A 57,671-nucleotide genomic window follows, 5' to 3' on the forward strand; every position below is an offset into this window, starting at 1 on the left:
ACGACCGTTGACGGCACAGTATAGCGGGGAGAAAGCTTCTTCAAAACGGCGCCAGTCTATCTTATTGGCAAGCAGGTATAAGGGATGCCTGGGATTCAGCTGGTCTGTCAAAGAGCTGAACAAGGAGGGCTGAGGGGTGGTCTTGTTTATCATAATAATCTGCAAGTTTTCAACCATAAAGATACAAAAACTTGCAGATATATCAAAGCAATTTATATATTAATATGTTGATTATTAGGCGTAAAAGCACATTCTAAGGGGCGACTACATAACTTCCAGCATTTATTTCCATATTTCCACCACATTTAAAGAAATATGTATATCTTTGTCATACGCTTTCTGCTCATCAGCGTGATGAAATTAGCGGGAGGCGGTATATATTACTAAATGGAATATGTAATGTATTGTCTCTCCCACTCGAAACTTAGCAATTTCATATAGAGGAGAGATGATTCAACAGATATTCCACGCGAACGGCTTTATATCAACATATCCGTTGGAGATGTGTTATATATAAACGATTGGCGTGGATGTCTGTTGTTATCATTGTCTTTCTATAGGGTATGCTAAGACCTCGAGTGGAGATAATGGTGCAACAGCATTCACGTCTTTTTTGTGTCCGGTCGGTTATGATTACCCCTAAAAGTCTAACCTAAACAATTCCCCGTCCGCCCGAAATACAGAAAACGTGAATGCCCGTTGCTCCACATAAACAAAATAATACTCCATTTTTATTGTGGAACACATTAAAACAAAAGCATTATGCCAAAATGGATTAGCGTAGAAGAAGCGGCGGCCAAGTATGGAATCAACAAAGAAGTAATCTGGCTTTGGGCGGATATGAAAAGATTCCCGATGTCGTATGAGAAAGGTATCACCACTGTTGATGAAGAAAGCCTTATCGGATTCCTGCATCAGAATAAGGATCGAGTTACAGCCGAGTATATCGACACATTGGAAGACCTATGTATTGAAAAAGCAAATATCTGTAACTTATATGCTGAAATTATTGGCTGTCAAGACAAAGAACTCTTGTATCAAAGAGAGCAAATAGCTCGAATGAAAGAGATACAAACAGCTATGAAAAGGCAAAACAGCCGGCTCCGGGATTGTGAGAAAGTGTTCACGAAATATGAAGAGAACTTTAGTACCTGCTGGGTTGGAAGAATCTGCGCTCACTTAAGGCGGCTGATATGGTTGATACGACGGTAAATACCATTCTATCTTCTTTTAAATAAGGAATAACCGATACCGTTGAGCGGAAATGTCTAAAAGTACTCTTGAATAGAAAATTTAAAGATGCCCATGAATAGATATATTTAAAGATATCCCTAAACAGAAATGTTTAAAAATACTAGAAATATACTGTAGTAAGATTTTTTATCCATTCGTTTTATATTCTTAACTCCGAAAAATTCGTAAGTGTAGATAAACCAACTACTTTTGGCTCTCGAATTTGCAGCATTTTTGAATGTCTTGCGTCTAATAAACATAAACTAATATATTTCTAGTCATGAAACACAGACTGTTACTACTAATTCTATTCGTATTCGCTACCTCCGTGGCGGGGTGGGCACAAAAATCCACAGCTCCTTCTTATACAGTCAAAGGAGTACTTATTGATTCTTTAACACAAGAGGGAGAACCGTATGCTACCATCAAAATAGCAAAGAAAAATGCTCCGGATAAAGCAGTCAAGATGGCGGTGACTGGGGCGAATGGTAAGTTTCAGGAGAAACTGAATGTCGCTGCGGGCAATTACATCATCACTATTTCTTCGATTGGTAAAGCGCCGATAGTAAAGGAATTTACTCTAAAACCGTCCGTGAAGGAGATTGACTTGGGCACAATGATTTCTTCAGAGGCCAATAACGTATTGAAAGGAGTGGAGGTAGTTGCACAAAAACCTTTGGTAAAGGTAGATGTGGATAAGATTGAATATAATATTGAAGATGATCCGGACTCAAAATCGAACAGTATATTGGAGATGCTTCGGAAAGTGCCTTTGGTAACGGTGGATGGAGAAGACAATGTACAGGTGAACGGCAGTAGCAGTTTCAAGATACATGTGAATGGAAAGCCCAATAATATGATGAGCAATAATCCGAAGGAAGTACTGAAAAGTATGCCGGCAAACACAATCAAATATATTGAGGTGATAACTTCACCGGGAGCTAAATATGATGCGGAAGGTATCGGAGGTATTCTGAATATCGTCACAGTAGGTTCCGGATTTGAAGGCTACACGGCTACTTTCAGAGGAAATGCTAATAATAACGGAGTAGGTGCCGGCACTTACGCAATGGTGAAACAAGGTAAACTGACTGTTTCTGCCAACTATAACTACAATTATAATAATAGCCCGCGCAGCTATTCCGACAGTTACCGCGAAAACTACGAACCGGATAAAGAGAATGAAAAATATCTGGAATCGGAAAGTAACTCCAAGTCGAAAGGGAATTTCCAGTATGGCAATTTGGAAGCCAGTTACGAGATTGATACGTTGAGGTTGCTGACCGTGGCTTTCGGAATGTACGGTAGCAGTGACAAAAGTAACAGTGGCGGAAATACGATTATGCACGGAGCTGACCGACAGGATTTTGCGTACCGTTATAGGACCGACAATCATGGAAAAGGGTCATGGTATTCTATCAACGGAAATATAGACTATCAGCGTACTTCCCGAAAGAATAAAGAACGAATGATTACGCTTTCTTATAAAATCAATTCCCAACCCCAAACGAATGATTCATATAATACTTATCTGGATATCGAGCCTGATGAGAATAAACTGGATATCATCAAAGAATTGTCATTAAAGAATTTCCATTCGGACGGAAAGACAAATACGATGGAGCAGACTTTCCAGGTGGACTATACTACTCCGATTGGAAAGCTCCATACAATTGAAACCGGTGCCAAATATATTTTCCGACGTAACTCCAGTGATAATCGGTTTTATGAAGCCGAGGGAGCAAGTGAAAACTATGCATATAATGAGAATCGTAGTAGCGAGTACCGTCATTTGAATCATATTCTCTCTGCTTATGCCGGATATACGCTGAAATACAAGGGATTTACTTTCAAACCGGGATTGCGTTATGAGCAAACCATACAAGAGGTGAAGTATCTGGTGGGTCCGGGCGAGAACTTTGATTCGAATTTTAGTGATCTGGTTCCTTCCGTTTCCTTGGGAATAAAACTAGGAAAGACGCAGAATTTGCGTGGTGGATATAATATGCGTATCTGGCGTCCGGGTATCTGGAATTTGAATCCTTATTTCGATAATCAGAATCCGATGTTTATCAGTCAGGGAAATCCGAACTTGAAGAGTGAGAAGAGTCATTCGTTCGACTTGTCTTACAGCAGTTTTACGTCCAAGTTCAACATCAATCTTTCTTTGCGTCATTCTTTCAATAACAACGGAATTGAAAGAATCAGCCGCTTGATTACTGATAAAGACGGAGAAATCTTTGAAGGCGGGCATAAAGCTCCCTACGGTGCACTGTATAGCACATACGGTAATATCGGAAAGAGTCGGGAAACAGGATTGAACTTTTATTTGAACTGGAACGCTTCTCCTAAAACGCGAATTTACGTCAATGGACGTGGCAATTATAGCGATTTGCGGAGTCCTGCCCAAGAGCTGCACAATTATGGATGGAATGCTTCTGCTTATGGAGGAATTCAGCAGACCTTACCGGGAAAAGTACGTTTGAGCCTGAACGGCGGAGGTAGCACACCCCGAATCAGTTTGCAGGGAAAAGGTTCAGGATATAGTTATTATAGTTTGGGATTGAGCCGTTCTTTCCTGAAAGAAGAACGTCTTTCTTTGAATATTTATTGCAGCAATGTTCTGGAGAAATACAGAACTTACAATAACCACACAGAAGGAGCTAACTTTATTTCGAAGAGTTCGAGCAAATATCCGAGCCGGTATTACGGTTTCAGTATTAGCTATCGGCTTGGTGAGTTGAAAGCCAGTGTGAAGAAAGCCGCACGAAGCATCGACAATGACGATGTGAAAGGTGGCGGCGGAGGAGGTGGAAACACCGGTGGTGGAGGTGGTCAGTAGACCACTTCCGCACACCGAGATTCCCTCTTATTTCTGTCTCACGTCTTGCTTGTTGGTGTTAAAACCAAGTTTGGTTAATCCGGCCTGTACGTCGGGATGGCTCATGAAGAGTTTCCACAATAATCCGCTCCGGTAGTTTTCGATCATGACAGCAATAGGACCCTGGTCGATAGCCAGATAACGTTGCGGATACCAATTGTCCGTTTCGCTGAAAGCATCGTAGAATCCGAAAGGACCGAACACTTTATCTCCCATACCATATAGATGGCGCATCACTTGCATGGAATATTCCGGTGTATAGATAATGGATGAAAGCGCGGCGGTAGGGGAGATTACTCCTTTGTCCTCCTGCTCATTGGGCGAATGAGCCGCATATCCATCGACGGAGTAGCTGGCGGTCAGTCCCCAACAATCCGGTCCGAAACCTTTGTAATGTTTAGGGTTGCGGATGCAGTAAGCACGGTTCACCAGTGTCAGGTTGCGCATTTCGTGGAAGTAGCTGGGGCAGTATTCATCTTTCAGTCCCACCGGATCAAGTCCGAGAAAAGAGTATTGAGCCCAGAAAAGCGGTCCGGCTTCGGTGCCCTGATAGCGGAGGTGCAACTCGATTCCTTCCACTTTATGCGGAGAAACGATGGCTCCGTTCTGTGCCCAACCGTCATGATAGACAGCCGCAGGTACTCCATGGGTAGGAGAAGCGGCGGCAAGAATATACATAATCATACATTCGTTGTAGCCGTGTACAGGGAAATTCATTTCCCAGCCATACGTCGGACTCCAATGCCAGTAAAGAACGTTTTGCCCGCCTTGCCGATACCAGTTCCAGTCGACATCCCGCCAAATCTGGTCGATCCGTTGGGCGAGGGCTTTCTCTTTCTCGTTTCCGTTGACGTAATATTGGTGTACGGCCAGCAGCCCTTGGATGAGGAAAGCTGTCTCTACCAGATCGCCCCCATTATCTTTCTGGCCGAATGGTTTCACTTTGCCCGTATCACCATACCACCAATGAGGGTAGGCTCCGTGGAAACGGTCTGCCTTTTCGAGGAAAGAAACGATGCGTTCCATTCGTGCCAGTCCCTCTTCGCGGGTGACGTAACCGCGGTCGATTCCCGCAAGGATAGCCATGATGCCGAAGCCGCTGCCGCCGGAAGTGACTACGTTGGCATCGTTTTCTGGATAAACGCCGTCTACATGATAACGTTCGGGAGCTAAGCCGCTATTCGGCTCGGCACCTTCCCAGAAATAAAGGAAAGTCCGTCGCTGGACGGTATCCATCAGGGCGTCGTCCGATAACGAGTCGGTGGCTGCGGAAAGGTTATTGCTTTTGCTTTTCCCTTTACAGCTCTGGAAAGTCAGGGCAACGGCGGATAGAAATAGTAACATGAGCGGAAGTGCACTCATTTCTATTATTCTTTTATATTTATCGTTCATAATCAAGGTGATAAAAGTTTAGTTTAACGTGAACTTCGCGGTTTTCACATCACGGCTGTTCGTACCGATCATCACTTCAAAGTCGCCCGGTTCGGCAACCAGTTGCAAGTCATAATTATAGTATCGAAGCATTTCCGGAGCAATCTTGAAACGGACAATCTTCATTTCTCCCGGTTCGAGGAATATCTTTTGGAAACCTTTCAGCTCTTTGACGGGACGGGTACTGCTACCCACAACGTCGCGGATATAAAGCTGTACCACTTCCGAGCCGGGCCATGTTCCGGTATTGGTAACCTCCACTGCCGCGGTCAACGAACCGTTCATGTCCATGGAAGAATGACTCAAGTCGATGTCGCTGTAAGAAAACGTCGTATAAGAAAGGCCGTAACCGAACGGATAAAGCGGATCATTATCCACATCGAGATAGTTGCTGCGGAATTTCTCGAACCATTTGCCATCTTTCAATGGGCGTCCGGTATTTTTGTGCGCATAATAAAGAGGTATCTGGCCGACATTCTTCGGGAAAGTCATGGTCAGTTTTCCACCCGGATTGACGTAACCGAAGAGGGCGTCACCAATGGCATAAGCGGCTTCACTACCTCCGAACCATACATTCAGAATGGCAGGCACATGCTCCTGTTCCCAGTTCAGCGTAAGCGGACGTCCGGTAAATAATACCAGTACCACCGGTTTGCCTGTCTTTAAAAGTTCTTTCAATAGATTCTGTTGTACATCGGGAATGTTCAAATCCGTGCGACTGCTACTTTCACCGCTCATTTCAGAAGATTCGCCTAGCGCTGCGATGATGATATCCGACCGACGGGCTACGTTCAATGCTTCGTCCAGTAACTGCTGGTCGGTGCGGTTGTCACGGTTCAGGGAACGGCCGAACATCGTTGCCCGTTCTTCGTAACTTGCATCACTAATCAGGTTGCTTCCTTTAGCGTACATGATATTCGCTTTGCCGGCTGTCATCTCTTTCAATCCTTCTACCAAAGAAGGGCAACGGTCGAGCACAGCTGCTACGCTCCATGTACCCGGCATATTGCTACGGCTGTTTGCCAACGGACCGATTACTGCAATATTTCCTTTAGGGTTGAAAGGCAACAACGGATTTCCGTTCGGATTACCGTCGGGACTGTCATTCTTTAGAAGAACGAAACTTTCTGCTGCAATCCTGCGTGCTGCATCACGATGGGCTTTGGTAAAGATGTCGCGTGCCGGACGTTTCGGATCGCAATATTTATAAGGATTATCAAACAATCCCAGTTTATATTTGGCTTCCAGAATACGACGACAAGCCGTATTCAACGTTTCCATAGAGACTTTTCCTTCCTGAACGGATTTCTTCAGTGTTCCTACAAAACCTTCGCTTACCATATCCATATCCACTCCGGCATTGATGGCACGGGCAGATACTGTCTGAAGATCGCCGATACCGTGGTCGATCATTTCTGAAATGCCCGTATAATCAGTTACCACAAAACCGTTGAATCCCCACTGTCCGCGGAGAATATCCGTCATCAGCCATTTATTGGCAGTGGCCGGAATACCGTCTACTTCATTAAAAGAAGCCATCACGCTGCCTACACCCGCTTCAACGGCTGCTTCATACGGCAGCATATAATCATTGAACATTCGTTGGCGGCTCATATCCACGGTGTTATAGTCGCGGCCGGCTTCGCCTGCCCCATATAACGCAAAGTGTTTTACGCAGGCCATGATTTCGTCATTCCGTTCCATGTTTTTCCCCTGATAGCCGCGCACCATTGCTTCGGCAATCATGGCACCGAGAAACGGGTCTTCGCCACTACCTTCGGATACGCGTCCCCAACGAGGGTCACGTGAAATATCCACCATCGGGCTGAAAGTCCATGAGATTCCATCAGCACTTGCTTCTACAGCCGCAATGCGGGCAGACTCTTCAATGGCTGTCATGTCCCAGGTGCAAGACAAACCGAGCGGGATAGGGAACATCGTTTCGTATCCGTGAATAACGTCCATCCCGAACAATAACGGAATACCCAGCCGGGAATCTTCCACAGCTTGTTTCTGTACTTCACGTATTTTCTCTACTCCTTTCAGATTGAACAATCCTCCCACTTCGCCTTTCTTGATTTTTGCGGCGATGTCGCTGCTTTTAGCCTGTCCCGTAGTGATCTCTCCGGTGACAGGAAGATTTAACTGTCCGATTTTTTCTTCCAGCGTCATTTTATTCATCAATACGTCGATGAAACGATCCATATCCTGTGGCGACTTTTGTGCCGACGCGGTTAGAAAACCTGCGGCAAACAACAGGACGGATAGACTTAACTTTTTGTATATCATATTATTATAGTTACTTTTATCTCTATTCATATAAAGTCCTCCTGATGCGTTGAATGTTCGGCACCGAGGAGGACATTGTTCGACACCGAGGAACAGTAGTTTCGGCACCGAGGAAACAACCGTTCGGCACCGAGGAACTTTCTTATTGGTAGTCGGGGTTCTGTACTAACACTCCCTTAGACTTGTCGATCTCTGTCTGCGGCAGTGGAAGCAGTGCGTTTTTGTCCTGATAATTGGTTTTACCGGCTGCGTGCAACACTTCTTTTGCAATGCCCCAACGAACGAGGTCGTAGAAACGGTCGAATTCCAACCCTAATTCCACACGGCGTTCGTGGCGGATGGCCTCACGCAATTCTCCCTGATCGGTAGTCGTCACTTTAGGTAATATATTGGTATTGGTGCCTCTGGCGCGTGCGCGTACTTGTTCCAAATAGTCGATTGCTTCACCCGGAATACCTTTTTCATTAGCTGATTCGGCTCCCATCAGCAGTACATCTGCGTAGCGGATCAGACGAATGTTTACCCAATAACCTTTATTGGTATATTCTTTACGTAATGCCGGGTCGGTATAGGCTTTCTTATTGAAATAAGCACCCATTGCCGGGGAAACCGGAGACTCACCGTATGGTTCGTTGGTGTTTTCCGGTGTGATAGGATCGCTGTCCGAGTGGCGGAAGTAGAGTAGGGTAGAGTTTTTGCGTGGATCACCCTGTTCGTATGCTTGCGCCATATACTCTGTTGCCATGTGCCATCCCCAGCCCAAGTCCCATTGACCTGCTCCGCGTACACCTTGTACTTCACAGAACTGGCTGCCGATAACGGTACTTTGAGGAAGAGCGGCAGTAGCTGTACATTGCAACTCGAATATAGAACCTCCGTTATTTTCACCATCGTCCGTGAAAATCTCATTATACGGAGTCTTTAGGTTGTAGAGCCCCTTTTTGATGACATCGGTGGAGGCTGTGTACATATTGTTCCAGTCGTTGCGCATCATATAAGTACGCGCATGTAAGGAACGGGCAGCTCCCCAAGTCAGTCGTCCGGTGTATTCGCTGCTCCATGTTTCCGGCAATGACTCTTCTGCTGTTTTCAGGTCCTTGTCGATTTGCTCATAGATTTTATCAGCACTTGTCTTCGGGATATTGGCTTCCGAAGCATCGTTGATTTTATAAGTCACCAAAGGAACTTCGCCGAAAGCTCTTACCAGATTGAAGTAGCAATAAGCACGGAAGAAAGAGGCCTCTCCCTTATTGATGATGTCTTCAGTTTCTGTTTGTCCGGCTGTTTCTTTTTCTGCAATGGCATCAAGAATCTCATTACATTGGTAGATGATGGCATAATTCTGTCCCCAATAAGCACCCAGTAGGCCGTTGGTCGGTGTATACACAAAATCATCATACATTTCGGCTACATCAGAGCCATCGCTGGCAATACTTCCTTTTTCCGAATCTTCCGAACGGAAACAGTGGATGGCAAAAGCAGGAGGGCCGGCTGTCACATTATAGTTACGCATCATCGTATAGACATTATAAATCTTCCCGTTGACCAGAGCGTTCGGATTATCATCTTCCGTAAACTGTCCTTGTGGACTACGATCCAGAAAGTCACTACAGCTGCCTAGAAATAATGTAGTTGAAGTAATAAGGGCTGCAAATATATATTTATTCAGTTTCATATAATGATAGTTTTAAAGATTAAAGTTGTGTTCCGCATGGAAAACTGGTAGTGCCACCTTGCCACTAGAATGTTAGGTTGATACCGAAGGTATAGACTGCAGGTACAGGATAACTACCGTTATCTACTCCGAATGCGGTGGCAGTTCCTCCAAGTTCGGGAGTATATCCGGTATTATGTTTCCATGTCTTCAGGTTCTGTATGTTGACATAGACTTTCAGGGCTTGCAGACGTATTTTGGCAATTAAGCTCTTGTCGAACGTATACGCTAACTGTACATTACGGATACGGAAGAAACTACCGTTCTCAATGTAATAGTCGGAATTCAAGTTATTGATAGAATGTTTGGTGTTCAGCAACGGTTGGGTGTTGGACGTACCTTCTCCGTGCCAGCGGTCCAAACGTTGTTCCAGGTAGTTGAACTGGGCAAAATTGTAGTTATCCCATGTACGGAAAATCTTGTTTCCGCCTTGTCCCATCATGTCGATGCCTAACGACCAATTCTTGTAGTCTACTCCAAGAGAGAAACCGTAAGTTACCTTTGGAGTCGGGTTGCCTATCATGGTACGGTCTTCCGGGGTGATTTCTCCGTCACCGTTCACATCGGCGAATTTCAGGTCACCGGGGGTAACGGTAGCCAATGTATTTTGGGGTGATGCGTCAATATCTGCTTGTGACTGATAAACGCCTGCCACTTTATAACCATAGAAATATCCGATAGGATAACCTGCCATTGTGTAACTTTGCTGCTTATCTCCGGCAATGATGGAGTATCCTTCCTGAACAAGACTTTTTACCTCATTCTTGATAGTAGTCAGGTTGGCACTGACGGAATATCCCCAATCACCAATCTGATCGCGCCAGGTTACAGCCATTTCCACTCCTTTATTCTGGATCTCTCCCAAGTTTCCGATACCGGGGATAGTTCCGGAAATTCCGGGAACTTCGGCTAACAAATCTTTGGTGTTCTTCTTATAGTAAACACCCTCAAAATGCAAGCGGTTGCGAAGTAGGTTCGTTTCAAATCCGGCTTCCCAGGCTTCTACTTTTTCCCAACGCAGGTTAGGATTAGGAAGATAGGCAAGCTGGTATCCGGGATAAATGATGGACGGTTTACCGAATACGGCCGAATAAGCATTGGTCAATAAGGGTTCGGCAGGATAGGCTTTATCCAGGTTCTGGTTTCCTAACGTACCGTAAGATGCTTTGATTTTCAACATATCCAGCCATTTGATGTCTTTCATAAATTCTTCTTCGGACATCAACCAACCTCCACCCAGTGAGAAGAAGTTCTGCCATTCATTGCCTGTGTAGGAGAAAGCGGAAGAACCATCCCGGCGGAAAGATCCGTTGAACAGATATTTACCTTTATAGTTGTAGATCACACGTGCAAGTACGGATAATGTACTGCGTTCCCATTGAGTACTTCCATTGGTAGCGGTAGCCGCATCGCCGATGCTGACAAACCATTTGTCCGGATTATCCGGAATAACCAGTCCGACCCCCTGCTTGCGTGCTCCGTCCAATCGGCTCAACGAATTATAATAGGTAGTAAAACCGGCGGTAGCTGTCAGGTTATGATTTCCATTATCAAAGCTGTTGGTGTATGTCAACAGGTAGTCGCTCTGAACTTTTGTTTCATTCTCTTTAAACTGGCTGACCTCGGTCTTGCCTGTTCCCAAAGTAGAGATCCCTCCGTTGACAGCGGCATCGTATACTTTTACGATCGGTGTATACGTCCGTCCGTTGTTCGACGCATAATCCATGGAGAACATTGCTTTGAACGTGAAATGTTTCAGGAAGTCTACTTCACCATAAATATTACCGGATGCCCGGTAGTTCTCCGCTTTGGTAGTATTCGCTTTCAATTCGACGTCTACCATCGGGTTGCTAATCTGCGCTTTCTGGAATTCGGGCAGAGCCGTATATAATCCGTATTCGTTGTTATACACCGGAGCGATAGGAGTTGCACGCAGGGCATTCAATACCTGTTTGGAATCAGCAGGAAGCATACGTGCACCGTTGAATTGGAAACCGACTTTCAAAAAGTCCGTAATCTTATAATCATTACTTGCGTTGATGGTTACCTTACTGAATTTCTCATGCTCGATGTTGCCTTGTTCGTAAGAGTAGCCTACACCCAGATAGAAACTATGTTTGGGCGAAGCCCCTGTAATACTGATGTTATTGTTTGTAATGAAAGCAGTCTGGAAAATTTCGTCTTGCCAGTCGGTATTGGCATCCCAGCCGGTATAATCGAAAGGGTCATCTTTCTGATTGGCAAGCTGTTCGTTATATAGTTCCTTGAATTGTGAACCATTCACCAGTTTCACTTTATCTACCACTTTCTTGAAACCGAAAGAAGTATTAATATTGACTAGTGTCTGTCCCTCTTTGGCTTTCTTTGTGGTAATGATGATAACACCATTCGCACCGCGAACACCGAAGATAGCCAGAGATGACGGGTCTTTCAGGATTTCCATGGATTCGATGTCCTCCGGATTCAGGAAATTGATGTTGTCATTGAATAATCCGTCGACAATGTACAGCGGTTTATATCCGTTGATGGAGTTTGTTCCGCGAATACGGATTTCCGGGTCCGATCCGGCTCGTCCGGAGTTTACAATCTGCACACCTGCCACTTTCCCCTGAAGGGAAGACAGCGGATTCATTGCCGGTTTGTTGGCTAACTCTTCTCCTTTGATATTGGTGATAGAACCTGTCAAGTCTCTTTTCTTTGCACTACCGTATCCGATAACGACTGTTTCGGCTAGTACTTGTGAATCTTCTTTTAAAGTGACATTGATGACGTTCTGTGTCCCCACTTTAATGGTTTGCGAAGTCATCCCCACGTATGAAAATGCCAGTACGTCCTCCGGAGTGACAGAGATTGAATATTTACCGTCCATGTCCGTGATGGTTCCGGTGGAAGTTCCTTGTACGAGTACCGATGCGCCGATCAATGGTTCATTGGCAGCGTCCGTCACTGTTCCTGTCACCGTCTTTGTCTGTGCAAAGGCTGATGCAGAGGCCAGTAGCAGGCAAACAAGCGTCATGATGCTCTTTGACCTGATGGCTTTTTTCTGAAGATGTTGTAAAAGTCTAGTCCTCATTGCATTAAATTTTTCCATTTGTTATTATTTAGGTTGAAGTCTTTTTTCTGCCGTCTTTTGGCAAGAGTAACAAAGGAAACAAACGAAATTCAAAAAAGATTTGGGAAAAAAGAGAGGATGCTTGTTTTTAACACAAAAGGGTGAGGAGACTGTTGAAAAAGTTCAGACATGAACCGGTGTGGTTCATGCCTTTCCTGTTTTAAAACATTTGTTCCGCAGTGGTCATACATTGAATGACGTCTTCTTTGCTGCCATTGAAAGGACCTGATTTCTCTATTTTTAATGTAGACATGGCGGCTGCAAAACGACCGGCTTCTTCGATGCCGGCACCTGATACCCGTTGATATAAATAGCCGATGGTATACGTGTCTCCACATCCCGTTGCGTCTACCACTTCTCTGGGCTTATAAGCCGGAATACGATAGAAGTCTTTTCCGTCGAAGATAAGTGAGCCCATGCCGCCTAATGTGACTAATACTTCTTTCACTCCCCATTCATATAATTGGCGGGCAGCTTCATGCGGGTCGGAAAGACCGGTCAGTACTTCCATTTCATGCTTGTTGACTTTGAGGAAATGAATATATTGCAAGGCTTCTCTCTTATCTGTCCAGTCCACCGGATAGACGTGGGTGTCACGCACTTCACGTAAATAGCCTTGTGAGTCTACTGCAATCAACCCTTTTTGAGATAGTTCTTTGATTACTTCCAATGAGAAGTCGTCAGCCAGCAGAGAGCCGAGATGGTAGATTTGCGCATCTATCTCTTTCAACTGACTGGCTGTGAACGGATCGGCTTTCGCTAATACCCGTTGGGTACGGTCGTCCGGATTGGCTCCATAGATGTTCTCGAAGTATACGGAGTGTTTGCTCGGTAAGGCAGTTACGTTAATACCCACTTTGCGCAGCTGCTCTACAACTTTCATTTCAGTGGCACCTACTGCCGTTACCAGCGCATAATCGATATCATTAAAATGGCGGATGGCATGTGAGCAATAAAAAGCTGTTCCTCCCGGCATGTAGACAGTGTTTTGAGGAGTGACTACTTTGTCTAATGTGATGTGACCGATGCAGCAAAGTTGATGTTTATTCATGTTTAACTAATTAAAAAGCCTCCAAGATAGTATCTTGAAGGCTTATAGTTTATTTTTGGTGCGGATGATAGGACTCGAACCTACACGCCTCACGGCACCAGATCCTAAGTCTGGCGCGGCTACCAATTACGCCACATCCGCATGTGTAGCTTTTTTGTTTAGCGGTGCAAAGATAGGAAGATTTTCTGATTTGGCAAATAATTCGACAATAAAGTTATTCACTTAAGATTTCGAATGCTTTTTCAATCAGAGTGTCTTTGTGCTTAAGTTGATCTGATTCAGACATATTGATGGCAATGTCCGGCTCAATACCTTCTTCCAAGGGTTGCTTGTTTTTGTCGAAATGCGGACTGGCGGAGAAACGGACGCTCCATCCATTAGGTAATTCCGATGAGAAGGGAAGTCCCGAACCACCTCCGGTCCAGTCACCTAACTGGATGATTCTTTTCTCTTCGTTGTCCTTGTTTAAGCTGCGCATCGCATTCACAAAATCATTGGTGGCACTATAACAACGACGATTGGTCAGAATGATTACTTTCTTCTGCCACCGGATGCTGTTGGATGGTTCCAGATAGATCGGCTCCATCTTGGAGAAATCATTATGTCCCGGTCCGGTTTTGTGCTGTATATATCCGGTAAGTGTTTTCTCGTTGGTAAACCGGGCGGCAATGCGGGTGGAGTTGGTCAGGTTTCCGCCTCCGTTATCACGTACATCGATGATTAATCCGTTGCAGGTGGCCAGGTAGAGGAGAACTTCATCCAAGTTGCCATCGCCCACTCCGGAACTGAAACTTTCATAACGAATATATCCTATATTATTATCGAATATTTTATACTTTAAACCGGCGGATGTATAGTATCCTGTGCTGGCACTGCCCAGATAAGTTTGATAGAGAATATCTTCCCGGTAGTTCCAGTCGTAACCCTGATACCATTCATCGTAGAAAGAAGTACGTTTGGCAGAGGATAGATTGACATGTCCGTCTTTTAAAATGTATAGCATCTGGCTTAGGATGTCGAACAGGTCGTCATTAGACATTGTCGGAATAATCAGTGGGCTATATTTGTCGTGAACGGCATCCCAGTCAATACCTTTTGCTTCCAGAAAACAATACTGTTCGTCGATGATCTTCCATAGTTGTTCGAAGTTTCCTACAGGATCATTGGCGTAGTCTTCTTCTCCGATGCAACCGGTCAATACCGGAAGACAGCAGAGCAGCCAAAGCATTTGTCTAATCTTATTTCTCATTCTTAATTGATCTCACTTGAAGTTTCAACATTAAATTTTGTTCTCTTAGTAGGCTCTGACCGATGAAGGCAAAGCTGTTCCTTTTTTGTTTCGGATACGGTATAGGTCTTTCACAAATCCTACCATGAATACGTGCGAGTAGGTATGTGTCTTGATATTGTTTACATTGGATTGTTGCAAATCAGCCAGATAGCTGAATCGCATTTTTGTATATCCTATCGGTAAGTCGACCGAGAGCATCTGCCGCAGTGAAGGCTGGTTGTGCAGGGAGGTGAACTTTATCACTCCACTCGAATTTCCCAGAGAGAATATCTCGTAGTAAGATTGTCCGTAGTGCGGTGAGAACATTACTCCCATCACCGGTAGATTGACTTGATAGCGTAATACCATCGGGTACCGTTTGATTTTCAAATGCCAGATAGCCATTCCGGAAGCATCCAAATTGACGTATGCCCGTGCGGATGCCGGATTGTTGGTGTTCCGGAGATTATAGACAAAGCCTCCGTTGGCATCTATCAATCCTCCGGCTAATAATTTGAAATTCTCCGTCAGTCGAAACTGGTAGTGTAATCCGTAATTCCAGTTGACTAATCCGGAGAAGGTGTTATTGTTATCGGCACGGTTATGGGTATAACCGATGTCTGCCTGAAAGAAATTCTGCACAGACACATTTCCATCGAATAACTTAGTCATCCGAATCGTCTCGCGGGAAATACGGAAGTCAATTCCTTTGTATTCCTGCGGTGAAAGATAGGTGTCGAATACGTTGGTAAATCCTACACCGTACATGGTGGCACGTGTTACATACCGATGGGTTTGCAGACTGTCAATCTGCGCTTGTAATCTGGTGCAAAGGGCGAACAGGATGCATCCTGTCAGCCCCAGATATATTAGTTTTTTCTTCATCAGAATAATTTCATCTGCCCGGTGATCTCATCAATAATATCGCCTTCGCTCTTATCACTGTCCGGGTCCAGATTTTCCGGTTCCTCTTCCGGGCTTTCCTGCTGCTCTTGTTCAGGTTCGGGGAAGCGGGTCGGTTCAAGTTCGTTGATCGTATCCACGGTATAGGTCGTGATGCGTTTTCCTTTGGCTTTGAACCCTTTGACAGCTATGAATTCATCTGCATCGATATCCAACGGATCACGGAAGCTGTCGTGTCCGCCAAATATAACTTCCAGACGCGGATAGTACTCATCGGTCAGCAAGATGAGACGGTTATTCTTATTCTCTCCCAGATAGTTCTGTTTGCGGTTGGAGGCCTCGAAGCAGAAACGTTTCAGGTACGGGTAATTCTGTTGATCGGCATCATAAAGTGCAGCGGTCCATACCTTATGGGGATCGAATTTCTCAACGATGCTCACATTGTCTTCGTAGTGATTGCTCAAATCGAAGTTGGTGGTGTAGAAATCACCATTGTTCAGTACAACCAGTATGGAGTCGTCACTTTGGAATTCTCCCAGGTATTCGCCGCGTCCATCATAGTTGAGGCGAAGTATGTCACGGTCGAACCAGACTTTACGTCCACCGAGAGTAGAGCCGCCTTTCTGTTTCAAGGATATTTTGTGTACCGGCAAGCGGGTGAGAATTATCCCCCGTGCCTGGCGTCCCTTGATACTGACTTCGCTGAAGTCATGCTCGAAGATGATGCGGCGTACACGCGGGTTCGGCTTCAATGTCACTTTGATAATTTCGGCTTCTCCGTTCGGGTTGGCACTGAAATAGGTAATTCGTGAATCGGGAGTTCCCAGTGTCACATCATATTCGCGGTCGCGGACCACGGAAGTTACGGCGAAACGTTTTACGTAGGTCGTTCCTTCTTTTCCGTCGCGGTAGGCTACGTTGTAGATTGTACGTTTATCGTTCTTCTTGAATACATTGACATAAAGAACGTTCTTACCGACAAATTTCTTATCGGCAACGGGGGTGACGATATATTTACCATCACGGAAGAAGATAATGACATCGTCGATATCCGAACAGCAGGCTACGAACTCATCTTTCTTCAAGGTCGTTCCGATAAATCCTTCTTCACGGTTGATATAGAGTTTCTCGTTTGCTTCTACTACTTTGGCTGCTTCGATGGTGTCGAAGTTTCGCAATTCCGTGTGGCGCGGGAAATTCTTGCCGTATTTGTTCTTCAGCATCTGATACCAGTTGACGGTATAATCCACGATGTGAGCCAGGTGGTTATCAATCTCGGCAATTTCCTCTTTCATCTTGGCGATCAGTTCATCTGCTTTGTCTGAGTTGAATTTCAGGATACGCCCCATTTTGATTTCCATCAACTTGAGAATATCTTCTTTCGTAACTTCACGGATAAATGTCGGATAGTAAGGTGTCAGACGTTCGTCGATATGTGCACAGGCTGCATCCATGTCTTTGGATTGCTCGAACTCTTTATCCTTATAGATGCGTTCTTCGATAAATATCTTTTCGAGAGAAGAGAAATGCAGGGATTCCAGAATTTCTCCTTTCTTGATTTCCAGCTCCTGCTTCAGCAAATCCATCGTATTGTCTGCCGACTTTTTCAGGACTTTGCTCACAGTGAGGAAATGTGGCTTACTGTCATCGATAATACAGCAGTTGGGCGAGATACTTACTTCACAGTCAGTGAAAGCGTACAGAGCATCAATCGTTTTATCTGATGAGGTGCCGGGTGCGAGGTGCACTAATATTTCTACGTTGGCAGCCGTATTGTCGTCTACCTTACGAATTTTGATCTTTCCTTTATCAACAGCTTTCAGGATAGAGTCGATCACTGTCGAAGTCGTCTTTCCGTATGGAATTTCTGTGATAGCAAGCGTTTTATTATCAATCTTGTTGATCTTGGCACGTACTTTCACGGCTCCGCCACGCTCTCCGTCGTTGTATTTGGCTACATCGATAGAGCCTCCTGTCTGGAAATCAGGATATAGTTGGAATTCCTCTCCGCGTAAATAGCTGATAGAGGCATCACAAAGTTCGTTGAAATTGTGTGGTAAAATTTTTGAAGAAAGTCCCACGGCGATACCTTCCACTCCCTGTGCTAATAATAACGGGAATTTCACAGGAAGAGTGACCGGTTCCTTGTTTCGTCCGTCATAAGAAAGTTTCCATTCGGTAGTTTTGGGATTGAAGACAACATCCAGCGCAAACTTGGACAAGCGTGCTTCGATATAACGGGGAGCAGCTGCGCCGTCTCCGGTGAGGATATTACCCCAGTTACCCTGACAATCGATCAACAGGTCTTTCTGTCCCAACTGTACCAGGGCATCTCCGATAGAAGCATCACCGTGAGGGTGGAACTGCATGGTGTGTCCCACAATGTTAGCCACTTTATTATACCGTCCGTCGTCCAGACGTTTCATTGAATGTAAAATACGTCGTTGCACAGGCTTTAAACCGTCATTGATATGAGGCACGGCACGTTCCAGTATAACGTATGAAGCATAGTCCAGAAACCAATTCTGGTACATGCCTGTTAACTGATGCTTTACGTTTTCGTCCCGCGTGTCCGCCGGTTTGTAGTCTGAATGTCCTTCCGTTATCTCGTTGATTTCGTCACTCATATATCAATCTTCGCTTTGCTTTAACAACAAATTATCTTCCTGAACATCAAAAAAGGGGATGTCCACGCAAAAATACGAAATAAATTCATATGAGGACGAAAAGAACTCACGTTTTTTATGATACTGACAGTTCTGTTAATCCTTTGATTTCACATTCCATACCAATAAAGCAAAAAAGACGGAGAGTAATGCGGCTCCGATCCAAAAAATATTGATATAAGAAAAGTCATAGATTTCTTTGCCATCGACAATGCTTTTATGCCCTCCTATGAGAATACCGCTCATAATATCCTGTATACCTGCCCCGATGTAACTGGCAATACCTACGATTCCTAATGCTGCACCTGAAGCGTTCCGGGGAGCAATGTCAACTGCCATCAATCCGCCCAAGAAACAGAGGAGTACTCCGATCGCAGTACCGAACAGTACCATGGATAACGCGTCTACCCAAAAGTGGACACCCGGAACTAATAGAAACAGACAAAGTGCCATTACATTCATCAGACCGAAGATGAGTGCAGGAGCATTTCTGCGCCCACTGAAAAACTTGTCGGAGATGACACCGGAAAACATTGTACCGATAATTCCACAAACCGAACCGATAGAAATGATAAAACTGGCGTCCAGTGTAGAATATCCTTTCTGGGTTTCCAGATAGAAGACTCCCCAGCTGTTTACGGCATAGCGGCTGACGTACATCAATGCACTCGAAATGGCAAGTATCCAAATTGCGGGCATCATTAGAGCTTGCCGTTGTGCCTTGTTGAAATCGGCAGCATCACCTGTTTCACTTTGCATTTGTGGATGATTGACGGCAGGCAGCCCTTCACTTTCCGGAGAATCATGAAAGAATCTCCAGACGATTAATGCCCCGATTATTCCGATACTTCCGGCTCCAATGAAACCGTATCTCCATCCTAAAGCACTGACAATGGAGGCGACAATAATGAAAGTCATTGCTTCCCCGATGTTGTGGCTTGCCGACCAGAAGCCATAGAACGATCCCCGTTTCTTATTTTCAAACCAACGGGATAATCCGACTACGCAAGAAGCAGTCCCCATTGACTGAAACCATCCGCTGATTCCCCATAATATGGCGAATAGAATGAAAGAGTGGGTGAATCCTAGGCATAAGTTTGCCAGGGCTGTAATTAGCAGTCCGGTGGACATGAAACGCCTGATATTGCTGCGGTCTGCCAGAAATCCGTTAGTGAATTTTCCGATAGCATAGGTGAAAAATAACACTGCTCCGATAATACCGAGCTCTGTTTCTGAAAAGATTCCTTCTTCAACAATCGGTTTCTTTACTACATTCAGGCTTAGCCGACAGACATAATAAATACCATATCCGGCTGTGGCGGAAAGAAAGGTAGCCCACTGCAATCTTTTAAGTTTTTTCTTGTCTTTTTTAAGAGGAGTCGCAGGAGTGCTGATGTGATAAAATTTGATAAGTTGTTTTAACATGGTGGTAGGATTTGATAGCCTAGTGAAAGGCGATAGTAATGGGAAGGTGTATCGATTATCTTCCGATACACCTTCTGATGAAGAAATAAATAAAGAGTTAGTTAGTAGCTTAGTCCATCTTCCCAACCCGGATTTTGGGTTAGAATGCCTTGTGTAAGTACGCGCTGGTCAGCAGGGATAGGCCATAAGTAGTCTCTTTCCTCTTTCCAGTCTTTGCCATAAGTAACTTTGGGGAATCCGATAATATAACCGGATGTTCCGTTGGAGAGATAGATATCCTTATCCAGTTTCTTTTTATTATCACATTGGGAGGTCGCTGTGGTTTCGTAGATTTCCAGATCAGGCTTCCCGTCACCATCCATATCGTATGTTCCTACTCCGGGAACATAAATACCGTAGTAAGGTACGTAATGATTGAACATTTGTTTACCTTCTTTCCAACGGAATAAATCCCATTGTCTCAACCCTTCCATTACTAGTTCAATTGTACGTTCGCGACGGATTTCGAGAATGACGCCCTTATTCGTTCCCTGCTCAACATTCGGATAGCAAGCTGCCAGATAAGGATCAGGGTTACTGTTGGCATCCGTAAGATTCAGATCCGGCATTTTAGCCCGTTCTCGAATTTTATTGATAGAGATATCCAGGTCTTCTTGTTTGAGTGTTCCCAGTTCGGCTTTGGCTTCGGCATAATTCAGGTAGACTTCCGCTGCTCGCATCAAAGGCCAATCGGAGGTACTTTTAGCGGCTCCGTCATGATCTTTGGTACCTACAAATTTGATAGGTCTGTAGCCGCAATAAGCAGTTAAGTCATTGGCGGTCACGGTTGTTTCTCCTTTTTGGATATAGTTCGGACAAAGTACGGTTTGTTGCAGGCGTGGATCGCGGTTTTTCACCTCGTCTGTGTAAAACATTGTTTCATATCCTTGTTTATCAGTGAAACGTGTTCCGTCCGCCATCAGGTAGTGATTCATAAACCGGCGGGTAAATCCCATTTGCAGGTTAGCGATGCTGAATTGTACGGAGTGTGATAATTGCAAACCTTCGAAGTTATAAGCTCTTGCCAGTACGACTTCTGTGGTTTTGGCGTTGTCGGCACAGAACATATCTCTGTAAGGTTCCGTTCCTTCTTTATACAGGCTGAAGCCGCTTTCGTCAATAAACTGCCGGGCAGTGCTTGCTGCAATTTCCAGGTATTTCTCATAATTATCCAGTCCATGGTATTTCCGATAAGTCCCTTCATAAAGTGCAGCTTGACTGGCAAATGCCAATGCCGCCCATTTAGTGACTCTTGTGTTCCGAGTTTCTGTGCTTTTGGTCGGCAAACTGGTAGCGGCATCTTGGAAATCTTTGAGTACTTGATTCATCACAAACTCGCGGGAATCCCTGGCTTTGACTAATAATTCCTGATCTTCCGAACCCAGCACTTGATCGTACCAGGGTACATCTCCATAACGGCGTACCTTTACGAAATAGAAATAAGCTCTGAAGAATTGGGCCACTCCATTATATTGATTGCGGGCGGTTTCATCATCACAGTTGGAAGAATGTTGCAGGAAGTAATTAATGTGGCGGAGTTTGGTCCATGACCATCCGGTTTCGCTGGCAGCCGAACGGGTTCCTTCAATTACCTGTCCCATGCCTTTGTCGATCATATCATCTGCATTTGTACCGGCTGAAGCATCTGGCTCGTCCAGTAAGGTATAAAATTGATTGGTCCATAATTCCAGATCGGATTTGTTTTGAAAGTAATTCTCTGGTGTCACTGCATTTTCCGGTAGGAGTGTCAGGTCACAGCTATTGAATAGGGCTACGGCCATTCCCAGAATTATTATTTTGTTGATAGCTTTCATACTATATCTGATTAGTCATTAATTAAAAAGTTATATCTACTCCAACAGTGTAAACACGCGGGTAAGCATATCCCGAACCCGTGTTGGATGAGTAAGTGCTACTGGAGATTGCCAATTCCGGGTCGATAGTTTTGTTATGCTTCTTCAGAGGCGACCAATAGTATAGATTTTCTCCCGATACGTAAACACGAACCTTTTCAAAAATACGTTTACTGATAGGCAGTGTATATCCAATAGAGAGATTCTTGAAACGCAGATAAGCGATATTCTGTATATATCGGTCGTTTACGGTGCCGAGTGAACCGCCTGAATAGGATTGATAACCTCTGATACGTGGGAAGAAAGCATTTCTGTTGTCTTCTGTCCAGCAGTCTTCCGGAAATGATTTTTCTACAAATGAGGTAGAAGGGAAAGAATATGGTCCCCAGAATGAATTTGCTCCCTGTGAGGTGGTACTATAAGATGGGTACCAGTCTCTTTTACCAATTCCCTGGAAGAAAGCGGATACGTCGAAACCGTTCCAGCTCGCATCCAGACGGAAAGAATAACTGTATCTGGGAGTTGTGTTTCCAATGATTTGTTTATCACCAGGATCGTCTACTGTTCCAGCTCCGGCCCCAATCACATTGTCACCGTTTAAGTCAGCAAAGCGTACGTCACCGGCACGCAGATAACCGTCGACCTTACTGCTATAAACACGTCCGTTCACGACTTTGTCATTGATCTTTGCCTGATATTCTGCTGCTTCCTTATCTGTTTTGAACAATCCGTCTACATGGTATCCCCAGATTTCTCCCATCTTCTTGCCTACATAATGGTCGGAGATCAGTTTGTCCGGATTATTGTATTTGGTGATTGTCCGTTGGTAATCTCCCAATGTAGCTTGTATTCCATACCTGAAAGGTTTATTGGCCACTTTGAACGAGTCGTTCCATGAAACGGATAATTCCCATCCGTTTGTCCGTAAGTCGGCACAGTTGGCTTTTGGGGTGGAAGCACCGTATACATCCGGTAACGTCAATGAAGTAGTTAGCATATCTGTTGTTTTACGAACGTAATAGTCGGCACTCATACTTAAACGGTTTCTAAGGAATGACATATCCAATCCGACATTGTAGGTTGTAACGGTTTCCCAAGTCAGTCCGGAAGAAATCGGGTTGGAAATCTTTGCGTAATATGCTTTGCCTTCTCCGTCGAAAGTATAGCTGAACTGATTGTCCGAAGTGATTGTCTGCAGATAAGCGTAATAATCTACCTGCTGGTTCCCCAGGCTACCGACGGATGCGCGTAACTTCAGGCTGCTCCACCAGTCGCTTACCGGTTTGAAAAAGTTCTCTTCGGAGATTCTCCATCCGGCAGATACTGAAGGGAAAACTCCCCATCTGTCTCCTTCTGCGAACCGGGAAGAACCATCGGCACGACAGGATACTTCGAGCAGGTATTTACCCATGTAATCATAATTGATACGGCCGAAGAAACCAAGCGTTTTATAGGCGCTGATATCTTGTGATACGGTAAGTACACTTTCAGGAGTTACTGCCGAGAAGGAGTCGAGGTTATCATTGGACAGGTTAGTCATAGAAGTGTTTTTGTTGACATTGCGGTAAGTCTCATACTGGCTACCTGCCACTATTTTAAGATTGTGTTTCTTTGCCCATGAATGTTCAAATGTTGCATAATAGTTCAACATGTGAGTAACAGGGAAAGATTCGTCTTCCTCATAATTATTAAAGATACTTCCGGAAGTGAAAGTTTGTGTCACTTCCTGACTGCGTGAATACTCAAATGAATTGTTGCGATAACGGTACAATTGCTTTCTTTGTTGGTAACTGTAGTTGGCGGTCAGAGTCAGTCCCTGTAGTAACGTAATGTCAATCTGATTGACAACGGACAAGAGTGTTCTGGATTTGCTGTTATGACCTCTTCGTGACGTTAGGTATCCGCCGTCACCGGCTCCCAAGGGAGAGTTGGCATAAAGTTGGTTGGTATATTGCACAATCGTTCCATCCGGATTGAAGGGGACGAATGAGGGACTGATATTTGATTCTAGGCGGGCAATAGTCATTGCGTAGTTGGAAGTACCGTTATAATTGTAATTGTTATTATCCAGTCCGATATTTGTCGACCATTTGATCCATTTGTTTAGTTGAGCATCCATTTTGGCACGGAACGAATAATCCTTATAAAGGTCTTTGTCGATGTTGAACATACCATATTGCTGGTAGTAACGTCCACTGATATAGTAATTCACCTTTTCGCCACCTCCGGTGATAGAGACATTGTGTTCCATCTGTGGGCGGGTACGATTGTAGAAGTATCCATACCAGTCCGTATTTCCATAATAATAATATTTCCCGTCTTCTCCGATTTCCACCCATGGACGTTCCGGATTCTCAGTCATATCATTCCGGCGGTCATAGAGTTTCTGGAGCTCTTCATCTTCGTACAAGTACATATTCACGCCATTGTATGCATGGTAGAACTTGTTGGCGAAAGTGACATAATCGTATCCGGTACGGATAAAATCAGTGGAAGTCGTGTTCTGTGTCCATCCAAATCGACCGTTGTAGCTGATTTTGGCTTTTCCTTTTGTTGCAGCACTTCCCGATTTGGTGGTGATAAGTACCACACCTGCAGAGGCCTTTGCTCCATAAATGGCACATGAAGATGCATCTTTCAATACGGAAATCGACTCGATGTCATTTGCATTGACTTGGTTCAGTGGAACTTCTACACCGTCGCAAAGTACTAATGGCGTACCGCCATTGACAGAGATCCCTCCGCGAATGTTTAATGAATAGCCGGACTCGGGAGAACCGGTGCCGAAAGTCAGATTTACAGACGGATCGGCTCCTTGTAATGCATTGGCGGCAGATACTACCGGGCGGTTGTTCAGTTCTTTGCTTGAAATGGTGGATACAGCACCTGTCAGATTACTTCTGCGTTGGCTACCATAGCCCACTACAACTACTTCGTCAATCATCAGACTGGAAGGTACCAGACGGATTGTCTTAGTCTGACCGTCTTTTACATGAACTGTCGCTACCTCATAGCCTACATACGAAATATCAATAGTCGAAGGAATGGAAGTCTCCAGAGAGAACTTTCCATCCAAGTCGGTAATTGCTCCCTGTGCGGTTTCTTTGTTCATCACCGAAGCACCGATAACGGGATTTCCTTCTTCGTCATAGACAACCCCGGTGATTGTCTGCTTCTTTTTCTCATCGGACTTTTGCTGGCTGGTATCGGACTTTTTACTGATGATGATGCTATGTCTGTTGATGGTATAGCTAACATTCTGTCCCACGAATATCTGATCCAAAACGACCTTGATAGGCGCATTATTGGCATTGATTGACACCTTCTTACTCATGTTGATCTCGGAAGATTTGATTACAACTGAATAATTCTTGGTCTTATGTAAAGCTTCTATCGCTTCTTTTACAGTAACATTCTTTAATTGTAAGGTTATGTCTTGTGCTAGAATAGGTTGAGAGAAAAATATCATCACACAAGCAAACCAGATTGTCGATATATATTTTTTATAAATATTAGTTTGCTTCATATCAGGTTATACTACTGCTAAATTTATGGAGTTGCAGAAGTAATCATGATTACTTCCTGACTCCGGGTTATGGACATTTGTCCGTCTGTATTGAGATTGGATAAAATCTCGTCAAGAGTTTCCCCGTTAGTGAAATAAGCAATGTACGTGTTGTCGCTTAACTTTTGATCTAATATGATGATTCTGGTATCGAAATAATATTCCAGTTCCTTCACAATATCACTAAGGGGAAGATTACTGAAATAGAATCCTTCGCTTTTTGACGGACACTTGTACAGATTGGCAAGGAATGTTTCACGAACAATTTTCTGTGAGGCACGGTTGTACTGGATCATTTCTCCTTTTTTCAGAATCTCATTAGGATGAGTCGGAGTTTTGAACAGTACCGAACCTTCTACGAGTGCGACTTCTACCGTCTCAATATTCTCGTAGGCACGGAGATTGAACTTTGTACCCAGTACCTGCACATGGACGTCACCGGCAGAAATGATAAAAGCCTTGTCCGGGTCCTTTGCCACATCGGCAAAGAGCTCTCCACTGACAAAGATTTCTCTTTTATCTTCTGTGAAGTCGGAAGGATAAATAACCCGCGTGCCTGAATTGACGTGGAGCTTCGTTCCATCCGAAAGAGTGAGTGTTTGATGCATACCGTGTGGTACGGTGATATCATTCCAGTGTGTATTTGCCTTCTTGTCAAGAAGTAAATATCCGGCTAAAAACAAAAGTGGTATAAAAAGGACGGCTGCTACACGCTGCATCCAGCGGATTGAGTGCTGAAGCCTTGGGCGTAGTATGCGAACCTGTTTGGGTTGAATAGCTTTTTGAAATTTCTGAAAGGCTTTTTGAGATAACTCATGGTCCTCTATTTGAATTTCAGAGATAATCTCACGGAAACTCTGGTCCATCAGGTTATTGTCATTTTCTGTCAACCACTTTTGGATTTCTATTTCTTCCTCGTGAGAACACTTATCGTAGAAATAATCTTTTAATATGTCGTTAGTTATCTTCATAGCGTATTTGTTTAAAGTACAAAAATGCATTTTTTTTCTTTATCTGTGAGTATATTATGTTGATTATTTCTGAATAAGATATTCTATTGGGGATAGATTCGTATTCTTAATCTGATCTCATATTCATAAGCACTTGTTTTTATTTAATATAGTGAAGTCAGAAGGAGCAATATAAAATTTCTCATGTTTCTTTATCTGATAAATAGAGTAATAACTTCGAGAGGCTAATCGTGGCGTCCGATTTTCTTCAGGTAGCTGATTAATAACTCTGGTCGGTCCGTTTGTATGATGGATGTACCGAAATCTAGCACCTTTTGGTAAACTTCTGCCCCGTGTTCAAAAGCGTAGTCATCGTATATACCAGCTTCTTCACCTCCGCAGAGCGAGGCCCAAAGGGTGTTTACCCAGATTTTGGAACCTTGGGCAAGGATATCCTTCATACATTTTCTTACTTCCGGAGTTTCTTGTTGCCAGCATACTTCATAAGCCAAAGGGACGATTTTTTTGTCCATATATTGGCGGAATAATTCCTGTCCGCTTGGTTTGTTAATATCAATAATGGGCATGTACATCATAGCGTGCTTATACTTCTTTGCCTGTGCATCTACAAAATCTACCGGTTTTTTGCCTTTAATCAGGATTTGTTCTGTGACTCCCAGTTCTTCTGTAATAGCCATCACTAAATCATAATATTGATACCCTTGGTCTATATTAACCACTATACGGTCTTTGCAAACAGCCAATGCTTCTTTTAAAGTCGGCATCTTGTATTTGGTAGGGCAGTTATGTCCAGTTTTCAGGAAACAGTTTTTGATATAATCGTAAGTTACGTCGCTGACTCTGCCTTTTCCTGTAGTAGTCCGGTCAATGGTACCGTCGTGGCAGAGGACAAGTACACTGTCGGCTGTTAGCTTCAGATCCAGTTCCATAACATCAACTCCCATTCGGATAATTGATTCAATGGCGGGGATCGAGTTTTCCGGGTAATCTCTCCAGTCTCCCCGGTGAGACACTACTACTACATAGTCTGTTTTCGGGTTGTGGATGGCTTCTACTATCTTTTGCGCATTTGTCTTGCCCGAAGTGACAGGAGTGGCTGCAAAAGTGCTTAGAGTCAGCAAGAGCAGAAGTCCGGCGAATAAAATTCTTTTTTTCATATTCATATCATTTTAAGGATTAATTCTTTTTGAATAAAAGAGGGCGAAGCACAAGATGTTGAAGATCGTAGGCTGTGATGATGACATGGCCTTCGTCAAAATCATTCTCGAATGTCACTGTAAGAGTATGAGTCTCTTTGTCGAGTGTTGCTTTAACGTTTACTGCCTGAGCAATAGTAATTATCGCGTCTCCTGCTGATGTTCCCGTCACTTCATATTCAATTTTCAGAGGACTGGCAAGGTCAGTCACCTTGGTAACCGCTTCAGCTTTCAACTTGAGATTCAGTGAATTGAATACTTCCAATGTAAGGGTTTCTCCGTTACCCAATGTGATATTGAGATATCCATCGTCAGTTTTGGATATATTCTTAAAAATGGCAGTCGCGTCGGTGGTAGCTGTAATAGGAGTGCCTTTGCTATCTTTAAGGACTTCACCGTTGACTGTCCAGTAACCGTCGGCGTTTACCCCCATTTCGGGGGTATAGCCGCAGACTGGGACTTTTTTCCCGGCATCATCAGTGAGCCAGTTTGTTTCATTGTCAATGGTTGTAGTCCAATAATACAATTGGTCATCATCGCTGAGGCGTACACCTAGTATCGGAGCTTCTATTACATCTTCCTGGGTTGCTACGACGACTGCTTTTTCTTCATTATTGCTATCTTTGTAGGTAATGACATATTGTCCATCCGAGTTCCGGGTAACGGAGGTGATAACATTTCCTTCCGTCAGATAGCTCAGCTTTGAAATATCTTCGTTGAGTTTATTCGCTTTTGTTTGAAGAGCAGTTATTCGCTCTTTGAAATCATTGAGCTTATTCTGAATCGCGGAGTCGTCATAATCCCCACAACTGGTTAGCAGGAGGGAAAGAAGCAACGAACAGAAAAAATATATTCTTTTCATATCTTGTGTCTTTTAGAAATTAATACTGGGATCGAAATTCTGGTTTGCATGGCAGAATGCATTCTCGTTGGTGGCATCCGGTGCAGAAGTGGGATCGTCCTTATACTTGCTGTAATCACCGACATAACCTCCGCATACACAAGCTTTGCAATTAGTCCAGGTTGCAGTAGAAGCACCCGAATAACCACATAACCACCCCGGACCATGTCTGTTGGTTCCATTTCCTTCGGTAAATACATCTCCCAGAACAGCCCCTTTGTTTACACAGCCGATAACCTGTATGTTGGAGTGACCGATGATACCTCCGGTGCGGACACTTAGGTGAGTCATGACATTTCCATAATTTGTGCAGGACTCTACTGTACATTCTGGTTTCGTTTTCAGGTCATCCGTACCTCCCACAATTCCACCCATACGTTTGTAATTGTAGGTTATGCTCGCTTCTTTACCTTCGAATTGTCCTACCTTATCATCTTCGATGGTTCCTCTATTGTCGCAGTTGTAAATGTTGCCATACATCAGTGTTGCTACAATTCCGCCTGTTCTTCCACTCGGACAACTAATATCACCATAGTTAGTACAGTAATTCAGTTTGCCACCTTCTGCTTTAGCCATGAAGGCGCAGATTCCGGCAGTCTGCATGCCCGTACCTCCATTGCCTGTATTACTGATGTGTCCTGTGCGGACAAATCCTCTGTTGGCACAACCTTGTGCTTTGGATTCTCCTCCGATCGTCGTATTTATAATAGCACCTACCAGACCGGAAAGTGCGTTAAATTCTCCAGATTTATTATCGGCTGTGAAGTCGATATTATAATAGTTAGTACAGCCCTCTATTACTGAATTTTTGGCGAAGCAAACAAGAGGAGCGATAACAGTATATTTAGGTGCTGTTCCGCTCATGATCCAAATAGTAGTGGTACCAGCATCTCCTAAAGCCAAATTCTTGACCGTTGCGTTTTCTATTGAACCGAACAGGCCGTATGCCAGCCCTCCGTTCGTTATATCTGCACTGCAATTCAGATTCTTGATGGCGTAACCTTGTCCGTTGAAGGTTCCGGTAAACGGATGTACGGAAACGTAAGGTTCGGCAGTTGTATAGTTGGAAGCATCTATGTCGCCTATCGGTGTCCAGCTGGTCACGGATGACATATCAATGTCATTCAGCAAAACTACTTCTCCGGCATCATTCTGCCAACGGGAAGTATTTGTTCCATTATTAACGGCTTTCGCAAAGTTAACCAAATCAGTGGCCGTACTGATTCCTCCCTTAGCTTCCACTTCTTTTGCTTCCTGTATCACATCAATGCTTGAAGAAATATTATACAGCGAGTTGGAGAATGTTATTTTTCCGGTACGTTCGTCGCCTGTTTCATTGGCCAGAATGGTGAAAGCGTGTGTGGTTGTAACCAGTGCGCGGGTCCCGTTGTAGGTGATCCACTCATTTTCTGTATTGACTTGATAGGATATGTTCGCAGATATTTGCATCTCAATATTCATTTGTGTACCTTTAAGTTGGATAGGTCCTACATGACCTTGATATATTGGTTCGTCCAGAATAGCAGTACCATATGTGAAGTATATCGGTTTCAATACGGTATTATTACCAGCACTTGCCAGTAACAGGATATTCCCTTCAGTTGCCCCTTCTTTCATGGTGGCGATAAGGGTGGAAGAGATCTTGTCTATTTTGACTTCCATATTGTAGGCAGTAAACAAGTCTACATATGCATTTTCCGACTGTGTACCATATATTTCGTATGGGATACTTACGGGAGTGGTATAGTCTGTTACTGCGTTGTATACCGGACTGTTGAAGCGGATGCTGAGTGCTTCCTGCAAACTCATCCGCAATTCCTGACCGTCTGCCAGAATAAATACGGCTTCTCCTGTTTTATCATCGATATAGGCTGATTTGAATAACATATTACTTAAATCATTAGCCAATACACCGGTACTACTACCGTTCACACTCCAGTAACCATTCTCGTTTATTTTAACGTCAGGCATCGTTCCGCCAATCGGGAATTTCTTTCCGTCACCGTCAAGGATGAATGTGTAAGTCTTCCCCTTATCAGTAGTCTGTGCCCAGTAGAATTTACCGTCACTATCTTGCTTTGCTGTGATGATTGGGAATTTGATAACATCTCCTTGGGTGGCGATGGTAACGGTGTGGGTTTCCCCACCACCGTCGCTGTAAGATATTATGTAGTTACCATCAGCATCCTGACTGATTAAAGTGATAAACGAACTTCCGAGCACTTTGGACAGTGAGGCCATTTGTGCAGTCAATGTTTCGGTTTGAGCTTCATAATCTCCAATCGTTTTTTCTATTTCGTTGAGGTCCTGCCAAATTCGTTCGTCGTCGTAAGAACTACAACTTCCTAGAAAGCAGGCAGATATAAATAATGATATACTTATAAACTTTTTCATATATTCAGTGATTAACATTCGTTTGATTCATTATTCAAGTACTCTGACATGCAGATAGTTCATGCAGCTTCTTTCACCATTCGCATCCGACACATGATTGATTACATTTCCGATACCATTTTCATAAGTCCACATTACCGTAGAACCTCCTCCATCGAAACGGATTACATCATATAACCCCAACTTTTTGCAGACACGATAAGCTTCATAAAAATCAAGTCCTCTGTCGTTATCTGTTCTTCCGTCTACACAGAATATAATTACCTTCGATTTATCTTGTGTCATTCCAAGATTAGTAGTCGGGTTGATTGTCTCTGCATCTTCTTTCTTGGGAGGAGCGGAGTATATACCATTGTATACGTAGCGATACATGCTGGAATTATGTACTTTAATCGGATCGGTAGAACTACCTATTTTAAGTTCGGCACTAATTTGTACTTTATCTCCTGTTTTCAGACTTTGAGCCAGTTCATTGGCTTTGTCACCTGTCACTTGCAACACCCATTCATTTTTATCTATTACGTATGGAGCTTCTACAGTAGTGCTTCGCCCGTCAATGATTTGGGTAATTGTAGCTTCAAAATCACCGGAATTAACCTTCAATGGTTGGTTATTTTTGCCTATGATAAACAAAGCTTTGGTTCCTATTGGGTTGGTCAACCCCGGATGAGGCTCTTTCACATATCTGAAAGTATATAAATTTGCATCGTATGATGGCTTGCCATTCAAGCGGACAATGGTGTCATTGACTGAATAATATTCATATTCTTTGGTTCCGACTTTCAATTTACCAGTAAAGTCTCTCTTTTCGAAACTGATGGAACGGTTATCAAAGAAGGTGAATCCCCAGACATGATTGGTCAAAGTGGAACGCACATACGGATTATTGACGAATACAGGTTCTCCTTCTTCAATATGCATTCCTCTGGGGAAACCGTCGTGAGAATTGAAAAAGCCGGTATTGATACCTACGACGATATTTCTTCCTTCTCCTCTTCGTCTGACACAAGTCTCTGACAATGTTTCGCGAAGAATTTTACCATTATTAGAGTTGTTGTTACCATTAGGATTCGGGCAGATCTCATCTGCCATGACTGTTTCGAACGTCACTTTCGGATTGTTCATATCAATCTCGATAGCATAGATATTCTGATTGAAATTGGTGAAAGAATAGTGTTTGTATACGATACCCGATGCCAATTCGCGGTCTTCGGTCACCTGCCAGTCATAGTATGCTTCATCCTGATTAGAGAAGTTATTAGCTTCTTTGGAGAAAGCTCCGTGGCGGACGGCATTGCTGTAAGTGGCAACCGGAGCATCTTCCGGATTGTTCTTGTAAACACTGTAATCTCCGATTTTGCCTCCGATGTGGCAGTCTGTGATATAGTCTGTGCCAGTTTTTGTACCGCTATAGCCACAAGCCCATCCGGCTCCATGTTTGTTGGCTCCGTCTGCGGTTGCATCCGACAGAATGATTCCGTTGTTTGTACATGATTGAACAAATCCGGCGTTGTGTCCGACGAATCCGCCTGCACGACTTCCATTTTGAGAGTAGACGTTTCCGTTGTTAATACAATTCTTGAGGTATTTATCTGTGTTGATTCCCCCTGCAAGTCCTCCGATACGTTTCACATTATATCGTTTGGAGTTTGAGGCAAATACATCGTTCACGTCATCCTGAATAAGTCCTTCGTTAGTGCTGTTTTCAATCGTTCCTTCCTGTAAAGTTCCTACGATTCCTCCGCCACGTCCGGAAGGTGCACTGATATTTCCTTTGTTGATTGCATATCCGATATAGGCTTCATCAATTTCTATATATCCCGCAATTCCTCCTTGGTTGAAAGCGGAATAGGCCCCGGAGCCCGTGTTGACAATATTGCCGCAAGTCAGGTTGCCTTCATTTATACAGCCATTTGTTTGTGTTGTGTCGCCTATTTTATTTCCATACAGTACACCAGCCAAACCTCCCATTCGAACACCGATATTAGCGGCGTTTGTTCCTTCAAAGGATAAGTTTATTTTATTGGTGCATGCCAGTATGCTTCCTTCACAATAGCCTATCAATCCGCCAATAGCTGCCCCTTGCGGAGCTTTACCTGTAATGGTGGCATTACCGGAAACCACTAAATTTCTGATAATTCCCGAACTGCCGAGTGAATTAAATAATCCGTGGGCGATATTGCCGTCTTCAAGATTATACGTACAAGTTAGGTTGCTAATTGAATGTCCTTTACCGTCAAATACCCCGTTGAAGGTTTGCTCGCCGATTGTATAAACTACTTTTGTATTAGCACTGGTAGTATTACTTGTAACTTTACTTCCTACACCGCTCGTCAGTGTAATATCTTTCATATCGATATCATTCAGTAGGATTACGTTTCCTTCTGTGTCTTTGAATTTACGTAAACTACCTCCATTCGTGACCGCATCTATAAATGCTTTAAAGTCTGTTGCAGTAGCAATGCCTCCGTTTTCGACGATTGGTAGAGTAAAGCGTACCGGCTTGATTAATACATTATCTTCAGTATCATAGAGCATAATCATGGTTACTCCCTCTTCAAAATCATCGGTAAAGGTAATAGCCAGTGTTTTATTGCTGCTATTCAACTTGACTTCTACTCCATCGTCGCTACGTGTGATGAGCACCAGTGTTTGTGCTGCCTTTTTCCCGATAATATTATAATTTAAGGTAAGGCTTTTCGTTCCTTCCTCTATAATAATAGGAGAAATGGCAGGTTGACCTGCATTTTTAAATTCTACATTAAATAGCGTAAAGGTACTGACCGATAGAATTTCTCCGTTGCCTAGTGTTATTGAGGCAGTTCCGTTATCGTTCATTTCCACTTTAGTAATCAGTGAAGCCGTTTTACCTTCGGCCTTAATCGGCTTTTGGTTACTGTCGAGAATCTGCTGGCCATTGATAACCCAATATCCATTCTCATCCACTCGTATTTGAGGAGCGCTACCCGATACTGGGATTTTTTGTTTGTTGGTATCCAACAGGAAAGTTGTTTGTCCTTTGGTGGTAGTAGTCCAGTAATAAGTTCCGGCTTCTTCTTGTATTCCGATAATCGGACTGGAAACCATTTGATCGGTGGTAGCGATGGTGAAGCTATGCTCTACATTGTCACTTCCTTTATAAGAAATGACATAACCGCCATTAGCAGCTTCTGTGACAGAGGTGATTGCTCCTCCTTTCACAATTTGGCTCAACGCATTCGCTTGTAGTTGCAAACTGTTTAGCTTCTCTTTCAGTTGATTGAGATCTTTGTAGATTCCATCAATGTCCTTCCAGGCAGCCGAGTCATCATAGTCATCGGTGCAACTGCCAATCACAGGCATGAGTAGCAAGAATAAAAGTAGAAAATTTCTCATGTTTTTTAAATAATTTGATTCAATGGTTAATAGCGCGCTATTTATAACTCGTTTCTATAATGAAGAACACATCACTTGGAGGGGGTACGTAATCGGATTTGAACTTTTTTTTTTAATCATCACTATTTTCAATAAGACTTGAATTTTTCATATTAATTTCATAGTTTTGTCATCAGAAGCATACTATTTCCTGTTTACTCCTCCCTTACATATTACAATATGATGTGATTTTAAATAGGGTTTGGTATATCTTCTATATTATTTATAGCTTTGTTGCCTAGAAATCTTTTTCGGAATAAACGATGAATAAAACTGATTTATCTTCTGTTACTGAAGAACAACTGTTGTTACGGCAGTTGAGAGAAGGGGATATGGGGAGCTATGAGACCCTTTTTCATCGTTATTATCCCACCTTTTTTGCTTTTGCCAGAGGTATGCTGAAGGATGCAGGGGCAGCAGAAGATATTATCCAGAATGTATTTATGAAGATCTGGATACATCGTGAAGCTTTGGATGAAACGATGTCAATCAAGAACTATATTTATGTACTTTCCAAACGGGAGGTTTTCAATTATCTTCGGGCCAAATACAATACCCATGTTGTGTTAACGGAAGACATGATGACATTGGAGCAATCTTCAAGTACGGATGAGCCAACTACAGACTATCGTGAATTGCGTGAAGCAGTACAAAGTGTGATTGATACGATGCCGCCTAAACGTAGGAGTGTGTTTTGTCTTAGCCGTTTCAAATCCCTGACTAACCAAGAGATTGCTGATAAACTCGGTATTTCTATTCGTACCGTTGAGAAGCATATAGAATTGGCTCTTCGCACTTTTAAAGAACAGTTGGGGAGTTTCTTTGCTCTTTTTGTGGGGTGGTTCCTTTGAATGAGGCTGTAGCGACTGCAGGGGGGCTACTTGTATAACAGAAAGAGATATGGTATTTGAACACCATATCTCTAAATAACTTATTAAAAGTGAGAGGAATAAGCTGAATTAAACTCGTATTTCCCATCCTTTTTCATACTCTCTTCCCCAGAGCTTATTAGCCTCCAAATCGTTGAGAATACGGCCGCTTCCCGGATCGATTTGTAATGAATGACCGACGCGCTGAGCGATATTACCCAATTGTACTAGCTGGGTACTGATACAGGCATCTACAATTCCGGAGTTTAACTTAGTACCTTTGCGGATAGCATCAAACCAGTTCCGGAAGTGGAAAGAGTCCAGCTTTTCTGAAGGATTCAGGAGATTTCCGGTTTCAAACTTCAAATCACTCTTTACCTCCTTGATCGTTTTGCCTTTGATATCTGCTATCTTATATTCGTTACCACCACCAATAAAAAGAGTGCCCGTATCTCCATAGAATGCAGTACCGACTCCATATCCGTCTACCGGCATCGTATTGCAACTACGTCCCTCCCAGGAGAAAGATGCTTCGTCGCCAAACTGGAAAGTGATAAGCTGTGTATCCGGCGTCTGCCAATCATCCTGAAAACGATAACGTCCTCCGATTGAATCTACTTTGGTTGGATAATCCACACCTAGTCCCCAGCGAAGCATGTCGACAAAGTGAGTACCGTTATTTAAAGCTTCTCCAGTTCCCCAGTTCCAGAACCAGTGCCAGTTGTAATGAATGAAGTTATCCTTGAAATCGGGTACACGAGGGGCAGGGCCTTGCCACAAATCCCAGTCCAGATAATCCGGTACGGGAATGACTTTACCTGTTCCGATAGAAGGACGGTTGTTGACATACCATGATTTGGCATATCTCACTTTTCCGATGGTGCCGGACTTGATTTCCTCCATCGCTTTGATTACATTCGGGAATGATCTGCGTTGATTGCCAACCTGAACGATTCGATTGTATTTTAAAGTGGCTCTAACCAACATTTCATTTTCTGCCGGATTGTGGCTAGTTGGTTTTTCCAGATAAACGTGTTTGCCGGCTTGCATAGCCATAATGGCTGCTTTGGCATGCCAATGGTCCGGAGTGGCGATTACTACTGCCTCAAACTCATTGGATTCTAACATTTTGCGTATGTCTTTTTCTCCTTTAGGAGTCCGTCCGGTCAGTTTGTGAATCACAGCCTGGCATTTTTCAAGTGCTCTTGAGTCTACATCGCAAATGTAAGTTACTTCACAATCGGGTTGTTTGGCAAATCCTTGCGCGAGAGCACTGCCTCTGGAATTTACGCCAATAACTCCGATACGTATTTTCTCATTAGCTCCCAGAATATCTTGATATCGGCTGGAACCAAACCCTGGAAGTATGCTTCCTAAAGAAAGTGCAGCTGTACCTGCTACTGTTTTTTTGATGAAATCTCTTCTTGTTGTCATAGTATCTATTTTTCTCCAAAATTAGGTTGTTATTAGGATATGTGAATGAGTATTTCCGCCAATTCTCCCTCAAAAAACGTAAATTTCTTATTTTTTTCTTCGGAAAAGACGGATCAGGACGCTAAGAATTCCCCGGGGAATCCATAGGATGAAATAAATGAAAATGCTGATGACAATCACATATCCGATTTGAGAAATTACTTCGATCCATGGTCGGGAATAGACAATGATTGCAATAACATTGACGATAAACGCAAGTATGAAACTTAGAAGATAGATATTTCTTTCTCGTTTCAGCTTTTGGGATGTGATGATAATATCTTTCATGGTTTAGAATTTCATATAAGGTATTTTATATTCGTCAGGAAAGAATATGTGGCGTTGTTCTTCCATGGCCTGATTTCCAAGTAAACAAAGAACCGTTGAACAATATGCTTCTTCAACTATATTCTGTGCTTTCTCTCCGGTGATACATGACTGGCAGAAAGAAGACAGGATAATGTCCGAACCGTCTTTGTCTGCTCCGATCATACTCAATCCACTGTTTACGTGGATATCTCCATCAATGATAAAGTGTGGTGTGTACTCCATTTTTGTTTCTGGTCTCCAACTAGGACCTGCTGTCGGGATGGTGGCAAAGACCTTGTCTTTTACCTGGTCAATCAGTTGCCGGATACCCGAAGTTGAATGATCTTCTTCCAGATAATAAATACCTTTTGCCATTTCCATGGTTCCTTTACTTCCCAGAATCTGGTCTTCCATTCCGTTGAACTTGTTGGAAATCAATGATTCGTATGCGATCTTAACTCCATCCGAGTATCTGTAAGTGACATTGACGCTATCATAAACTTCTCGTCCGTCTTTCCAGTATACAATGTCACCCATTCCCATAATGGATTCCGGCATTTTTTGGGCTGCCCAGTTACAAACTTCCAACTGATGGCATGCTAATTCCGTCATTAATCCTCCGGAGCTCTCTTTGTATAATCTCCAATTAATTTTGCGTTCCAGCTCTGGTGAAGGAACCGGACGACGCCAGTCTGCATTACGGAACCAGTGACAGCGAAGACCTACTACATCTCCGATGAGACCGGAATGGATCATCTGCATTCCCTTGATGTACTTCTCGTCATACATTCGCTGCATACAAAAGTAGAGGACTTTGTCTGACTGGTTGTAAGTGTCATAGATAGCCTTGCACTCGTCAAGGGTACGTGCCATTGCTTTCTCGCAAAAGACATGTTTGCCGGCAGCTAATGCGTCCAATACAATAGGTGCATGCCAGTTTAGTGGTGTGGATATGATGACTCCATCGATGTCCTTCGATTCCAGTAGTTTGCGGTAATCCGTATATGGCTTTGCATCCGGACAAAGTTCCAATGCTTGTTGAAGATTGGGGGCATAATTATCACATACGGCAACAATTTGTGCATGAGGTATTTCTTTGAGGTTATGGATGTGGTATTGTCCTCTGGACCCGGTACCAATCAAAGCGATTCGTGCTTTCTCATGCTTGATCTCTTGTAGTTTCTCCGGAGTACAGGAAGTCAGCCAAGGAGTGGTCGCCAATAATGCGGTTCCTCCGGCAACATATCCCAGGCTTTTGATGAATTGTCTGAGTCCTAAGTCTACTCCTTTTTCTTTATGTTCTTTCATATCATAAATTGTATAGGGTTGCTTGTATATTATTGAACTTTTCTGAAATCTTTTTTTGTTCCTGTTCATTGGCAATCATCCAGACCGTACTAAGAATTTCGGCTTCCAACGGGTCGGGGGACAGGATAGAACTTGCTTTTCGTTGTTTATTAAATATGCCTGTAAGCGGATTCATAATGTGTCCGGTATATTGTAACGTATTGCCGGAAGTGGATAATGCTGTATCCTGCAGATCGAATTCTTTTAGAAGAGACTGATTGTACGGGTTCAGAAAACTGACTTTCCAACAATCTCCATAAGGATGATGTCCTATACCCAGGATCGAACTGTTTCCAAAATTAGCAAATGCATCACTAATATTCTCCTGTTCAATGAATTTTCTTATTTTCTTCAAAGCATATCCTTTGGCAAAACCTCCAAAATCAAGTGAAATATCAGGAGATGTAAAGGAGATATATGAATGTTCATGAAGTTGTATTTGGGAGAAATCTTTTAATGTAATGTCGAATAAGTGTGAAGTGGTCTCATAATAGTATGAGCAAAGCTGTAAGATTGATTTCATCTCTTTACTGATTTGAATCTTGCTTTGAGAAGCATGATTATTAATCTTGGAAACTTCACTATGAGGATCAAAACGATTTAATATTTTATCCAATCGCTCCAGCTCATAGGCGATATCTGCCCAAAGTGTATTCAATCGGTCGATATCGGAATGAATGAGCAGGATATCGAATCGGGTCCCCATGATATGAGGAATGAAGCCATGAAACATGGCTTCATTTTCATAATATTTGCATCTTGTTTCTAACACCTATTGTTTTGTTTATTTGTTTCCTTTCTTTGCCATTTCTACAGCAGTAGTAGTAATGTAATATTTAGCTAGTGTATTTTCATTTTCCCATTCCGGCATATCCTGATTGTGTACATAATGCAGGAAAGCCTTTGCCACTTTGCTGAAATGTTCTTCGTGTCCTAATCGTTTTTCCTGTGGTATGTCAATCAGATAAGTTCCATTCTTTTTGTTTTTGACAGATAAGAACGGATAAGTTATTTGAAGCTGTTCCACTGTTTTTTGCAATTGAGCTTCAAATGTCCGATTGTCAATGTCCGGTTCTTTCTGTATATATAGCTCTTTTACAAATCCATTTTTTTCATCCTGAACGATTTTTAAAGTGGCTTTACTTCCTTTCTTTATGGAAGTAAATGTATCTCCTCCGTTAGTGGGTGGAGTATAATTCCATGTGACTTTCATTCCTATACAAATCCCTTTAACGGTATAGTTGAGACTTCCGTTTGCCATCACCTCCAATACATCGTTTTTTATGTATCGGTTAAGATAAGCGGGAAAAGAATCGATTTGTGTCGATTGACTGAACTCTGCTAATGTAATTGGAGTTGGCCAGTGTTTGGCGGCATTCACGGTGACATCCGATTGATAATGAATCGTTTCATCAGGAAAACATTGCCAGTTGATGAGGTCGATCAGATGTGTTGTAACATCTGCAATGCCTTCTCCTTGTTGCTCTACATCGTAATACCATGCCGGGCGAATTAATGGCTTGCCAGAAACTGTCTTGAAAAAATGATGCACGCTTTCCATTATGACAGATGGATTGTCCGGTGAACCTTTTTGTAAATCTCCGAATAATTCCGTCTGATGCAAAAGCTCTTTTTCTATGATATTGAGGATATCATAACGTTCCGTCATCAGATCGTATAAAAGAAGATTCTTTTCTTTGGCGAGTTGATAGGCTTCTGTCAATAACTTGAAATCCTGTGGATTGATAGCCAGTGGCTTATCGGCAAGGACATGATATCCGGCTTTGATAGACTCCATGATATAGCGCGTCTTTTTCTGATTGTTTCCGGCCAATACTGCTATATTACCTTTATGATCGGCAAGCATTTTCTGGAGATAATCATCTCCGGTATATACTTGTTTTTTCCATGTCGTAGGAGATTCCGCCCGCTGATTATAAGAATCAATGCTTTCCAGATATTGGTTGACGGCTATTCCTTCGGGGGCATATATCCGGATGGTGTCACTGACATCTGTCAATGTCTCTTTTTGAAGTAGGCTGGCATGGAAATGTCCGGGATCGAGAACCACTACTTCTATTTTACATGAATCATTGGCTTCCGCCTTATTCATAATCTGTTTCTTGGAGAAAGAACATGAAGAAACTATAAATAAGATTGATATAAGCCCGATTCCTTTATATATAAATTTCATTTTCTTATTTATTATAGGTTTTGATTAATTTCCGGGCGTCTTTCCATCCTTTTTGGTAAGCTTCTTCCAATGTGACAATTCTTCCATTCTCTTCTTTACTCATATTGGATGCTTTCATGAAAGTGAATATTTCAATTGTTTCTTCTCTGGAGATAGGAGAGATTCCTGTTTGAAAGTATTTAAGAATCTGTTCAAGAAGCGCTTTATAACCTTGGTAACCTCCTGCGGCTACTGCTCCTTTTGAAGTATAGGCAGTTCCACCATAAATTTGCGGTCCTTTTATAATCGCTCTGAAAGTTCCGATTCTACCATCTTTCCATCGTCCTACTACTACATCCCCTCTATCTGAAGACATCCGGTTGACTGATTCGCATCCTGTTCCCATAATTGTGTATAATGTTTCTACTCCATGAATGCCATAGAAACCGAAATCCGGATGCGTTGGCTCCACTTTGTGAGGAGAATAACAATCGGCTCCAAGGATTTTGCCAAATTCTCCATTTCTTAATTTCTGGTTTTGAGGAGTAAATCTAAGAGCAGAAGAGGAAAAAACAGGTGCATTGTATTTTTCTGCCATTTCATAAATAGCGATTGCATCTCCTAAAGTAGCTCCGACAGGTTTGTCAATATAGCATATCTTACCTGATTTGAATACCTCGACGGCTTGTTCCAAATGTAGTCTGCCGTCATTGGTTTCCAAAAGGACACAGTCTACTTTTTCCAGTAAATCTGCTATTGATGAGGTGATTTCCACGCCATTTGCTTTGACCTTTTCAATGTATCCGGGGATTCGTTCGTAACTGGATTGAATAGTCTTTGAACCGTACGGATACGCTGCTACTACCCTAAAACCTTTGGAAAAGGTCTCATCCGAACCACTATTAATCAATTCGGTGAAAGCGGTGGAATGGGATGTGTCCAGACCAATAATTCCGATCCGCATAACTTTTTGTGCGTGTATACTGAAGCTGATAGCCAGTAGTATAAGAAGTGAGATTCTGTTTTTCATAATCCTTTATAAATTAATTCTTTCTGCACTTTCCGGGTCCAAATATAACGAAGAATTTTCTTTTCTTCGCAATATGCTGGCCGGACATTTTTCTGAAACTTCACCATAAACAGTCTGATAGACTGCTTGAGCTTTATTTTTGAACGGGACGATACAAAACATCCATTCAGCTTTTAGCAAAGCCGGTATCGTGAGTGTTAAAGCTTCTTTGGGTACTAAGTCTAGTGTCTTGAAGCATTTTTCATTGACTTGCTGTTGGCGACATATTGGGTCCAGTTCAACTACTTTCACAAGTTTGGGATCATTAAAGTCTGCTACATCCGGATCATTGAAAGCAATATGCCCATTTTCTCCAATTCCCAAACAAACGATGTCAACCGGATGCTTAGTCAGCAAGTCTGCATATCGCTGACATTCCTCTTCAAGGTTTTCCGCCAGACCATTCAGATAGTTGACTTTCTTGAAAGGAACTTTGTCAAAGATACGAATTCTAAGGAAATGTCCAAAACTTTGTGGGGCTTCCGGATGTATACCGATGTATTCATCCATATGAAAAGCGTTTATTCTGGTCCAGTCGATGCGTTTGTCATGAATCAGATGACTCAAAAACTCATTTTGTGAGGGGGCAGCGGCGAAAATCATATTTATTTCCGGTTTGCTTTCCAATAAGCGACAAATTTGGTCGCCGACTTCTTTTGCGGCTACACTGCCCATCTCTTGAATGGACGGGAAAATTCGAACTGTTAATTGTTCCTGCTGAAAAACTTTGGTCTTAGTTTCATTTAGTATAGATAACATGGCCTTTTAATATTGTATTATTTATATTTATTTGATTATCAAAAATGACTATGTCGGCATCCTTACCGATTTCTAAAGAACCTTTTTCTTTGTCAATATGAAGAATACGGGCGGGCGTCAGGGTCATCATACGGACGGCGTCAATGAGAGGAACACCGGCTAAATATATCATGGTTCGAACCAGTCGGTCGGTTGTTGCAACACTACCGGCAAAAGCTTTCCGATCCGGCATTTTGGCCACTCCGTCTTCGATAATGACTTTCTGACCGTTGTTGAGGCTACCTAATATCGATTCACCGTCCGGCATACCCGCTCCTCTCATGGCATCAGTGCAGAGGGCTGTTTTATCAACTCCTTTGAACTTGTATACGAATTGGAGCAGGGGTTTCGGAAGATGTATGCCATCGGCAATAATCTCCACTGTCATATCTTCAATCAAGTAGGCGGCTTCTACTACTCCGGCATAGCGGAAAGCATTTTTGCGGGTCACTGATGACATGGCCGAATAAAGGTGGGTCACATGTGTATAACCTGCTGTAAAGGCTTTCTCAACTTCTTCATAAATCGCGTCGGTATGAGCGATGGAGGGCAGAATATGATGTTGTTGCAGAGTTTGCCCTAGTGCTAGAGCACCCTCCAACTCTGGAGCTACGCTCCAACGGATAATATCTTTTGAGGCTTCCAGAATGGCATTATATTCTTCTGCTTGCGGCTTTTTCAGGAAGTTCGGGTCTTGCGCACCACATTGTTTCGGTGAAAAGTAAGGTCCTTCCAAATGTAAACCGATAAACTGCGAACCATTGATATTCATTTCTTTGGCTTTCCGATATACGGTAAACGTCGTCATTAACTCCTCGTTAGTGCTAGTAAGTGTGGTGGGAACCATTGCGGTAGTACCATACTTGGCATGTGTCTCGGCCACTCCGAGAAAAGCTTCGATAGTACCATCCATGAAGTCATGTCCTCCTCCTCCGTGGATATGCATGTCGATGAATCCTGGTGAAACATAATTCTGACGGGCGTCTATTACCTTGTCACCAACGAGCGGTTGATAGCTTTCATTGGGAATAATCTGCTCAATTTTTCCATTTTCGCATATCAATGTTTGGCCCATTTCTATGCCTGTTGGTAGAATGAGTTTTCCATTTGTTATGATGAGTCTTTCCATATTATTTCGTTTTTAATTTATTTCCAGGAGTCTATTTTATGACCTTTAACTGCAAAGAAAACCAAATATAAAAAACAGGGAATCAATACCCAATAACCGAAACGCAGACTATACATATCTGCCAGATGACCATATATCAGAGGCAGAATGGCATTGCCACATAATCCCATGATAAGAAGAGAGGAACCGGTTTTGGTGAATTTCCCCAGTCCATGAATGGAAAGTGGCCAGATACCTGCGTAGATTAAAGCATTTGGGAAACCCAATGCATTCAGAAAGAAAATGGAGGCATTGGCATGATGACCGAACAGAGTTACTTCAAAATCTGCAAATACAACTCCGAATGAAAGGAGTAATCCGATGATGGTACAACCTATAAGTGCATTTTTTTGTGAAACATATTTGGGTATTAACAGGATTCCTAGGAGGTAACCAATCATAGTACAGGCCAATGTATATGAGGGAAAAGTTTTAGCTTCAAGCAGGTCCATACCCATCGAATTGGCATAATTGATGATTGTATCAATTGCGATAACCTGTGTTCCTACATGAAGAAATATAGCCACTGCTCCTAAGATAAGGTAAGGAAAGTCGAAAATACTTTTTCTGGTGTGATGGTGGCTACCTGTATCTTCCGTGCTGTTTTCTTCGTCTGTATTGATTTCAGGCAGAATGGAGTAACGGATACCGATACCGGTAAGCAGTAAAATAACGCCTAGAACAGCATAAGGCACAATGACGCGTTGTATTAATTCGTCAAGCATAGCGTTCTTTGTGACTATGTCTAAAGTCCCCGATTCTATAGTGGCAAAAAGCTCCTTGTCGGTAACATTTAATATCAATGCAGCAAATATGAGTGGTGAGACGATACCTGCGAATTTATTGCATATTCCCATAATACTGATTCGTTTGGCGGCACTATCAATAGGACCGATAATAGTGACATAAGGATTAGCGGCAGTTTGCAATATGGCTAATCCGGTGCCGATGGAAAATAGACCGGCCAGGAATATCTCGAATTGACGGGCTAATGCTGCCGGAACAAATAAGAAAGCTCCTAAGGCGGTAAGCATAAAACCATACATAATACCTCGCTTGAATCCCACTTTCTTGAGAAGTACTCCCGAGGGGATAGCCATTACAAAGTAGGCGATATAAAATGCAAAGGCGACAAAGTAGGATTCGAAATGTGTCAGTTCACAGGATATGCGGAAGTATGGAATCAGTATGGCATTGACCCACGACACAAATCCGAAGATAAAGAACATCCCTGCCAGAATTGCAATTGATATGTAGTATGTCTTTTTGCTGCTTATAAGGTTATTGTTTCCCATGTGTTTTTATTTTTTCAGTTCGAAATTTTTCTGTAATTTGATGTCCCGTGACGATGCGCCTATTAATACAGTAAACATACCCGGTTCGTCTTTCCAGTGTTTACTTTCGGTATCGTAGTATTGTAAGGCGCGGCGCGGTAACTTGATTGTGACTTGTTTGGATTCACCCGGTTTTAAGCCAACCTTAGTGAACCCTTTTAATTCTTTAAACGGGCGTTCTACAGAACATTTGTTTTGATGCAAATATAACTGTGCGATTTCCTGGCCATATCGTTTTCCTGTGTTAGTAATGGTGAATGATACGGCAAACTCTGTGTCCGAGTCTTTCCATACAGGTTTCATCTTTATGTTTGAATAAGTAAAAGTGGTATAGGATAATCCATAACCGAATTCAAATTGGGGGACTACACGGTAAGTATCGAAGTAGCGGTAGCCGACCATAAGCCCTTCCTTGAAACGGACGGTGTCGTTTATACCCGGATATTCTCCAAATACGTGATCAGGCATATCTTCCAGACGCTTACACCAGGTAGTAGTCAGTTTTCCCGAAGGATTGACTTCTCCAAACAATGTACGTGCCAGTGCATTTCCTCCTTCCATCCCTAGAAAACTGCCGTGCAGTAATGCCGTAGCATCATTATACCATTCTCCTATTTCGACGGGGCCACCGGAGATTAGTACCACTACAGTGTTGGGATTAACCTCCAGGATACCTTTTAATAATCTGTCCTGTTGGTAAGGAAGCTTTAAATTCGGCTTATCGTACCCTTCACAGTCAGAACCATGTTCGTGGGAGGTTCCACCTATATAGATAACCAATTCTGCTTGGGCAGCTGTATTGATTGCTTTCTTATATAGCTCTTCATCGGATTTATCAAATTCGTTCGTGAACCAATGACCAACCTTATACGCCTTTTTACTCAATTGATAACCGGGTGCATATTCGATCCGGGCTTTTCCATCTAAAAGATTTTGTAGCCCTTCCAAAGGAGTAACTTCATATTTAGCTTTAAGTTTTGTACTGCCACCTCCTGCTGCAAATACTTCGGTTGCATTTGCGCCAATCACTGCGACATTCTTGTATTGTGCCGGGTCTAGTGGTAGCATATCTTTGGAATTCTTCAATAATACCAATGATTCCTCCGCTATTTCTCTGGCAGCCTTAGTATGGGCAGGTATTGCAAGTTTGGCTGCCATACCTGTAGTGTCATAAGGAACTTGTCCTATTAAATCAAGTCGAATCATCAATTTCAGAATATTACGTACTTTTTTGTTGACGGCTTCTTCCGGAATCTCTCCATTACGTACTTTCTTCAATAAAGGATCGGCCAAATAATATTTATTGAAAGCATATTTCCCATTTTCTTTGATGCTTGTTCCCATTTCGACATCCATACCGCACAGAGCTGTTCGCTCTGTGTTATGGACTGCATTCCAGTCCGATACGACTAATCCGTCAAATCCTAGTTCATCACGAAGTAAAGTATCAAGAAGATAAGGACTTTCCGTACACCACAACCCTCGAACCTTGTTATATGCCGCCATGGCTGCCATGGCTCCACCTCGTTGTATGGCAGCTTCAAAAGCCGGAAGATAAATTTCGTGTAAGGTGCGTTCGTCTACTTCTACACTCACTTTGTACTGGTTGTATGCCTGGCTATTCAGAGCAAAATGCTTCACACAAGAGGCTACTCCCTGTGACTGTACTCCTTGTATATATGGAACAGCCAGTTCACCGGAGAAGAAAGGATCCTCGCTGAAATATTCCCAATTACGTCCATTGAGTAAGGAACGGTGAATGTTGACTCCCGGAGCCAGGCTCACATGCTTACCGCGTGCTTTACATTCAGCTCCAAGAACTTCTCCATATAGCTGTGCCAGATCACGGTTCCAAGTAGATGCTAAGGCGCTTAATGCAGGTAGATAGCTACATGCGTCGTTATCCCATCGGGCGGATTCCCACCCATTGGCTACTCCCTCAAATCTTACTCCGTGAGGTCCGTCGGAGTAGTGCAGGTCGGGGATGCCAAGCCTTGGAACACCGGTACTTGAAAACATCGTGTTACTGTGCAACATTCCAATTTTCTCTTCCAAAGTCATTTGTGATAATAAACTTTCTATCTGTTTATCAGTACTTGCTACTTTATTACCAGTCAGACAGGAGGAGAATATAATCAGAATCAGCCAGCTATATGGAGTCAGTCTTTTCATACTAGAATACTTGTTGTCTTTGATTATTTTGAATTATTCTTTCTTGTTTCAATTTCACTGTACACAGCATCCGGGATCAAATCAAGCCAGTAAGGATCCTGGACGAGTTCCTTGTACAGTTCAAGTGCCAGAGGGTCACTTTGCAGACGGCGGTCACCATTCTCTGCATTTTCGTGATTCTCCCATACGACGGCCTTGACACGTGGCTCTTCATCCTTCAGCTTAAACCATTCTCTTACCCATCTCTGGTGGTCGCATGTGCTGGAGTATCCTCCTTCACTAATCATGATAGGCTTGTCTGCCGATACCTGCTTGATTCCTTGCATCAGTGTGAGCGGATATCTTCTTTCTTCCGGATAAGTAGCACTAAGCGATGGTGGATAACAGCTTACTCCCAGCCAATCTACATACATATCTCCTGGATAATAGTTTTTCATTGCGTTTGCTTCTGTACCTGGCATGCTTACACTGTTGGGTGACCATACGAAGACATTGTAGGCAGTGACACCCAACTGTTCTGCAATGTTATACATACGTCTCCAAGCCTTGACATAGTTTGTGGGATCTCCGTAATACGGAGTCCAGCTTCCATTCATTTCGTTGGCTGGTCTGAACCAGATAGGTCCCATGTCACGTACTTCTTGGGCAGCTACTTCGGCGAAGTATGATTTGTGAAAATCGTCGAGTTCGCCATTTGCCATTTGTTGGGTGGGAATGACGGGCAGCCATCCGTAAAGGAAGAATCGGTATTTGCCCTGATAGTTTTTTCCCCAGTATTTCTCACGTACTGTTTGCATTTCGCTGAAATTTCGTCCCGGTTCCATATTCTGATACCATAAGATCATAGATAGTTGCTTTCCCACCAATTTTTCAAATAAGGCAACGGCACACTGGTCAGTACTTCCTTCGCGGTCTTCCGGATCGAATCCGTATAATGGTGGGAATGCTCCATGATAACACCCTTTTTCGGGGACGTACTTCATGTCATTATGAAATTCTCCCATTACCTTGATTTCGTCGATGAGCATCATCGTACTGGTGGAAGCTGAAGATTTGAGAGTCGCTTTCACATATCTGCATGCTACATTACTAAAGTCTGTTTTTCCCCAAGCGTCCGACTTTCCGTTGCTGTCGGAATAGGTAATTGGTGAGGCTGCTTTTTCCCATTGGCTTTTGTCCTTGCTGGTTGATACTTCTATTTGAGTAGGGAATACAATTTGTGATGTCGGATCGGAAATAGCATGTACTGATACTTCTGTGATATTGCGTAATGATCCCAAATCAATTATTACTTCTACAGTTTGTGCATCCCAACCGACTCCTCTGTTTTTAGTCGAGAGGGTACCGGTCTCCTCATCCGTCAGTTTGGTGCCGGATGTCCAGGGATCGAGAGGGGCTTTATCAGCATAGGCACTGTTGGCTACAACATTCATTTTATAGAATTTGCCTGCCGCCACATTAATAATGCTTTGTTCATTTGGATCTTTGGGCTTATTTGGATCAAAAGTAACTTCCCATGATCTCGTTTCTTCTGCATTGCAAGCGTATATGAGTATTGCAACTGCTATTAACCATAAATTTTTTAATTTCATATTTAGTGGTATATTATAAGGTTGATTACTGGTTGTTTGTATTACATATCAATACAGTCATATTGGTAGCAGGCGATGCCTCCATTAGAGAATACGAGATAAACGTATAGATAATAACCATTTTTGGCAACTTTAAATACGACATCTCCGGTTCCTTCGGTGTTTTGACCGGAATTCTCGAGACCTCCATATATCTTGTCCGGACATACTATTATTTGGTTGTCGAACGAGCCGCTACTAAGATCATACATACGGACAGCATCAGAACCAGTTACGGCATAGTTGAAACTATTTACATGATTGTAAATGATATAAGGTACTTTGTTGAACACGGCATAGTCTACGGCATTGATAATTGTGTTACCCGGAGCACCCGTATTTGCCGCTTTTATGCTATTGTCTGTTCCTTTAAACCAGTAGAAATAGCGTTTGGCAGAAGTATCTGTGACATGGCTGGCCAAGAAATAGTCACTTTGAGTATCAGTGTCATCAGCATAAATCACATCCGCCCATTTAATCCAGTTTGAAGTCAGTAGAGAGGAACTCATAATGACAAATTCCGGACTTTGTGATTGTAAAGTACCATTTATGACACGCCAACGGGCGAATTGCACTTTACTATCCTTTTGGAATACCGGAGTTGTGATAAGGGCATTGGCATCCAAATCTCCTTGGATAGAGATCTTCCAACCAAATCTTATGTTAGTGCCAGTTTTATATTCAATATATTTCTGTGGTTTCTCATTCACTCCATTAGCTTTCCATACAGTGAAAGTACCTCCTGATGGAGTATAGCTGCAGAATAAAATATTATTTCCCCGATCTGCTGTTGCATGGAAGTTTGAATTATCACCGGCAAATTGGCTGATATCCATAGAACCTGCTATTTCTCCGGTCTGGCTATTTAAGTAAATGGCACGATCATTGGCACGTTCGTTGATGACAACATATTTGTCGACTACTGCAAGTCCGGTTACTTTACCCGGTAGCAGAATACCGCTTATTTCAGATAGTCTTTTAGACCATAATAGCTTACCGCTTCCTTGGCGAATACCTGCAACAGTTTTTTGCGGAATATCTTTTTTTACCGTATATGTTGCTTTATCTATACCATTCTGTGCTGTGACAACAATGGTCTGTTCTTGTTCATAGTCTAGTGCTTCTGTTTCGGGGTTGGGACTGCATGTTGCTCCATGTGAGATATCAATGTTAGCTATCTGCTCCCCTACATTATCTATGGTTACTAATGAAATTGTTTTTTCGTTTTCATTAATGACTCCCAATAGCCCTATGGCAGGAATATCGAATTTGGTGATACTACATTCGTTGCTCTTACGGATTTCACCTATTACTTTGAATTCGGTACTAGTCCCGGAGGTCTGATCTTTCACTGTGATATAGTTGTCTTGGGTAAGATCCATATAAAGTAATGGTGGAGTTACACTGACATTATTCGCTAAACTGGCACTCAATCTTACCCGTTTTAGTGCAGAGGTCGGCAATACATTATCCGACAATTTGGGATAATTGTATGGGAAAACAAATGTGATTGAATGATTGGTATAATCTATCTCACCTTTGAAACTATTTTCGCTGCTGTCATCGTTCGGAAACGATGCAGTGATGCTGTTGATACCTTCGCGTTGAATGTCAGAACCCAACTCTTCAGGACTGTGACAACTAGTTACTCCCCATAGAAGAACTAATGCCTGGATGATTGATATAATTTTGTTTTTCATTGTTCTAAGAGTTTTATTGTTATTTCCATTCATCATATTGCTCAATCAATGAGTTATTCTTCAATTCTTCAGACGGTACAGGAAGGACATATAATTTCTTTATAAACTTGCGGTCCTGCCCGTCGCAATCAACATATTCGTATGTATTGGTAGCGCCAATGATTTTGAAGCCATGTGTGCGATAGTTGTTGTATTCAATATGGGCTAATTCCCAACGACGCATATCCCAGAATAAATGACCTTCATAGGCTAGTTCAACCTTTCTTTCATTTCTGTAATCTTTGAACCAAGCCTCGCCTGTAGAGGATTTACCCGGTAAATTCACTTTTACTCTGGCGCGTACCTCATTCATTGCACTTTGGGCTTCCCCGATCTTATTGAGTCGATAAGCTGCTTCTGCTTTGTTCAATAAAACTTCTGCATAGCGAATTTCAACCCACGGTTGGGCGCTTTTCCCATTTTTGACGTCTGTTAGCGTTTCATCTAACAATTTCCTTAAAAAATAACCGGTTGTGGTTTTGCCGTATGAAGTACCCTGTTCCCGGTAAGGCATAAACACACCATTCTTTCCGTCAAGGCTGCAATCCATCTTTTTCCCTTTCCAGGTACATCCTCTATAGATTACAGTTGCGGCGAAGCGAGGTTCCAGTTGGTCGTATGGAGGAGTTTCATCAGTAATGCCATGCCAGGGTGTCCAGTCTATCTTTTCTCCATTTTTGCTTTCATAACATTCTACCATTTCCTGGGTAGGAGTTCCTGTTGAACCATTGTCATAACCATCACATTGTGGTACATAATACCGGTCGAAAAGATGATTAGGCCCGTTGGCAGCATCATAATCAAACTCCAGAATCGCTTCTTTATTATTCCCTTTCCATGCATCTTCATATTTGTCCGTCAGACCATATAGTTTGAGTGCAATTACATTATTAGCAGCATCATAGGCATCCTGCCAACGTTTGGCATATAACATAGCTCTTGATTTCAGTGCATAGGCTGCTCCTTTGGTGATACGCCCTTTATTTGCCGCATCCCATTCCTTGGGTAAATTATTGGCTGCAAAATCAAGATCGTCAGCTATGAATTGCCAGGTTTCTTCAGCACTGCTGCGGGCTTTATTAGTTGATACCGGCAGATCGTCATACAAGATGACACCTCCATGTCTTTTGGCTAACTGGAAATATACAAATGCACGGAAAAAGCGTACTTGAGCTTCCCAAAGCTTATTTCTGTCTGCTGAAAATTCGGAATATTTTCTTTGTAGAGATAGAAATTGGTTTGTTTCTCGGATCTGTTTGTATGCTGTTGAACGTAGCCAGATACTGTATAGACAGTTATCCGGAGAGATAGCATCCGGTGTAAGTACATAAAGATTAGGATGGCCGGCTCTGTGTCCCAGCGTATATGAACCATACTTAAATGCGTCAGTCAGACTTTCTGTAAAACTTCCGTAGAATTGGGCCTCCCCGAATTGACCGTAATCATGCAGGAGGGGATAGAAACTATTCACATATTTGTCAACCTGGGTTTCATCTTGCCAGATGATTTCATCACTAACGGTAGTCGTTTGTTTTACTTCATCCAGCCAGTCGTTGCACGAACTTAAAGTCAGCAACATAAAGAAGAGTGATATATTAATACATAACTTTTTCATATAGCGTATATTTTAGAATGTGATTTTAGCTCCAAGTGTATAAGTCCTTTGTTGCGGATAATATCCATTGTTTACAGCTGGAGATTCCGGGTCGATGTTGTACTTGGACACAGCGCTGAAAGTCAGAAGGTTGTATCCCTCAACATAGAGGCGAAGAGCTTCCACTCCCAATGGGCTCAACCATTTTTTAGGGAAATTGTATCCTATTTGTGCTGTTTTTATTCTCAAATAGTTTCCGTTACGATACCAGAATGTGGAGGCCAGCCCGTTATTCAAACTTCTCGGATTGATTTCCAGACAAGGGAACTCTGCATTTGTATTTTCGGGTGTCCAGGAGTTTGCCACCAGATAGACTGGTGCATTGCCATTCTGATAGAATGGACGCGTGAAGGCCGTAGCGCTTTGGATTCCGGATGAACCGGTTGCCGTATATACTCCGGTTAATGCGACATCGCTGCCAAGCCCCCATGATGCTAAAATATCAAAATCGAATCCTTTCCAGTTACCAAATAAATTGAAAGAACCTGTGTGGGTCGGCCTTGAACTTTTACCTACATACCCCTGATCTTGATTGACGGTTATAATACCGTCTCCATTTCTATCCATATACTTGATATATCCGGGATAAGCCGGTCGGTCGGGCATGGTAGCGGAGTTGGCTATCTCTTCCTCACTCTGGAACAATCCTTGGGCAATGAATCCCATTTTCGAACCGATTTGCTTTCCGGTCAGTCGTCTGTATTCCGGTGTGTTTTCAGAGTCACCTGCATATTTGAGCCACCTTCCGTATGCGTATGACCAGATTAATTTGGCTCCATAGCTGAAACTTCCGATTCTGTTCTGATGTGTAAAGGTGACATCAAAACCCTTATAATCTGCTTTATTAACGTTGGCAGTTGAAAAATAATAGCCTCCCATGGAAGGAGTGTGCGAACCGGTTACAGAAGATAATTTGTCATATTCATATTTATAAAAAGCATCCAGTTCCATTCCTAATAATCCATTCCATAAAGTTACATCTACTCCGATATTATAGTTGAGGCATTGCGCCCATGTCAAATTGGGATTTCCCAATACGGACGGATAGATAGCAGTTTGACTGGCTCCGCCTATTACTACAGAATTGGGGGATGTGCTCATCGTATTTTTCCATTGGAAAGGCTGGATACCGCTGGTTGCAGTTTTTCCAATACCTGCTCTTAATTTCAGATTGTCTACCCAAGTAGCATGAAACCATTTTTCATTATTGATTCTCCAGGCAAGAGAGAGACCGGGCAGGGTGACCCAGCGTTTGTTCATACCACCAAACAGATAACTACCATCGTGGCGTAGTGAAGCCTCCAAATAATATTTGTCAGCGTAATTGTAGTTCAAACGACCTACAAAACCGGCTACACGTGTCTGGCTGCTGCTACCCGAAGGTATAGCAGGTTGCTCTTTCCCCTCTTTGGTGAATCCTGTGATTTGGTTCAACTCATCCAACTGAATGAAATCTAATCCGGTTCCCGTTACACCGAGATTGTTGCTATTACGTTCCCGTGTTTCGGCCAGTAATAATACTCCGATCGAGTGATCTCCAAATTTGTTATCATACGTGATACTGGTTTGCGTTGTGAACTCTTGGGCGCGTGATGCCGATTCGGATAATATAGGTGTATCTTTCAAAACACTGTAGTCCTTATGGTAGGTGAGTGTGGTAGTGGCTGCATTAGGTAAATCCATAATCATGACTTCATTCGGCTTGGTCAACTGTTTAGTCATCCCATGAACTAAGTCGTACGCTCCCTGGAATTTTAAACTTAATCCTTTAAGCCAAGGTGTGTCGTATTTCAGACTGAAATTAGACTGCATATATGATTGGTTGGACCTGTTATATCCTGAATCGTATATGGATGCGATAGGAGCTACCGGAGAACCGGAAGTCGGGGTTGAAACATCGTATATTTTCCCATTATATTCATAAGTGTCCTGTACGTATGGCAAAGCATAGCATACCTGTTGGGGAATATTCATCCAATCATCCGGATCGGCAGAAAATTTGGGAGCATCCCGTTTTTCTATACGCCCCGAAACACCTAATGACAGACTAAGTCCTTTAGCCAACTGTGCATCGATATTAGAACGAAGATTCATTCGACGGTATTTGAACTTATCTATATTTCCTTTTTCTTCCAGATAACCGATAGATGTGAAGAAACGAATCTTTTCACTTCCTCCTGATGCTGAAATATTATGATGTTGGCGAACACCGGTTCCATATACTTTATCGTACCAATTGGTATTTCCCCATCCGTCGACACCCTCGCGCATTTTGCGCACCATGTCGACAGTAAACACTTCCGTATCACCTTGTAGAAGACGGGCTTTATTGTACCAATAAGCATATCCCGGTCCGTCGAGCCATTCTTGTTCTTCTGCATTCTGGCTGATACCCACAGTACCTGTATAGCTAATGGTGACTTTATCTGTTTGTCCCTTTTTGGTTGTGACAATGAATGCTCCATTTGCGTCCAGACCATAAACGGCTACGGCTGATGCATCCTTTAATACAGACACAGATTCTATTTCATTCGGATCGAGTCCGTTGAAGTCACTTGCGCTTCTTCTGATGCCGTCAATAACATAGATAATACCACTTTGCCCGCGTATAGACAAGGAGGCATTATCCGCACCGGGTTGTCCACTGGCTTGTACGGCGGAAATACCGGCAACACGTGCACCGATGATATTACTGATTCCCATGGTTGGGGCTTTAAGGATTTCTTTATCGGAGACAGTAGATATGGCGGCGGTCAGACTACCGCGCTTTTGAGTTCCATAGCCTACCACTACGATTTCATCCAGCGAGGAAACATCTTCTTTAAGAGTGATATTGATATTCGTCTTATTACCTACTTTGACTTCCTGGCTGACCATTCCGATATAGGAGAATACCAATACGTCATTCTTATGGGCATTAATGCTATATTTGCCGTCAACATTTGTAATGGTACCGACATTCGTTGCACCCTTGACAGCTACAGATACGCCAGGTAATGGTTCATCATTACCATCTTTCACAAACCCTTTTATTACTTCTTGTGCAAGACAATCGAGAGTGCACATTAAAAGAGTAATAAACAACGAGGTTACTAACCTTGGATTCCATCTGATTTTCTTCATTGCATGATAAGTTTTTAAATATTAGATCGTCGATTTGAAATTTTAATTTCTAACAATAGTCTCTTTAGACCGGTTAACTAGTTAATGATACAAAAGTATTCTGTTTCAAAGATATGTGCGGTGGCAAAAACGAAAAACTATCTTCAAAAAACGAAGAATAATGCATCGTTAATCTTCTTTTGGCGTTTTTCTTTTTAAGAACCATTCGAAGAACTTATATATAGTTTCGTTTGATTCGGGAGTAGGATCATGTTTGGGCCTGTTCGTCATTGCCACTCGATGATGATAACCCAAAAGTCGGTTGACTGCAACAGAGTGATTTAATGGAATCCATCTGTCTACATTATCAGAATAACCTCCTGATACGAGAAATGGGCGAGGAGCCAATAAAGAATGGAGTTCATGTAAATCATGCCCCTCTTTACATAGTCTGGCATAGACACTTGTTGAAGAGTTATTGCCGTTGTTGCTCCAGATCTTTTTCCAGGGTGGGGGATAATACCCCAAGTACCAAGGTTCCCAATAATTGATATAATTATCTTTGGTTTCATCAAAGACGATACCCGGATCACTCCAGGCGGTGCAGGCAAACTTTTCATATAAACAAGAAGCAAACATAGCCCATTTAGCACCGTAAGAGTGTCCCATGATACCAATTCGGGTAGAGTCGACACTTTCGACTCTGGCTAATACTTCCCATGCATTGGCTGCCGCATAAGCAAGTACTGAAAGAGGTTGCATAGTGGAGTTGTTAATAGTCGGGTAATAGAGAGAGTAAGTCTTATCTTTGGTGGTCTGTCTAGTTCCTAATGAGAGAGTAACGAATCCTCTTTTGGTTAATTGGTAGGCGAAATCTCTATTAGCTTTTCCTCCCCATCCGATAGCTGTTTCCGGTTCGTAGAATACTGTGATAACGGCAGGATGTTTCCCTTTCTTATTTGGTTCCAGTAAATAGCCGTAAGTCTGTTCCAGAGGAGTCCAATAAAAACGCACTAAATGTTGTTTGAAATCTTCGCGTTCTGTGGTTTTTATAATCTCCAGTTTTTGATTGGTGATGATAGCCGGCCAATGACCGATCAGGTTCAACCATTTGTCTTTTATTTCTTTTCTTCGTTTTAGCCAATCGTCTGCGTTTTTGACTGTATCTCCATTGTAAAATAAAAGAGGATTGCGGTAAGTTCCAAATTTCTCCTGATACAGTGGTGGTGGGGTAAAGTAGGCGGATAGCTTCTCCCAGTTTCTTTTTGTCTGGTTAATCTCTAATCTTTTGCACCCCATTATTGAGGTGACCCCCAAATAAATAATAATAGGATAGATAATCGTTCTTGTTTTTCCTCTTATGGTATGTCTTTGCATAGTATTAATATCTAAAATGTATTTCGAAAGGTATGAAAACAAAGGTAGGTCATTCTCATGAATGATCTTAATGTCAAAACGAAAAACAGTCTTCAGAAAGCGTTTATTTTATCTTTGTCTAGTCTTTTTCTGCCGGTATTCAATAGGTGAACATCCTTTGAATTTTTTGAAAATCCGGGCAATGTTATTATAGTCTGTAAAGCCTACTTCCATTGCTAAATCGGCCAATGGACGGTCGGTTGTGAGCAGTAGATCTGCAAGATGATTACACCGGCAATTCAGAATATATTGGTATATAGAGGTATTCAGTGCGTTTTTGAATTTCACTTCGAAGTTTCTGCGGGATAGCGGAATGTTTGCAAGCAGAGACTCTATGGTCAAATCGGAACTGTAATGAGACTCTATATACTTCACTACTTCCAGAATATAAGGGTCTTTGATATTGTGTTTCTCCGTAGATTGCCGTAATTCGATGCGGATAGGATTGATAACAATATTGAAAGTACCTTCGTGTTCCTTTTTTATTTGTTGATGAATAAGTCTGCCGATAGAATATCCGCCTCTTTCTACTTCGAGCTCTATGGATGAAATGGGAGGGTCGGAAATATTACACATCAGTTCGTCATTGTCCACGCCTAATAAAGCAATTTCTTCCGGAATAGGAATATTCGTCATTTTGCAAGTTTCAGAAATGAATAGGGCGTGCGCATCATCACAGCAAAATAGGGCGACTGGCTTGGGGAGTTGCTGCAACCACTGGCTCGCCTCCATTCTTATCTCGTCTTCCTGCTTATCCGATTCGAAACTGAAAAATTCGCCTCCGATACGTTTCACTTCCTGCCGATACCCTTCGCAGCGTTCGTCAGACCAAACCACCCCTTTAACGCCGAAATAAGCAAAGTTTCGAAACATCCGTTTGGCAAAAAACTGGGCTGCCATTCTTCCCGTACCTTTATAATCACCTGTCAGATTAGAGTAAGTGACGCTCCGGTGATGATAGTTTTGTAGTACTACCGGAATATTCAGCTCCTTCTGCAAATCGATCGTATCGTTGTTCCACTGACCGATAATGGCGTCGGCTTTCCATTCTTTCGCCCATCTTAAAATACCTTGTTCTCCATACATTGCGCTATAATAAGAAGGTAGTC

35 protein-coding genes, 1 tRNA gene and 1 pseudogene (1 of these 37 running past the window's edge) are annotated in these 57,671 nt (G+C 42.8%); 3 read left to right on the top strand and 34 right to left on the bottom strand.

What is annotated here, in order from left to right; translation table 11 throughout:
* A pseudogene (locus HMPREF0106_RS27050) lies at positions 1–153 on the bottom strand (IS5/IS1182 family transposase); the annotation flags it as partial.
* Positions 154–762: 609 nt separating this feature from the next.
* Here HMPREF0106_RS27050 and HMPREF0106_RS14265 point away from each other — a divergent pair.
* Both HMPREF0106_RS14265 and HMPREF0106_RS14260 read left to right on the top strand, forming a co-directional pair.
* A complete protein-coding gene (locus HMPREF0106_RS14265) occupies positions 763–1,212 on the top strand; it encodes a hypothetical protein (protein WP_004305184.1) in 450 nt (149 codons plus the stop codon).
* Positions 1,213–1,513: 301 nt separating this feature from the next.
* On the top strand, positions 1,514–4,075 hold the full coding sequence (locus tag HMPREF0106_RS14260) for an outer membrane beta-barrel family protein (protein WP_009039762.1): 2,562 nt from the start codon (positions 1,514–1,516) through the stop codon (positions 4,073–4,075).
* A 27-nt stretch (positions 4,076–4,102) separates the two neighbouring features.
* Here the strand turns inward: HMPREF0106_RS14260 and HMPREF0106_RS14255 are convergent, their stop codons facing one another.
* From HMPREF0106_RS14255 to HMPREF0106_RS14175, 17 genes are all read right to left on the bottom strand, one after another.
* Complete coding sequence (locus HMPREF0106_RS14255; RefSeq protein ID WP_032851272.1) at positions 4,103–5,476, bottom strand: glucoamylase family protein; 1,374 nt, start codon at positions 5,474–5,476, stop codon at positions 4,103–4,105.
* A gap of 48 nt (positions 5,477–5,524) precedes the next feature.
* Complete coding sequence (bglX, locus tag HMPREF0106_RS14250) at positions 5,525–7,834, bottom strand: beta-glucosidase BglX (RefSeq protein ID WP_004324488.1); 2,310 nt, start codon at positions 7,832–7,834, stop codon at positions 5,525–5,527.
* 142 nt (positions 7,835–7,976) lie between these two features.
* Entirely contained in the window at positions 7,977–9,509 is a 1,533-nt protein-coding gene (locus HMPREF0106_RS14245; protein WP_009039765.1) for a RagB/SusD family nutrient uptake outer membrane protein, read from the bottom strand.
* A 64-nt stretch (positions 9,510–9,573) separates the two neighbouring features.
* Positions 9,574–12,639, bottom strand: coding sequence for a SusC/RagA family TonB-linked outer membrane protein (locus HMPREF0106_RS14240; protein ID WP_009039766.1), 3,066 nt, complete (start codon positions 12,637–12,639; stop codon positions 9,574–9,576).
* A 181-nt stretch (positions 12,640–12,820) separates the two neighbouring features.
* Positions 12,821–13,711, bottom strand: a complete 891-nt coding sequence (locus HMPREF0106_RS14235; protein WP_009039767.1) for a carbohydrate kinase family protein — start codon at positions 13,709–13,711, stop codon at positions 12,821–12,823.
* Between the two features lie 56 nt (positions 13,712–13,767).
* Positions 13,768–13,852, bottom strand: a tRNA-Leu gene (locus HMPREF0106_RS14230).
* 73 nt (positions 13,853–13,925) lie between these two features.
* Positions 13,926–14,960, bottom strand: coding sequence for a S41 family peptidase (locus tag HMPREF0106_RS14225; protein ID WP_008649432.1), 1,035 nt, complete (start codon positions 14,958–14,960; stop codon positions 13,926–13,928).
* Between the two features lie 45 nt (positions 14,961–15,005).
* On the bottom strand, positions 15,006–15,866 hold the full coding sequence (locus HMPREF0106_RS14220) for a DUF3316 domain-containing protein (RefSeq protein ID WP_008642868.1): 861 nt from the start codon (positions 15,864–15,866) through the stop codon (positions 15,006–15,008).
* Positions 15,866–18,511 carry a DNA gyrase/topoisomerase IV subunit A gene (locus tag HMPREF0106_RS14215; protein ID WP_004309592.1) on the bottom strand — a complete coding sequence of 882 codons (2,646 nt, stop codon included), beginning with the start codon at positions 18,509–18,511 and terminating at the stop codon, positions 15,866–15,868. Before HMPREF0106_RS14215 ends, HMPREF0106_RS14220 begins: the two co-directional genes overlap by 1 nt.
* A gap of 135 nt (positions 18,512–18,646) precedes the next feature.
* A complete protein-coding gene (locus HMPREF0106_RS14210) occupies positions 18,647–19,975 on the bottom strand; it encodes an MFS transporter (RefSeq protein WP_004309593.1) in 1,329 nt (442 codons plus the stop codon).
* A gap of 101 nt (positions 19,976–20,076) precedes the next feature.
* On the bottom strand, positions 20,077–21,828 hold the full coding sequence (locus HMPREF0106_RS14205) for a RagB/SusD family nutrient uptake outer membrane protein (RefSeq protein ID WP_004309594.1): 1,752 nt from the start codon (positions 21,826–21,828) through the stop codon (positions 20,077–20,079).
* Between the two features lie 22 nt (positions 21,829–21,850).
* Positions 21,851–25,393 carry a TonB-dependent receptor gene (locus tag HMPREF0106_RS14200; protein ID WP_009039768.1) on the bottom strand — a complete coding sequence of 1,181 codons (3,543 nt, stop codon included), beginning with the start codon at positions 25,391–25,393 and terminating at the stop codon, positions 21,851–21,853.
* Positions 25,394–25,416: 23 nt separating this feature from the next.
* On the bottom strand, positions 25,417–26,403 hold the full coding sequence (locus tag HMPREF0106_RS14195) for a FecR family protein (RefSeq protein ID WP_004309596.1): 987 nt from the start codon (positions 26,401–26,403) through the stop codon (positions 25,417–25,419).
* Positions 26,404–26,627: 224 nt separating this feature from the next.
* Positions 26,628–27,566: a glycerophosphodiester phosphodiesterase family protein gene (locus HMPREF0106_RS14190; RefSeq protein ID WP_004309597.1), complete on the bottom strand. Its 939-nt coding sequence runs from the start codon at positions 27,564–27,566 to the stop codon at positions 26,628–26,630.
* Between the two features lie 13 nt (positions 27,567–27,579).
* On the bottom strand, positions 27,580–28,461 hold the full coding sequence (locus HMPREF0106_RS14185; protein ID WP_004309598.1) for a PL29 family lyase N-terminal domain-containing protein: 882 nt from the start codon (positions 28,459–28,461) through the stop codon (positions 27,580–27,582).
* 12 nt (positions 28,462–28,473) lie between these two features.
* Positions 28,474–30,894, bottom strand: coding sequence for a PL29 family lyase N-terminal domain-containing protein (locus HMPREF0106_RS14180; RefSeq protein ID WP_224262914.1), 2,421 nt, complete (start codon positions 30,892–30,894; stop codon positions 28,474–28,476).
* 30 nt (positions 30,895–30,924) lie between these two features.
* Positions 30,925–34,269, bottom strand: a complete 3,345-nt coding sequence (locus HMPREF0106_RS14175; protein WP_009039769.1) for a PL29 family lyase N-terminal domain-containing protein — start codon at positions 34,267–34,269, stop codon at positions 30,925–30,927.
* A gap of 302 nt (positions 34,270–34,571) precedes the next feature.
* Between HMPREF0106_RS14175 and HMPREF0106_RS14170 the strand changes: the two genes are divergently transcribed.
* On the top strand, positions 34,572–35,159 hold the full coding sequence (locus HMPREF0106_RS14170; RefSeq protein ID WP_004309601.1) for an RNA polymerase sigma-70 factor: 588 nt from the start codon (positions 34,572–34,574) through the stop codon (positions 35,157–35,159).
* 108 nt (positions 35,160–35,267) lie between these two features.
* Here the strand turns inward: HMPREF0106_RS14170 and HMPREF0106_RS14165 are convergent, their stop codons facing one another.
* From HMPREF0106_RS14165 to HMPREF0106_RS14090, 16 genes are all read right to left on the bottom strand, one after another.
* A complete protein-coding gene (locus HMPREF0106_RS14165) occupies positions 35,268–36,611 on the bottom strand; it encodes a Gfo/Idh/MocA family oxidoreductase (RefSeq protein WP_004309602.1) in 1,344 nt (447 codons plus the stop codon).
* Positions 36,612–36,698: 87 nt separating this feature from the next.
* Entirely contained in the window at positions 36,699–36,938 is a 240-nt protein-coding gene (locus tag HMPREF0106_RS28260; protein WP_004309603.1) for a hypothetical protein, read from the bottom strand.
* Between the two features lie 3 nt (positions 36,939–36,941).
* Positions 36,942–38,267 carry a Gfo/Idh/MocA family protein gene (locus tag HMPREF0106_RS14155; protein ID WP_004309604.1) on the bottom strand — a complete coding sequence of 442 codons (1,326 nt, stop codon included), beginning with the start codon at positions 38,265–38,267 and terminating at the stop codon, positions 36,942–36,944.
* Position 38,268: 1 nt separating this feature from the next.
* Positions 38,269–39,039: an FAD:protein FMN transferase gene (locus HMPREF0106_RS14150; protein WP_008649447.1), complete on the bottom strand. Its 771-nt coding sequence runs from the start codon at positions 39,037–39,039 to the stop codon at positions 38,269–38,271.
* A 51-nt stretch (positions 39,040–39,090) separates the two neighbouring features.
* A complete protein-coding gene (locus HMPREF0106_RS14145; RefSeq protein ID WP_009039770.1) occupies positions 39,091–40,500 on the bottom strand; it encodes a putative oxidoreductase C-terminal domain-containing protein in 1,410 nt (469 codons plus the stop codon).
* 4 nt (positions 40,501–40,504) lie between these two features.
* Positions 40,505–41,509: a Gfo/Idh/MocA family protein gene (locus HMPREF0106_RS14140; protein WP_008649456.1), complete on the bottom strand. Its 1,005-nt coding sequence runs from the start codon at positions 41,507–41,509 to the stop codon at positions 40,505–40,507.
* A gap of 6 nt (positions 41,510–41,515) precedes the next feature.
* Entirely contained in the window at positions 41,516–42,307 is a 792-nt protein-coding gene (locus tag HMPREF0106_RS14135; protein ID WP_004305159.1) for a glucosamine-6-phosphate deaminase, read from the bottom strand.
* Positions 42,288–43,475, bottom strand: coding sequence for an N-acetylglucosamine-6-phosphate deacetylase (gene nagA / locus HMPREF0106_RS14130; protein WP_009039771.1), 1,188 nt, complete (start codon positions 43,473–43,475; stop codon positions 42,288–42,290). The genes HMPREF0106_RS14135 and nagA overlap by 20 nt, the downstream gene beginning before the upstream one ends.
* A gap of 17 nt (positions 43,476–43,492) precedes the next feature.
* Positions 43,493–44,809 carry a sugar MFS transporter gene (locus HMPREF0106_RS14125; RefSeq protein WP_004309608.1) on the bottom strand — a complete coding sequence of 439 codons (1,317 nt, stop codon included), beginning with the start codon at positions 44,807–44,809 and terminating at the stop codon, positions 43,493–43,495.
* A gap of 6 nt (positions 44,810–44,815) precedes the next feature.
* Positions 44,816–47,020, bottom strand: coding sequence for a beta-glucosidase family protein (locus HMPREF0106_RS14120; RefSeq protein ID WP_009039772.1), 2,205 nt, complete (start codon positions 47,018–47,020; stop codon positions 44,816–44,818).
* 23 nt (positions 47,021–47,043) lie between these two features.
* The gene (locus HMPREF0106_RS14115) at positions 47,044–48,612 is read right to left on the bottom strand and encodes a glycosyl hydrolase (protein WP_032851275.1); all 1,569 of its coding nucleotides are present in this window, start codon (positions 48,610–48,612) and stop codon (positions 47,044–47,046) included.
* Between the two features lie 41 nt (positions 48,613–48,653).
* A complete protein-coding gene (locus tag HMPREF0106_RS14110; RefSeq protein ID WP_008776506.1) occupies positions 48,654–50,351 on the bottom strand; it encodes a DUF5018 domain-containing protein in 1,698 nt (565 codons plus the stop codon).
* A gap of 19 nt (positions 50,352–50,370) precedes the next feature.
* On the bottom strand, positions 50,371–52,005 hold the full coding sequence (locus HMPREF0106_RS14105; protein ID WP_004299618.1) for a RagB/SusD family nutrient uptake outer membrane protein: 1,635 nt from the start codon (positions 52,003–52,005) through the stop codon (positions 50,371–50,373).
* A gap of 12 nt (positions 52,006–52,017) precedes the next feature.
* The gene (locus HMPREF0106_RS14100; RefSeq protein ID WP_009039775.1) at positions 52,018–55,167 is read right to left on the bottom strand and encodes a SusC/RagA family TonB-linked outer membrane protein; all 3,150 of its coding nucleotides are present in this window, start codon (positions 55,165–55,167) and stop codon (positions 52,018–52,020) included.
* 168 nt (positions 55,168–55,335) lie between these two features.
* A complete protein-coding gene (locus tag HMPREF0106_RS14095) occupies positions 55,336–56,523 on the bottom strand; it encodes an alpha/beta hydrolase family protein (RefSeq protein ID WP_008642909.1) in 1,188 nt (395 codons plus the stop codon).
* Between the two features lie 108 nt (positions 56,524–56,631).
* Positions 56,632–57,671: the 3' portion of a xylose operon transcription regulator XylR gene (locus tag HMPREF0106_RS14090; RefSeq protein ID WP_009039776.1), read on the bottom strand. It continues 106 nt past the right edge of the window; 1,040 of the gene's 1,146 nt are visible here — the last part of the coding sequence; its start codon lies off the right edge, out of view — the gene reads right to left on this strand; its stop codon occupies positions 56,632–56,634.

Source organism: Bacteroides sp. D22 (genome assembly GCF_000163675.1).
GTDB classification, from domain to species: Bacteria; Bacteroidota; Bacteroidia; order Bacteroidales; family Bacteroidaceae; genus Bacteroides; species Bacteroides xylanisolvens.

Bases quoted from the DNA above. Each gene is read 5' to 3' on its own strand.
- HMPREF0106_RS14265 (WP_004305184.1), top strand. From the start codon at position 763: ATGCCAAAATGGATTAGCGTAGAAGAAGCGGCGGCCAAGTATGGAATC.
- HMPREF0106_RS14260 (WP_009039762.1), top strand. From the start codon at position 1,514: ATGAAACACAGACTGTTACTACTAATTCTATTCGTATTCGCTACCTCC.
- HMPREF0106_RS14255 (WP_032851272.1), bottom strand. From the start codon at position 5,476: ATGAGTGCACTTCCGCTCATGTTACTATTTCTATCCGCCGTTGCCCTG.
- bglX (WP_004324488.1), bottom strand. From the start codon at position 7,834: ATGATATACAAAAAGTTAAGTCTATCCGTCCTGTTGTTTGCCGCAGGT.
- HMPREF0106_RS14245 (WP_009039765.1), bottom strand. From the start codon at position 9,509: ATGAAACTGAATAAATATATATTTGCAGCCCTTATTACTTCAACTACA.
- HMPREF0106_RS14240 (WP_009039766.1), bottom strand. From the start codon at position 12,639: ATGGAAAAATTTAATGCAATGAGGACTAGACTTTTACAACATCTTCAG.
- HMPREF0106_RS14235 (WP_009039767.1), bottom strand. From the start codon at position 13,711: ATGAATAAACATCAACTTTGCTGCATCGGTCACATCACATTAGACAAA.
- HMPREF0106_RS14225 (WP_008649432.1), bottom strand. From the start codon at position 14,960: ATGAGAAATAAGATTAGACAAATGCTTTGGCTGCTCTGCTGTCTTCCG.
- HMPREF0106_RS14220 (WP_008642868.1), bottom strand. From the start codon at position 15,866: ATGAAGAAAAAACTAATATATCTGGGGCTGACAGGATGCATCCTGTTC.
- HMPREF0106_RS14215 (WP_004309592.1), bottom strand. From the start codon at position 18,511: ATGAGTGACGAAATCAACGAGATAACGGAAGGACATTCAGACTACAAA.
- HMPREF0106_RS14210 (WP_004309593.1), bottom strand. From the start codon at position 19,975: ATGTTAAAACAACTTATCAAATTTTATCACATCAGCACTCCTGCGACT.
- HMPREF0106_RS14205 (WP_004309594.1), bottom strand. From the start codon at position 21,828: ATGAAAGCTATCAACAAAATAATAATTCTGGGAATGGCCGTAGCCCTA.
- HMPREF0106_RS14200 (WP_009039768.1), bottom strand. From the start codon at position 25,393: ATGAAGCAAACTAATATTTATAAAAAATATATATCGACAATCTGGTTT.
- HMPREF0106_RS14195 (WP_004309596.1), bottom strand. From the start codon at position 26,403: ATGAAGATAACTAACGACATATTAAAAGATTATTTCTACGATAAGTGT.
- HMPREF0106_RS14190 (WP_004309597.1), bottom strand. From the start codon at position 27,566: ATGAATATGAAAAAAAGAATTTTATTCGCCGGACTTCTGCTCTTGCTG.
- HMPREF0106_RS14185 (WP_004309598.1), bottom strand. From the start codon at position 28,461: ATGAAAAGAATATATTTTTTCTGTTCGTTGCTTCTTTCCCTCCTGCTA.
- HMPREF0106_RS14180 (WP_224262914.1), bottom strand. From the start codon at position 30,894: ATGAAAAAGTTTATAAGTATATCATTATTTATATCTGCCTGCTTTCTA.
- HMPREF0106_RS14175 (WP_009039769.1), bottom strand. From the start codon at position 34,269: ATGAGAAATTTTCTACTTTTATTCTTGCTACTCATGCCTGTGATTGGC.
- HMPREF0106_RS14170 (WP_004309601.1), top strand. From the start codon at position 34,572: ATGAATAAAACTGATTTATCTTCTGTTACTGAAGAACAACTGTTGTTA.
- HMPREF0106_RS14165 (WP_004309602.1), bottom strand. From the start codon at position 36,611: ATGACAACAAGAAGAGATTTCATCAAAAAAACAGTAGCAGGTACAGCT.
- HMPREF0106_RS28260 (WP_004309603.1), bottom strand. From the start codon at position 36,938: ATGAAAGATATTATCATCACATCCCAAAAGCTGAAACGAGAAAGAAAT.
- HMPREF0106_RS14155 (WP_004309604.1), bottom strand. From the start codon at position 38,267: ATGAAAGAACATAAAGAAAAAGGAGTAGACTTAGGACTCAGACAATTC.
- HMPREF0106_RS14150 (WP_008649447.1), bottom strand. From the start codon at position 39,039: ATGTTTCATGGCTTCATTCCTCATATCATGGGGACCCGATTCGATATC.
- HMPREF0106_RS14145 (WP_009039770.1), bottom strand. From the start codon at position 40,500: ATGAAATTTATATATAAAGGAATCGGGCTTATATCAATCTTATTTATA.
- HMPREF0106_RS14140 (WP_008649456.1), bottom strand. From the start codon at position 41,509: ATGAAAAACAGAATCTCACTTCTTATACTACTGGCTATCAGCTTCAGT.
- HMPREF0106_RS14135 (WP_004305159.1), bottom strand. From the start codon at position 42,307: ATGTTATCTATACTAAATGAAACTAAGACCAAAGTTTTTCAGCAGGAA.
- nagA (WP_009039771.1), bottom strand. From the start codon at position 43,475: ATGGAAAGACTCATCATAACAAATGGAAAACTCATTCTACCAACAGGC.
- HMPREF0106_RS14125 (WP_004309608.1), bottom strand. From the start codon at position 44,809: ATGGGAAACAATAACCTTATAAGCAGCAAAAAGACATACTACATATCA.
- HMPREF0106_RS14120 (WP_009039772.1), bottom strand. From the start codon at position 47,020: ATGAAAAGACTGACTCCATATAGCTGGCTGATTCTGATTATATTCTCC.
- HMPREF0106_RS14115 (WP_032851275.1), bottom strand. From the start codon at position 48,612: ATGAAATTAAAAAATTTATGGTTAATAGCAGTTGCAATACTCATATAC.
- HMPREF0106_RS14110 (WP_008776506.1), bottom strand. From the start codon at position 50,351: ATGAAAAACAAAATTATATCAATCATCCAGGCATTAGTTCTTCTATGG.
- HMPREF0106_RS14105 (WP_004299618.1), bottom strand. From the start codon at position 52,005: ATGAAAAAGTTATGTATTAATATATCACTCTTCTTTATGTTGCTGACT.
- HMPREF0106_RS14100 (WP_009039775.1), bottom strand. From the start codon at position 55,167: ATGAAGAAAATCAGATGGAATCCAAGGTTAGTAACCTCGTTGTTTATT.
- HMPREF0106_RS14095 (WP_008642909.1), bottom strand. From the start codon at position 56,523: ATGCAAAGACATACCATAAGAGGAAAAACAAGAACGATTATCTATCCT.